The following is a 56231-nucleotide window of genomic DNA, read 5'->3' on the forward strand; positions in this document are numbered from 1 at the left end:
GTTCGGAGCTGGCGAGGCTTTCGGAGCCGTCGAGGTGTTCGGAGCTGGCGAGGCTTTCGGAGCCGTCGAGGTGTTCGGAGCTGGCGAGGCTTTCGGAGCCGTCGAGGTGTTCGGAGCTGGCGAGGCTTTCGGAGCTGGCGGGGTTTTCGGGGCTGGCGGGGGGCTCTTCGCTGGGCAGGGATTCTTCGTCGGGCTCGGATTCTTCTTCGTACGCGGAGGCCCCGTCACCGGCAGCGGAGGCCTCGTCACCGGCAGCGGGGGCCGGAAGGGGCGCCTTTGGCGGGGCGGAGCCCTCCGATGTCAGATGGTCCAGCACGCGGCCCAGCGTCGGTCCCTTGGAGTCGGGTGTCGTCGGGTCGGCGGCGTGGCTGATGCCCAGGGAGTCCAGGACGCGGTGGAGGCGTGCGGCGTCCATGCGCCACTTCCGGTCGACGACCTCGTCCGGATACTCCTGCCACGCCACCGGAGCCCAGTCCGGGCTCTGCTCGGCGGGACCGCCGTGGAAGAGGCGGGCGGCGAGCAGCGAAGCCGCCTCGTCGACCGAGCCCGGCTCCTCCAGGAGATCACAGGCGGGGCGCTCACCCAGGCGGGACGTGAAGCCCTCGGCCAGGCGGTCCCTGCGGGAGAGCTCGGTGAGCGCGGAGACGACGCCCGCGTCAAGGCGTGACGGCCAGCGGCCCATCCGCCAGGCGGGCAGCGCGACCTTGGTCAGGAGCCGGTCCCACCCGGCATACGCCAGGCCCACCTGCTCCTGGGCAACGATCCGCACCCCGTAGTCCACGGCCTGGGCGCGCTCGGCGGCGGCTGCCGCGACCCCGCGCTCCATCTCACCGGCATGCCCCCGGCAGCTGCGCAGGAGCAGCCTCGTCACCCAGCCGGCGCCGCCGAGAACCGTGCGCACGAGTGGACCGCGCCCCGGTGCGGAGGTGACCGCCACCGCGGCGTCGAGGCCGCGGATGAAGCGCCGGGCCGCGGCTATGTCGGGGTGCGCCGAAGGACCTGTGCCCGCCACGACCGGGGCGAGCACCGCGCGGAGCTCGCCGACCCGCATCCACCACAGGAACGGGGAGCCGATGACGAGCACCGGAGCGACGGGTGCCTGGCGGCGCGGGGCGGGGCGACTGTCCCGTACGCCATTGCCCTCTGCGGGTGCCGGGGAGGGGGACTCCGCGGGCGGGCCGTGCGCGGGGTGCGTGCGGTCCTCGAGCCAGCTGTCGCAGTCCGGGGTGAGCGCTATCGCCGACGGGGCCGGCACGTCCAGGCGGTCGGCGAGGTCCCGCACCAGGCGGTACAGATCGGGGGCCGAGCTCTCGGTGATCGGGACGGTCGGGCTGACGGCGGGCCTGGAACGCGCGACCACGAGCGCGATGCCCGCGGCGGCGAGCAGGACGACAGCGGCGACGGCCGTCACGACGCCGCGCACGACGTCCCAACTCCCGCCGGTCATATGGCCCGTGACCCCGCCCGCGATCAGCACGACGGCGACGGCCGCGGGCAGCAGTGCGACGGCTAGCGCCCTGCTGCGGATGCGCAGCACGGCGAGCGCCTGGGAACGCGCGGACTGCACGCCCACCTCCACACCCGTACCTGACACGACCGATGTCACCCCCTGCTGCCTGTGCCGCCTGCGGCCCGGCCGGGGGCCGGGACGACGGGCGGACGGCAGCCGCCGATGGATTTGCTCACTCCCCCACTGTGGCACCCGCCACTGACATCGCAATGCCGGTGGTCTGTTTGGCTCTGGGCACCTGAACCGCTTGCGCCGCACCCTAGTTGGGGTGCCGGGCATCGTCAGCCGGATGGGCCAGCGGTCACTCGATGGAATGGCTTTGGGTAAAGGTGGATGACGAGGGGGGTGACGAGGAGATGACGACCAGGCCCCGGATCCAGTGTCGGATCCGGGGCCTGTGGGCCGTTCGCGGGTGGCGCGCGGGTTCGCGGGGGTCGCGCATGTGCGGCCTTGGTTACGCCTCCGACGCCTCCGACGCCTGCGCCGTCGCCTCCGACGCCGCCTTCGCCGCGATGTCCGTGCGGTGCTGGGAGCCGTCGAGGCGGATGCGGGACAGCGCCGCGTACGCCCTCTCGCGCGCCGCGGTGAGATCCGCACCGGTCGCCGTCACGGAGAGCACACGGCCGCCCGCGCTGACCACCGCGTCGCCGTCGCGCTTCGTCCCCGCGTGCAGGACGTACGCGTGCGGGGCATCCTGTGCCGCCACATCGCCGAGCCCCTCGATGGGGTCGCCGGTGCGCGGAGTCTCCGGGTAGTTGTGCGAGGCGATGACCACCGTCACCGCGGCGTCGTCGCTCCAGCGCAACGGGGGCAGGTCGATCAGCGTGCCGTTCGCGGCGGCAAGGAGGACTCCGGCGAGCGGGGTCTTCAGGCGGGCGAGCACGACCTGCGTCTCGGGGTCGCCGAAGCGGGCGTTGAACTCGATGACGCGTACGCCGCGGCTGGTGATCGCGAGGCCCGCGTAGAGCAGCCCCGAGAAGGGGGTGCCGCGGCGGCGCAACTCGTCGACGGTGGGCTGCAGCACGCTCTGCATGACCTCGTCGACCAGCTTCGGGTCGGCCCAGGGGAGCGGCGAGTACGCGCCCATGCCGCCGGTGTTCGGCCCTTCGTCCCCGTCGAGCGCGCGCTTGAAGTCCTGCGCGGGCTGGAGCGGTACCACGGTGACGCCGTCCGTGATGGCGAAGAGGGATACCTCGGGGCCGTCGAGGAACTCCTCGATGACGACGCGGTCGCAGGCGAGGGCGTGGGCGCGGGCGGCCTCGACGTCGTCGGTCACGACGACGCCCTTGCCGGCGGCGAGCCCGTCGTCCTTGACGACGTAGGGCGCCCCGAAGGCGTCGAGCGCCGTGTCGATCTCCTCTGCGGTCGTGCAGACGTAGGACCGGGCGGTGGGCACCCCGGCTCCCGCCATCACGTCCTTGGCGAAGGCCTTGGAACCCTCCAGCTGGGCGGCCTCCTCGGAGGGGCCGAAGCAGGGGATGCCGACGTCGCGCACGGCATCGGCGACTCCGGCGACCAGGGGCGCCTCCGGGCCCACGATCACCAGCTCGGCGCCGAGCCGGGTGGCGAGGGCGGCCACCGCGCTGCCGTCGAGGGCGTCGACCGGGAGCAGCTCGGCCACGTCCGCGATGCCGGCGTTGCCGGGGGCGCAGTACAGGGCGGAGACGTCGGGGTCGAGGGACAGAGAGCGGCACAGGGCGTGTTCGCGGGCACCACTGCCGATGACGAGGACCTTCACGGGCGCCAGCCTAGCTGCCGCAGACCAGTACCTTCGTACGGGAGCCCCAGCCGCGGGGGCCCCTTGGCTTGTACGTTCCTCCAGCCGCGGCCTGCCCTGCCTCCCTCTCCGCGGCTCGTGCTTTCGCCTGGGGGCGGGGGTACCGGGGTGCTCTTCGCCGCGGGGGCTTCGCCTTAAGGCCTGGCCCTGGGCGACCCGCGCCCGACGCCCAGCCCGCTCCCCCACGCTGCGATCGCCCCGCCTTCGACTGCGCGCCGGACGCAGTCGTCCGGCTCGGGGCGGACGCAGTCGTCCGGCTCGGGGCGGACGCAGTCGTCCGGCTCGGGGCGGACGCAGTTATCCGGCTTGGTCCCTGGCCAAGGGCCCTCAGGGTCCCTGACCGAGGGCCTCAGGGTCCCTGACCGAGGGCCTCAGGGTTCGTTGTTGTATTCCTCGACGATCGTTGCGCCCAGTTCCCGGACGATCAGGTCGTGGCCGGACAGGGCCGACTCGACCAGGTCGGGGTCGTCGTCCGCCCAGGTGTCGTCCTCCGGGGAGACATGGTCCGGGACGCGCCGTTCCGAGGCCGGAGCGGGAGCGGGAGCCGGGGCCGAGGTCGGCGCGGGGGCAGCCGGCGCCCGGCTCGCGGCGGTCGGCGCGGGCGGGGGCGACTGCTGCTGGGGCGGAGCCGGCCGCGAGGGCGGCGGCGCGCTGCCCCCGAAGTTGCCCGCCGCGGGTGGCGGTGCCGAGCCCCCCGAGGGGTCGACGATCGCCTCGACCTTCCACTGCACCCCGAACTGCTCGGACAACGCCTGCCGCAGCACGTCCTCGCTACCGCTGCTTGCGAAGTTGTCCCGCGCCCCCGCGTTCACGAAGCCGATCTGCAGTGTCGTCCCGTCGAAGCCCGCCACCTGGGCGTTCTGGCTCAGCAGGATCCAGGTGAAGCGGCGGCGGCCCTTCACCGCCTCAAGGATGTTCGGCCACAGGGAGCGTGGATCGGGACCGCCCACCGCGCCCGCCGCCGGAGCCGGAGCTGCCGCCGGAGCAGGTGCAGGTGCAGGTGCCACCGGAGCCGGCTGTTGCGGAGCCGCAGCACCGACACCCGCGGCCGCAGCCGTGGGCCAGCCACCCGGACGCGGGGCCTCCGCGGGAGCAGGAGCCGAAGCGGTGGGCTCGGCCTGCTTCGGGCCGCTCCCCGGCGCCGAGGCCGTGGGCCACCCACCAGGGCGACGCTCACCGGAAGCCGCGGCAGGCTGCCCCGCCTCCGGAACCGGAGCCGCCTGCACCGGGGGAGCAACGGGTGGAGCAACCGGCGGGGCCACAGGCTCAGGACCCGAAGAGCCCGAAGAGCCCGAAGAGCCCGAACCCGACGAAACAGCGCCCGAAGAAGCAGCACCCGGAGACGCAGCACCCGGAGAAGCAGCAGCCTGCCCCCCGCCCCGCACAGCCGCCCGCGCCGCCGCGACCCCGCCCCCCGGCGGAACCGGAGCGGCCTGCGCCTCGGCGCCGCCCTGCCGCGCCCCGGCATGGGCGTCGGGCCCGGGAACGTACGCCATCGCGGGACCGGACCCAGGCCCAGACCCGCCCCCCGCCTGCGCCCCCGCCATGAAGTTGCCGCCACGCTCCAGCCGGTCGAGGCGGGCCATGAGCGAGCGCTCGTCGTCATACGCGGCCGGAAGCAGCACGCGCGCGCAGATCAGCTCCAGCTGCAGCCGGGGCGACGTCGCCCCCCGCATCTCCGTGAGGCCTTCGTTCACGAGGTCGGCCGCGCGGCTGAGCTCGGCGCCGCCGAAGACGCCCGCCTGCGCCTGCATCCGCTCCACGACGTCCGAGGGGGCGTCGATGAGCCCCTTCTCCGCCGCGTCCGGAACCGCCGCGAGGATCACCAGGTCCCGCAGCCGCTCCAGAAGGTCGGCGACGAAGCGCCGCGGGTCGTTGCCGTCCTCGATCACGCGGTCGACGATCTCGAAGGCGGCAGCGCCATCCCCGGAAGCGAAGGCCTCCACCACGGAGTCGAGCAACGACCCGTCCGTGTAACCAAGAAGAGACGTCGCCATGGCATACGTCACACCGTCGTCCGCCGCGGACGCGAGCAGCTGGTCCATGACGGACATCGAGTCACGCACGGACCCGGCACCGGCCCGCACGACCAGCGGGAACACACCCTCCTCGACGGCCATCTGCTCCCGGCCGCACACCTCGGCCAAGTACTCACGGAGGGTCCCCGGCGGCACGAGACGGAACGGATAGTGATGCGTACGCGACCGGATCGTCCCGATGACCTTCTCGGGCTCCGTCGTCGCGAAGATGAACTTGAGGTGCTCCGGCGGCTCTTCGACCACCTTCAGCAGGGCGTTGAAGCCCGCCGAGGTGACCATGTGCGCCTCGTCGATGATGTAGATCTTGTACCGACTGCTCGCCGGGCCGAAGAAGGCCTTCTCGCGCAGATCACGAGCGTCGTCCACACCGCCGTGCGAAGCGGCGTCGATCTCGATGACGTCGATCGAACCGGGGCCGTTCCTCGCCAGGTCGCGGCAGGACTGGCACTCGCCGCAGGGGGTCGGAGTGGGACCTTGCTCACAGTTGAGACAGCGGGCCAGGATGCGCGCGCTCGTCGTCTTGCCGCAGCCGCGCGGACCACTGAACAGGTAGGCGTGGTTGACCCGGTTGTTGCGCAGCGCCTGCTGCAACGGGTCAGTTACATGCTCCTGCCCGATGACCTCGGCGAACGACTCCGGGCGATAGCGGCGGTACAACGCGAGAGACGACACACATACGAGGTTAATGGCGCCCACTGACAACACCTACCGCGAACGCAAAGCGCCCCCCACGCACCCGCCAGAGCCAACCTACCCTTGCTGCCTTCCGGCCCTGGGGGAGTTCAGTCAGATAGCGCCACGTGAGGGGCTGACACCCACCCTAGCGGATCCCCGGGGCCGGAAGCGACGGCGGACCCCACCCCGATACCCGCCTCGGAACGATCTCGGTAGCGATCTTCGGATCGGAGGCGATCTGGTTCGCGAGCACTCCTCAACGTCTTGTATTGTTTGCGGCGGAGGATTCGCCTAGTGGCCTAGGGCGCACGCTTGGAAAGCGTGTTGGGGGCAACCCCTCACGAGTTCGAATCTCGTATCCTCCGCCAGTGCCTCACCGGGCACGATGTCGAAGGGCCCCACCGTTCGCGGTGGGGCCCTTCTTCGTGTGTGGCCTCAGTCCGCTTCGTCCAGCCCGACGACCTCGACGACTACGACATCCACCCCAGCATGCGCCAGCAGATCGGCGACTACCTGGCCGGCACCTATCCCTACCTCGGATAGCTGATCAGAGCACGACGCCCAGGTCGTCCGCCGCAGCCCGCACCCGTCCCACGCTGGCGTGGATCTCGGGTGCGGCCCGTCGGATGAATCGTCCGACGATGCTGTCCGCGCCGTACCGGCCCAAGATCTCGCCCACCCGCTCCTCTGAAGTCGTGCGCTCTCCGTCCGGCGTGGTGGTCAGGTCGCAGTACACCAAGGCGTCCACCAACAGGACATCGCCGGGCAAGGGAAACTCGGCGGCCAGTTCTGTCCGCAGACCGCGCTCTTCAGCCTCCAGGAGCGCGAAGGAGTGGTTCGCCACCAGGCGTACGACTCGATCGCTCACAGTGCCGAGTGCCTGAAGGTGACGTGCACCGTCGAGGGGGGTGGAAGCCGGTGTCGACAAGCGACGGCGAGTACCCAATGTCGTGCAGCACGGCTGCCATTTCCAGGCCCTCGGCTCCGCTGCCCATGAGGGGCGCGAGTTGTCTGGCGCAGGCGACCACCCCCTGTGTGTGCGCCCATCGTCGCGGCAGGCTTTCACTCAGCAGGGCTTCGGCCAGCTTGTACGCGCCCTTAACCGTCGTCACGCGGCGAGGATACGGCTGCGGCAGCGCGCGAGGACAGCCTGAGCAGCAGCGGCATCCTCATGGCCACCTCTCTGACACTGTGGCCGTTATCGAGGAGCTGCTTGCTTCGGCGACTTGGCCGACCCCGCCATCGAACTGCTCGAACCGTTCACGCGCCGGGACCAGCGCCCCTGGGGCCTGGACTACCTGCGCGGACTGATGACCGGAAGCGGCCGCAAATCGGTGGGTGGCCGCCCGCCTGGGGGCCTGGCCTGGCGCATACACCGCGCCCTGAACCCGACCGCGCTGATCACCGGCGACACCCGGCTTCTGCAAGGACGGCGACGCCTTCGCCGGTGTGGCCCGTCAATACACCGGCACCGGCGGCAAGACCACCAACTGGACCCAGTGGCCGCGTTGCCGCCGAGCTTCTCCAGCGCCGAGCAGCCGTTCTGTGGGGGTCCCGCGAGTGCGGTGGAATGTTGCACTGGGAGGGCTACGGCGTCCACAACGGCCAAGCAGCGATCCCCGAACCTGCCACAGGCCACCGATGGTCACCGGGACTGGCAGCACTCCTGCGCCACGGAGATGAAAGCCGCCTTCGCTCGCTTGAGTTCGTCCGGCCTCTCATGGCGGCGCAGGGAGTCGACGAGGTGCTGCGCCGCGGCAGCGGCATCGGGCGGGCCTTCCAGAAGTACCCCGCTCAAGGCACGTTGCAGCAGGGCATCATCGACGGCTGGGCCCCGCCCACTTCGCTCGGCGAAAATCCTCGCCTCTGCGGCTCCGAGGAACTCCGCATAGGTCTGGCGTCGAAGGGCGAACTCGCGGTGGTTCGACTCACCTCGAAGCGTCATGCGAACTGATTCGAGCAGTGCATCCGCCTGGCGATCCCCCGCATGACGTGCGGCGGCAGCCTGTCGGATGCCTGCGCTGCGGGAGTACCAGCCGGTCACAACGCTGCCCGCGATCGCCGAGCCCGCAGCAATGAGGGCAATTCCCCAGTCACTCATGTCGTCATCCTCGCGATCAGGTAGGGCTCGCGCACTCCCTCGCCAAATGTGCGGCGTGGATCACTCTCCGCTATCTCCGAAGAGCTCACGATAGGATCGGATCATGTCGCCCGACGACGCGAAGGCACCTATCTCGACCAGCGGAAACGCCAGTGTCGGTCTGCCGGATTCCGGTAGACTTGAGACTTCGGGCGACGGGCGACGGGCGACGGGCGACGGGCGACGGGCGACGGGCGACGGGCGACGGGCGACGGGCGAGCGGTCCTGTTCGCAGCTCGGTCTGCGGTTGCGCTATATCGCCTGCTAGATGCTCTTCCCGTCTTCTCGGGAGACGCCAGGATCACGCGCCAGTTCACACTCATTCCCGGCTCCGACTTTGGATCCGACGCGCTCTCTGCGATCGACGCCCTCGGAGGCCGCACAATACCGTGGAGCGAAGCGTGTGCTCGGTCGTACGACCTGATCGTCACCGCAAGCCCCAAAGGGGACCTCAGAATGCTGAGCGGCCCGCATGTCCTCCTTCCTCACGGCGCGGGCTTCAACAAGACGCTCCACAATGAAGGTTCGGCGGACTCGGCATCCGGACTGGACCCGATGTTCTTGCGACGGCCCGACGGCCGCGGCCAGATAGCGTTGCACGCCCTGGCCCACCCCGATCAGGTCGCGCGGCTGGCGGCGGCGGACCCACTGGCCCGGCCCGCGAAGGTGATCGGCGATCTCACTCTGGAACGCGTCCTGGCCTCGACGTCCCTGCGTGACCGCTACCGGAGGGTGTTGGGCACTGGAGCCCGCAAGCTGCTGGTCATGGTCTCCACTTGGGGCCCTGAGTCCCTCGTCCGGCAGCGCCCCGAACTGGCCGCCGAGCTGGCTGGCCAACTGGCCTACGATGAGTACCAGTTGGCGTTCGTGCTCCACCCCAATGAGCGCAGCCTGCTGGGTAAGTACGAGCTGGCCGAACGTCTTGCCCCAGCCCTAGACGCGGGAATGATCCTTCCGGATCCGCACGAGGAATGGGCCTCCGTCCTGATCGCTGCAGATGCTCTGGTCACCGACCACGGATCAGCCGCCCTGTACTACTGCGCCGCCCAAGATCGCCCCATCGTTAACGTCCACCCAGGTGGCGGCGAATTGATCCGCGAAAGCCCGATGGGTGAACTTCTGGACCGCATACCGCTGCTGGGAGGGGCTGAGGGGGTGGCGGACGCACTGCGGGCCTATCGCGAGGGTCCTGGGCGGGCTGCCGCTCAGGCCGCGTTTGCTCAGGCTGGTGATGCCGTGGATCGACTGAGATCCGAGGTCTACGCCCTTCTCGACCTTGCACCACCTGCCTACAGCGTCACACCCCGGTTGCTGCCCTTGCCCAGGCCAGCCGCCCGTGTCCCTGCAGCGTTCGATGTCCATGTGACGACATCCGCAGCTGGCGTCCGGATCACCCGATATCCGGCTGGCGCCGGGCTGCCCGGCCACCACCTGGCCGTGGAGCAAGGTGCCGCCAGCGAGCGGCTCGCCCGTTCCGCGGGCCTGCTGTATCGCCGTCCGCTCCCGGTATCCGCCGCCCCAGTGGACCTGGCCTGGACCGCCGACGGCTGGACCCGCCACGCACTATTCGCCTACCCGGGCTGCCGTGCTGCAGCAGCCGTGCTGCCATCCGGCGGGTTCCTGCTCAGAGCCCGCGGTCACGAACGGACATACGCAGCCCAGGTCGACCCCGTCTCCGAAGCAGGCCAGATCGTGCAGATCGACCCAGCCATCGCGCTGTCGGCCGTACACGCCCAGCTGGTCTCCGGTCAGCCCGCCATGGACAGTCGCACCGTGATGAACTGCCTCGTCGGAGAGCGAAGTTTCTGTGTCACCGTCCGCCCTGCCACCAACGCCGAAGCCGCGCAAGTGATCTAGCCAAGGCCGTTGCGCCGTCGGAAGGTCTGGGCCGCCACGCGGTGTTCCTCGGCCTCCGCCAAGTGCCCTTCGGCCGTGTCTAGTTCGGCGAGAGCATCGTGAACACGTGCCAGGTCGAAACCCGAGCGCCTCTTGTCGGCCTGCCCCAGCGACTGGTGGTACATCTCACGGGCCTCGTTCGTCCGGCCGATGCGGTACAGGACGCCTGCGAGGGCGAACGCCGAGCGTCCGATCAGCCTCTCTCGTTTCTCCGCTACAAACCCCATGTGCGCCTCGGCAAGCAAACCATGGGCTGTCTCAAGGTCACCCGCCTTCGCGCTCGCCTCTCCCATCCGATAGGTCTGGAGCAGTTCGCCGTAGAGGTTGGGGATCAACCGGTGCATGTCTCGGGAGGCTGTGAAATCGACCAGAGCAGCATTCCACTGACCTTGCGCGCCCTTGAGCATGCCGCAGTGTTCGAGGGCCGATGCGGCGAGCTTTCGATCCCGTTCGGAGTCTCCCAGCAGTTCGCGGGCGGACATCGCGCCGTCGATCTGCTCTTGGGCTTCGTTCAACTCTCCCGACTCCCACAGCGGCCTGGCCAGCTGACAGCGCGTGCGCACCAGCCACCCGACGTTCCCGCCGTGGCGAACTGCTGAGTCGACGGCACGCCGGAAGACTTCGATGACCTCGGACTGGTGGGGGTGGTCCAGGGCATGCGTCCACGCAGGCTCGGACAGGGCCACTGTCTCGTTGTCCATCTCTAGGCCGTGGGCCAGGCGCGAGCACGCGAACACCACATGCCGTTCCTCGTCCAGCCAGCGGGCGGCGCGCGCGGCACGTTCAGCTCGGGTTTCGTCGTCCCCGGCCGTTTCCGGATCCTCCAGTGGAACGTCCGGCACACCGGGAAGGGGATCGAGGAGATCCACGACGGTCAGCCGGCGACCAGCCGTGAACCGGTCGGCCAGCTGAGCCTGCCTGACGAACCAGCGCAGCTGCCTCATCTGCGCCTCGACCACTTCGCCTTCCGCCGACTCCTGACGGGACCGGCGCAGGGCGTGCGCGCGCAGCGGCCCCGGCAGTCTCATCTGGCCAGTCTCCGTAAGCGACCACAGACGCAGATCTAGTAACCCGGCCCGGTCCAGATCCTCCAGGGCATCCTGGCACGCCTCCGGCTCCAGCCCAGACAATGCGGTTGCTGAGTGGAGCGTGAACGTCTCACCAGGGTGGTGCGCCAGCAACCGGTAGAGGAGAGCCGCCGGACGAGGCAGATCAGCGTAGGCCGAATCCCAGATCCGCTCCACCCCGGAAACGCCGTTCTCATCCAGCTCCGCCCTGAGATCGGCGAGGAGACGGGAGAGTGGACGCAGTCGGTGCATGCGCACCCACCGGCCGGCCACGTGCAGCGCGGCAGGAAGACCGTCGCACAAGCGGATCACCGCCCGCGCCGCCTCCGGGTCTGCGGCCAATCGGTGGTCACGAACGATCAGCTCCAGCAGCTCCGTCGCGGCCCCCTCGCCCAGTGGCGGCAGTGCCAAATCCACCGCCGCGCCAGCTTCGAAGTCGTGGAGCGGCCCGTGGCTCGTGACGATCACCACGCTGGCCCCCGACGCCGGGAGCAGGGGGACAACCTCCGAGGCATAGCGGGCGTTGTCCAGCAGGAGAACCAGTTTCGCGTCGGAGGTCCTGTTCCAGTACTGCCCACATCTAGCGGCGTACGGCGCCAGTACCTGGTCCGGCGCCACGTCGAGAGAGTTCAGCAACTGGGAGAGAACATCACCGGGGTCCAGCACGCCGTCCGCCCGGAAGTCGTCCAGGTCGACGGATAGCACACCATCCGTGTACGGAAAGCGGTCACCCAACGTACGAGCGATCAGATAAGCCAGCTCTGTCTTTCCCAGACCGCCCGGCCCGCTCAGCGCCAAGACCAACGGGCGGGTTCGGCTCCGCCAGTCCGCCACGGCTCGCAAGGCGCGTTCCCGCTCGTCGTCGCGGTTCACGAAGTACACCGGCTCCGGCGGAAGTTCGACCCTCACAACAGCCCCCTCGACCCCTCACAGCGCCCGGCACGAACTACCCAACGATCATGCACTCTAGAGACTCTTCCCCCCTCGCCGCTGGTGTAGCCGCAGTCCCAACATCCCCGCAAGGAGTCCACGGCTTGGATTCAAGGGCCGACACCCAGTGGGCCTTGGACGACTGGAACGGATCTCGCCGTCGAAGACGAGCGGGCGCCCCAGGGCATCATGAACCCGGCGCAGTCCTGACGAGGCGGCGCCCGAAAGTCCGGCGGTAGGAAGTCGGGCTCTATCGCTACCTTCGGCATGGTCTGGCCGAAGCAGCGACCCGTCCGGAATCGTCAGGCCACGACTACTGTTCGTGCATCGTCAGCATCGACTAGCCGACTGGGCCTCGCTGGAGGCACGGTCGGCGGCACGAGCACGATGTCGGAACATGAACTCTCCATATCTGCCCACTGGCAGACAAGCAGGGATACCGGCAAATGGCGAAGACGACACCCAACGGCGCCATAGCCGTTTCTCGATCATTCCTGTCTACTCCATGCGAACTGAGGCAAAGATGGACGGATTTGGCCCCTATCCTGTCTCTCACCGCCATTGCATGACACGCGCCAAGGCGACCCGCGCGATCAATGTCCACGCCTCTCGCTTGTAGCCTCTTCAGGCTCAGAGATGGGCGCTCGGCCATCGCGCACGCTCTACGGTGCTCCCCAGCGCTCACAAGATTGGAGGGGCGCTCGAAGGCGAACGTGAGTGCTTCTCTCAGCAGGTAGTTCGCCCTCCTCTCTCTCGTTGCGGGACGCCACGATGTGTGTGGAACAGCGGCCGGACCCGACCCGGCGCCGCGACCGCGCGACCAGCGGCCCTCCAGCGCTCCCCGGCCAGCCCGGACAAGACAGCTGGAGGCTGCCATGGTCAGTGCCGTCCCTCCACTCGGGTTCAAGGAAGACGAGTGGCAGGCGTACGTAGAAAAGGGGCGCCGGCTCGTGAAACAGATCGGCGATGCGAAGTTCGAACTGGGCGACACACTCGTCGAAATGCTCGACTCCCCCGAACGTCAGGGCGATGTGGAAATGATTGTTGAGGTCTACGCCCAGCAGATCGGGGCCAGGCCCAACACCCTTCTGCATTACCGGTACGTCTCCCGCGCGTGGCCGGCTGCCATGCGGCGCCCTGACGTCTCCTGGTCCGTACATGTGCGTCTGGCCGCCGAACCCGATCGGTTCCGCATAATCCGCGCCGAACCACCGGACCCCACCGCCCCTGAAGAGACGGTGCCGTGGACGCAGGACGAAGCCCTGCGCGCCCGGGAGTTCATGCCCATGCACCCCAAGACGCCAGAGGAGCGCATCGACAAGGTCAAACACATCCTGCGCGACACCGACGAGGCCGCAGAAGCGCTCGCTCGGCTGGCAGAACGGACAGAGGTGATCGACGCCGCCGTCGACAACCCACGCTTCCGGAAGGCCGTACGTGACGCGAATCGCGAGCGCGGAAAGAAGCTTGAAGAACGGGCACACGAGGCACACGCATTCGCAGGGCTGAACGAACCATCCCCGAAGGCCGAAAGGCACGAGCCCTCCTCCGCGCAACAGCCTCCCGCCGTCAATTACAAGGACACCCCGTCAGCAGTTCTCAAGATCCTCGGGGTCGCCACCAGCTTCTGCGTGTCCATGCAGAACGCCGTGGTCCTGCTGCAGACGGAGAACTGTGACGACACCGCCATGGAAGCCATCACCGACAGCCTGCAGAAGGTCCGCGCTGTCTGCGACTGGTGCGAGCACGTCGCCACCACCGGCAAACCGGACATGGACGCCGCACTCGCCGAGATGCTCCGGGACGAGGCCGGCGGGGAGGACCGATGACGACGGACCGGAGGTCCCCCCATGACCTCGGCGAGGAACTGTGGGAGCTCATCGGAACCGCTGACAACAAGGCGATTGCGCGTGAAGACGCGCTGGCGAAGATGGCCGAGGGACAGTTCGAGATCGCCAAAGCCTGGGCCAAGGACAACAAGTGCGTCGCGGAGGAGGAGTGCCTGCTGTACCTCTTCTCCCAGTACATGCGCACCCGCGATCCCCAACTGTCCGTGCTGACCGTCACCCGCGAAGTCGCACTGATCGACAAACGTATCGCCCGGCTCCAGCGCAGCGCCATCGCACCGCTCGCACCGGCCGACCAGAAGACCCCCCAGATCATCGTGATCAACCAGACCCTTAGCGGCGTCCTGCGAGCCACTCGCCGTCTGCGCGACGCGGGCTTCTCCGCAGAGCTTGCCCTTCGCGGCGACGGCTAGGGAGAGAAGGTGACTGCCTCATGGAGAAGGCCGACGGCCCCGACGACGTCCCACTCTTCTGGAGCGAAGAAGGGCACACGGCAGTAATCGTCAGGTGCCACCTCAACCACCTGGCCGCCAGGGAAACCTTCGAGGCAGTCGGCGGCTGCCCCTACTGCACCCACACGCCAGAAGAGAGAGTCGCTGCGGCCCGGGCCGTGGACTGGGAACGCCGGAAACGTCCCGCAGAAAAGCCGCCGACAGCCGGCAAGCGCCACTCCGAGCTCGCCAGCCATGGGACCGAGCTCGTAAAGCGGGCCCGCGCGATCCAGTTCGAGCTAGGAGACCTCGCCCTTGACTTACAGCCATTAGGCGAGGGCCCCATCCAGGACCCCAACCTGCTCGGTGAACTCGCCGAAGCCGTGGGCATGCGGCCGGGCTCTCTGGCCAGATACCGCCGAGTCGCAGCCGCTTGGCCCCGGGGTAAGCGCGATGCGTCCACCTCTTGGTCAGTGCACGCGATTCTCGCCAGCCACCCGGATCGCTTCGACCTCATCAAACACCCACCGCTGGAACCGAAGTCGGGCTGGACCTGCGAGACCGCACGGACAGCCATGAGAGATCCCTGAATCACCGGCTCCGTGGTCTCAGTCCTGGTCTCGTCCACCTACGTCCGGCACGGTTCAGAGCCCCGCCCAGCGCCCACTCCGCTCCAGGTCAGGACGCATCTGATCTTCCCGAACTCCCAGGCGAACATTTGGAAAGCGTGTTGGGGGCAACCCCTCACGAGTTCGAATCTCGTATCCTCCGCCAGTGCCTCACCGGGCACGAGGTTGATGGGCCCCACTGTTCGCAGTGGGGCCTTCGACGTTTCCGATCCGCGAAGCGCGGGCGCAGGCACCAGCGCCGCTCACTGATCCTCCCTGACAGGGCCCGCCGGCTTCTGTCAGCGTGCTGGCCGCTCCCTGTCAGCGGCCCCCGGCATCGTCTTGCTCGTCGAGAAGGACAAGCGAGCAGGACGAGACGAGGGCCCGGTCAGGGCCGCGGAGGAGAACCACGATGTCGTACGCCATCAAGGCCGAAGGACTGGTCAAGAAGTACGGGGACTTCGTCGCGCTGGACGGTGTCGACCTGGAGGTTCCGGCCGGGAAGGTGATCGGGGTGCTCGGGCCGAACGGTGCCGGGAAGACCACCACCGTACGGATTCTGTCGACGCTGCTGCGGCCCGACGCGGGGCACGCCACCGTCGGGGGTCATGACGTGGTCAGGGATCAGGTGCGGGTCCGGAGCCTGATCGGGCTCACCGGGCAGTACGCCTCCGTGGACGAGGAGCTGTCCGGCGCCGAGAACCTCGTACTCCTCGGGCGGTTGCTCGATCTGTCGCGGCGGGACGCCAAGGCACGGGCGCTCGAACTGCTCGAGCAGTTCGAGCTGACGGAGGCCGCCCAGCGGCCGATCAGCACCTTCTCCGGAGGGATGCGGCGGCGCCTCGACCTCGCGGCGAGCCTTGTCGGCCGGCCGGAGGTGCTGTACCTGGACGAGCCGACCACCGGGCTCGACCCGCACGCCCGTAAGGAGGTCTGGGCGGTCGTGCGTCGCCTTGTCGCCGACGGTGCCACCGTGCTGCTCACCACGCAGTATCTGGAGGAGGCCGATCAACTGGCCGATTCCATCACCGTGTTCGACCGTGGCCGCGTCGTCGCGGAAGGGCGTCCCGACGAGCTCAAGCGGCGGGTCGGCGGTCAGACGCTGCAGGTGCGGCCGACCGTCGCCCGTGACCTGGACGCCGTGAGCGGCATCCTCGCCGAGCTCACCGGGGCCGCGCCCCAGCGTGACGCCGACAACGGTCTGCTCACCGTGCCGGTCGACGACCCGATGCTCGTCTCCGCCCTCGTACGACGCCTCGACGGGGCCGGCATCACTGCCGACGAGTTGGGCCTGCGCCTGCCGAGCCTGGACGAGGTCTTCCTGGCGCTCACCGGAAAGGCCTCCGGGAAGGTCTCCGGGAAGGCCGCCTAGAAGGGCCGCCTCGAAGGCCTCCCGCGGCACTGCCGCGCCCCCGACTCCCCCAGCCGTTTTGCCGAAAGGACCTCCGTCATGAGCACCGTCACCCTCGCGTCCGCCCCGCGGTCGGACACCCCCGCGCTCCGCATCACCCCGGCCAAGGCCGCCCGGCACAGCCTCGCTCTCGCCGGGCGCGGCGTCACCAAGTTCATCAAGTCGCCCGCCCGGCTCATCGATGTCGTCCTCACGCCGATCGTCTTCCTCCTGATGTTCGTCTACCTCTTCGGTGGCGCCATCGCGGGCGGCGACACCGACGCCTACCTGCAGATGATCACGCCCGGCATCATGGTGATGACCGTCTTCCAGGCCAGCATCGGCATCGGCGTCTCCCTCAACGCCGACTCCGGCACGGGCATCTTCGACCGCTTCCGCAGCATGCCGATCGCCCGCTCAGCCCCGTTGATCGGCGCGGTACTCGCCGACGTCGTGCGGTACGTGGTCTGCCTCGCCACGCTGGTCGCCCTCGCCCTGGTCATGGGCTACCGGACCGACACCGACCCGGCGGCGGCGCTGACCGCGCTCGTCATGCTCATCGGCTTCGCCGTCAGCTTCTCCTGGATGTCGGTGTACGTCGGCATGCTGGTCAAGACCCCCGGTTCGGTACAGGGCCTGATGACCGTCCTGGTCCTGCCGCTCACCTTCGCCAGCAACGTCTTCGTACCGGACAGCACCATGCCGGGCTGGCTGCAGGTCTGGTCGGACGTGAACCCCGTCAGCCTGATGTCCGACACCATGCGCGGCCTGCTCAACGGCGGCGAGGTCGCGGGACCGCTCCTCGGCAGCCTGGCCTGGATGGTCGGCGTGATCGCGGTCTTCGCCCCTCTCGCGATGCGCGCCTACCGCAAGCGCGCCGCCTGAGCGCCCCCCCTCCCCCCTTCCACGACTCCTACTACGTCACCGGCTGACCGGCTTCCCCGGTCAGCCGGTTGAGCTGGTTGAGCCGGTTGAGCTGGTTGAGCTGGTTCAGCCGGTTGAGACGGTCCAGTGCGTCCGGCCTCGGCAATCCGGCTCCCCGCCCGTACGCCGCCTCGTACCCGGCGGCCCCCAGCCGCGCCACGACTTCGGCGACCAGCTCCCGCAGCTGCGGATCCCCCTCGTCGAACACGCCCCGGACCACCTGGCTCATCCCAAGGGCGGTGGCCGCCCCGTCCGCGTCGCCCTCCAGCAGGAGCAGCCGGGCCAGGAGTTCGGCGGCCCGCGCGATGTCCGCGACCTCGCCCCGGGCGAACGCACCGCCCACCGCCCTCGGCAGGAGCTCGCGCGCCCGCACAGCGTCGCCCTGCGCGAGCCGGTTCGCCGTCCGGGCGCCCGCGATCAGGTCGCGGGCCATGTCTTCGGGCAGGGTCAGACGGTCCGCGACGGTCTCCAGGCGGTCGAGGATCAGATCGGCCTGCTCCGGCTCGCCCGACCTGCGGTGCAGATCGGCGAGGCTGAACAGCATCTCGGCCTCCATCCGCCGATACCCCCGCTCCTTGGCCTGCCGCTGCGCCGCGTGGATGTCCCGCAGGGCGCCCTCCCGGTCGCCGCCGCGCAGCCGCTCCGCCGCGAGCCGTGCCCTGCTGTTGAACAGATCGTCCTCGGCGCCGAGTTCGGTACTGACGGTCACCGCCCTCGCGTACGCGGCGATCGCCTCCCCGTGCTCCCCGCGCAGGGAGTGGTCGCCGCCGACGGCGAGCAGCGCGAGGCCGATGCCCCATCGGTCGCCCACGGCCTCGAAGCCCCGCAGCGCCGCACGGCGCGACTCCGCGCCCGCGGGCTGCTCGCCCCGCGCGGTGAGCACGAAGTCCCGCGCCCAGTGCGCGCTCGCCCGCACCCAGGGATCCGGCCGCTGCGAAGCCCGTCGCAGACCGCTCTCCCCCAGGTCGGCGTTGCCGGTGAAGAACGCCAGCATGGGGATCCACAGCAGCAGCGCCGGGTGGAACTCCGCCGCCCCGGCCCGCTCGCAGTCCTCGATCAGCGTCCGCACGGGTATGTCGTCGCTGCCCGCGGCCCCCGGCGTGCCCGCCATCAGACGCACCACGCGGAAGGCGGCCCGTGCCCGGCCGGGCAGGGCTTCGTCGAAGGTGAGGACCTCGGCGAGGAACGTCTCGAACTGGGTGCTCATCCCCCTGATCCCCCAGTACCAGAACAGCGCGCGCACGAACCGGGACACGAGGGCCGCGTCCCGGGCCTCGACGGCCGCGCGCAGGGCGGCGACCAGGTTGTCGTGCTCGGCGTCGAAGAGCGTGAGCGAGCGGAGCTGGTCGCCGGTGCGCAGGGCGGGCTCGTGCTGCTCGGCCAGGGTGAGGAAGTAGGTGGCGAGGCGGTCCGCCGTGCGACGGCCACCGTCACCGTCCGCGGCCTCCGCCTCGGTTTGGCGGCCCGCGGCGAAGGCGCGCACGGTCTCCGACATCCGGTAGCGCTGCTCGCCGTCCGCGTCGTCGGCCGTGTCCAGGAGCGACTTCTCCACCAGGGAGCCCAGTACGTACAGAACATCGTCGACCGGCAGCGTCTCGTCCGAGCAGACCGCCTCCAGGGCGCAGACGGTCGCCCCGCCGGGGAACACCGACAGCCTGCGGGCGAGGATCCGCTCGGGTTCATCGAGGAGGTCCCAGCTCCACTCGACGACCGCGAGCAGCGTGCGCTGGCGCGGCAGCGCGGTCCTGCTGCCCGAGGTGAGCAGCCGGAACCGGTCGTCGAGGCGGCGCGCGATCTGGCCGACGCTCATCGAGCGCAGCTTGGCCGCGGCCAGCTCCAGGGCGAGCGGGAGCCCGTCGAGGCGGCGGCAGATCTCCACCACCGGGTCCACGGTGGACGCGTCCAGCGTGAAGCCGGGCCGCACTCCGGACGCCCGGTCGGTGAACAGGCGCACCGCAGCCGAGCCGGCCGCATCCGCGAGCTCCGGGGTCCCCGCGGGCACCCCGAGCGGGCCCAGGTGGCACAGCGCCTCGCCGGTGATGGCGAGGGGTTCCCTGCTGGTGGCGAGGATCCTCAAGTGCGGCAGTTTGTCGAGGAGTTCGTACGCGAGGTCCGCCGCCGCCTCCACCAGGTGCTCGCAGTTGTCCAGTACGAGGACGGCCTCACCGACGTCGAGCACCTCGGTCACGCGGTCGACCCGAGTGTTTCCGCTGTCCGCGCCGCCGCTGGAGAGCGCGGCGTGCACCGCGTCGGCCAGTTGGTCCGGGGCGCCCACACCGGCCAGCGGCACGAACCACACCCGGCCCCGCTGATACGCCCGGTGCCGGGTGACGGCTTCGAGCGACAGCCTGGTCTTGCCCGCGCCGCCGGGCCCGACGAGCGTGACGAGGCGGGATGCGGCCAGGAGCGCGGCGAGCTGGTCGAGTTCGGCGTCACGGCCGACGAAGCTGGTCAGGCGGGCGGGTAGGCGGTTGGGCGCGGGGGCGACGGGCTCGGGGCGGGCCGCCGGCTGCCCCAACTCCCCTCTCAGGAGCGCGAGATGGACGTCCTTCAGCTCGGCCGACGGGTCGACGCCGAGTTCGTCGTCGAGCCTGCCCCGCATCTCCTCGTACACGGCGAAGGCGTCGGCGTTACGGCCCCCGGCGGACAGCGCGCGCATCCGCAGGGCGGCCACGCGCTCGCTCAACGGGCGCTCCATGCCCGCCGCTTCGAGGTCGGCGAGAACGTCGGCGTGCCGTCCGAGGCGCAGTTCCGCGTCGAAGCGGTCCTCCGCGGCGGCGGACCGCAGGTCGTCGAGGCGCGTGGCGGCGGCGCGGGCGAAGGGCGCTTCCAGTACGTCCGCGAGGGCGGCGCCCTGCCACAGGGCGAGGGCGGCGCCGAGTGTCGACGCGGCCTCGTCCGGGCGACCCGCGGCCAGTTCACGCCTGCCCTGCCCGGCAAGCTCCTCGAAGCGGAACGCGTCCACGTCGTCGGCGTCCACCGAGACCCGGTAGCCGCCCGCGACCGAGTCCACCGTCCCGGCACCGCGCAGGGCCTTGCGCAGCCGGGACACCAGCGCCTGCAGGGCGTTACCCGCGTCGGCAGGCGGATGCTCGCCCCACAGACCGTCGACGAGCGCGTCGACGGAGACCGGGCGCCCGCCTTCGATGGCGAGCCTGGCGAGCAGCATGCGCAGCCGTACGCCGCCCAGGGCGACCGGCGTTACGTCGTCGGCAGCTTCGGAGGTGGTGACGGTGGCGGAGGCCGTGACGGTGTCGGAGGCGGTGGCGGAGGCGGTGACTTTGACCGGGCCCAGCAGGCAGATCCTCACGCGGGGTCCTCAGCGCTCGACGAAGAAGCTGTCGTGCTTGACGAGGAACTCGCCGAACTCCTTGCCGCCCTTCTGGGCCATCTCCGCCACCTGCTCGAAGTACTCCTCGCGCGGGGCGCCCGGCGAGAAGAGCATGATCATGGAGGCGGGGGCGTCGCTGTCGTTCTTGAAGGCGTGCAGGCCGCCGACGGGGACGTAGAGGAAGTCGCCGGGGCCGCCGGTGATCCAGCGGTCTCCGTCGTAGAGCTGGACCTGGCCGGACAGGACGAAGAACGACTCCGATATCGACTTGTGGAAGTGGGTGCTCGGCCCGGGCGACTTCGCGGCCAAGTCGACTTTGTAGAGGCCGAATTCACCGCCGGTGGAGGCGTGTGTCGCGAGGTAGTGCGTGCGGTTGCCACCGGGGCCGACCAGCTCGGGCTCCTGGTCGGCCGGCCTGAACACCGCGTTGATTTCGCCCTCTTCGCCGAGATAGCGGGGCTCCGGGTAGGACATGCGCTACTCCTTCGTTGATGACGCGGCCACTTGACGGGGCCCCTTGACGTGGCCAGATGGGGGCGGCCGGTCGGCGCTCACTGTGTGCTGACTTTATCCACAGGTCACCCACTCACCCTGTTAGTTGTACGTAAGGGTTCATGGGCAGAGTTAAGCTGTACTGCATGCTTGATACGCGGCGCATGCAAGTCCTCCGGGCGGTGGTCACCAGCGGCTCCGTGACCGCCGCGGCACGCAACCTCGGGTACACGCCCTCCGCGGTGAGCCAGCAGATGGCGGCCCTGGAGAAGGAGGCGGGCATCGCCCTCCTGGAGCGCACCGGCCGCGGGGTGCGGGCGACGGACGCCGGGCGGCTGCTCACCGAGTACGCCGTCGCGATCGGCAAGCAGCTCGCCGAGGCGGAGACCGCGCTCGCCGCGCTGCGGGCGGGGCGGACGGGCCGGGTCTCGATGCGGTACTTCACTACGGCGGGCGCGACGCTGGTCGCCCCGGCGCTGGCCGCGCTGCGGCGCGCGCAGCCCGGTGTGCAGGTCGAGTTGAAGCTGTCGGATCCCGAGGACTCGATGCCGGACGTACGTGACGGGCAGGTGGACCTGGCCCTCGTGGTCCGCCCTCGGGGCCAACTCACCCTGGACGGAGTCCGTTTCGAGCACCTCCTGGACGACCGGTACCACGCCGTACTCCCCGTGGGACATCCCCTCGCCGCGAAGCAGCCGCTCGAGATGACGGACCTGGCCGACGAGCCGTGGGTCGCGAGCGAGACGCCGGGTCCGTGTCTCGATCCCATCCTGGACGCGTGCGGCGCGGCCGGTTTCGGCCCGGACTTCGTGGTGGAGAGCGGGGACTACGCCACGGCGCAGGGCTTCGTCGCCGCGGGCCTCGGCGTCAGCCTCGTACCGCAACTCGGCCTGGACACACCCCACTCCGGAGTGGTCGTCCGCGAGGTCCGCAACCCGGTGCCGATCCGGTCGATCTACGCGGCGGTGCGGGGTCCTGCGCCGGACCGCCCGGCGGTACGGGGCCTCCTGGACGCGTTGCGGGACGCGGCCGGCCACGCTTCCGACTCCGGCGCGGTGTAACGCCCCCTCACGAACCGGTGCTTCTGCTGCCCGGTGCGGGCGGGGATGGTGTCGGTGCTGGTCTTCCCGCTCCTTGCGCTGAGGCTGCGGGCACAGTCGCCGCGCAACCTCAGCGCCACACGCGGCACCGGCTAGGCGAGGGCGACGAACTCCCGGTAGTCCGGGCTCCACAGGTCCTCGGTCCCGTCCGGCAGGAGCAGCACGCGATCGGGCCGCAGCGCGTCGATGGCCCCTTCGTCGTGCGTCACCATCACGATCGCGCCCGGATACGTGCCCACCGCGCCGAGCACCTCGTCGCGCGATGCCGGGTCGAGGTTGTTGGTCGGCTCGTCCAGGAGCAGCACGTTCGCCCCCGAGTGCACGAGCCCGGCGAGCGCCAGCCGGGTCTTCTCGCCGCCGGAGAGCACCGCGGCGGGCTTGTCGGCGTCGTCCCCGCGGAACAGGAAGGACCCCAGGACGCCCCGCACCTCCCCGTCCGTGAGGCCGGGCGCGGCCGCGGCGAGATTCTCCCGCACCGTCATGCGGCCGTCGAGGGTGTCGTGCTCCTGCGCGAAGTAGCCGAGCCTGGCTCCGTGACCGTGCACCACCCGTCCGCCGTCCGGGAGTTCGGCCCCGGCGAGGATACGCAGGAGGGTGGTCTTCCCGGCGCCGTTGAACCCGAGGACGACGAGCCGGCTGCCCCGGTCGACCGCCAGGTCGACACCGCCGAGCACCCGATGACCCCCGTACGCCTTCTCCAGACTGATCGCACCGAGCGGCGTACGCCCGCACGGCGCGGGTTCGGGCAGCCGGATCCGCGCGACGCGCTCCCCCCTCCTGACGGGCTCGGTGGCGGCGAGCATCCGGTCGGCGCGGCGGGCCATGTTCTTCGCGGCGGTGGCGGTGGCGACGTGCGAGCGCATCTTCTCCGCCTGGCTGCGCAGCGACGCGGCCTTCCGCTCCGCGTTGGCCCGCTCGCGGCTGCGCCGCCGCTCGTCCGCGGCGCGCTGGGCGAGGTAGGTGTGCCAGCCGGTGTTGTGCACGTCCAGGGCGGCACGGCCGGGGTCGACGACGAATACGCGGTTGACGGTGTCCGCAAGCAGCTCAGTGTCATGGCTGATGAGAACGAGCCCACCGGGATAGCCCCCGAGATACCCCCGCAGCCAGCCCACCGAATCCGCGTCCAGATGGTTGGTCGGCTCGTCGAGCAGCAGGGTGTCGTGGCGCGAGAAGAGGATCCGGGCCAGCTCGACGCGGCGCCGCTGGCCGCCGGAGAGGTGGCCGACCGGCGCGTCCATCATGCGCTCGGGGAGCCCGAGACCGGCGGCCACGCGGGCAGCCTCCGCCTCGGCGGCGTACCCGCCCCGCGCCTGGAACGCGTCGTCCGCGCGGGCGTAGGCGACCATGGCCCGCTGCTGCTGCGCGGCGCTCTGCGCTTCGGCCATGGCGCTCTCGGCGTTACGCAGGTCCTGTGCGGCGCGGTCGAGACCGCGGGCGGAGAGGATGCGGGCCGTGACGGTGCTGTGCGGGTCGGCGGCGGCGGGATCCTGGGCGAGGTAGCCGACGGAACCGCTACGGGTGAAGGTCCCCGCCGCCGGGGTGGTCTGCCCCGCGAGGGTCTTGAGCAGAGTGGTCTTGCCGGCGCCGTTACGGCCTACTAGGCCGATGCGGTCGCCGGGGGCGATGTGGAAGGAGGCGCCGGCCAGCAGAAGCCGGGCGCCGCCGCGGACGTCGATGCGTCGGGCGGTGATCATGAGGTAACGCTCCGCAGTAGCGAATGGACACACGGGTGACGTGGAGACCGGTGTCCTGGCTAGGAGATGCGGGGCGTAGACATACGGCGAGGGTAACGAGACCGGGACCGTGGCCGCACGCGGATTTCCGCGTCCGGTGCGGGCGTGCGAAGCGCATCCCCAGGCGGGATGATCGACTCCATGGACGTCACCCTGCACCTGGCCCAGGAACCGGAGGCCGATGAGCTCCTCGGCCGCAGTCCGCTGGCCGCGCTCGTCGGGATGCTGCTCGACCAGCAGGTTCCGATGGAGTGGGCGTTCGCGGGCCCGCATACGATCGCGCGGCGGTTGAACGCGGACGATCTCGACGCGCACGCGGTCGCGGCGTACGACCCCGACGAATTCGCCGCGCTGCTCTCCGCCAAGCCGGCGGTGCACCGCTATCCGGGATCGATGGCGAAGCGAATCCAACAACTCTGCGCGTACCTCGTGGAGCACTACGAGGGTGACCCCACCGCCCTGTGGGAGGGGGCCGCCTCCGGCAAGGACCTCCTGAAGCGCCTGAACGACCTCCCCGGCTTCGGTAAGCAGAAGTCACAGATCTTCCTGGCCCTGCTCGGCAAGCAGCTTGGCGTACGTCCTGCCGGCTGGCGGGAGGCGGCGGGGGCGTACGGAGAGCCGGACGCGTATCGCTCGGTCGCGGACATCACGGGCCCGGAGTCCCTCCACAGGGTCCGCGCCCACAAGCAGCAGCTCAAGGCGGCGGCGAAGGCCTCCGGCAAGTAGCCCCGGGGCCGGGCCGGGCCCCCGCATCCGCCCCTGCCGAACAAACTTCTCCCCACCCAGCCACCCGATCACCCCGCAGCCTTCCTGAACGAACAGACCTATCCCACCCACCCACCCGATTGCCCGGGGTTCCGGGGGGGATTGGCAGGGCGGGTGGGGTAGGTGCTGAGTGCGTTTGGCAGCGGGTGCCTGGCCCTAGCCCAAGAGGGGGGATCTGGGCGGTGGGCCATGGCAAGCGGTGGTGGTCGGGGGACATGACCCCTCATGAGCCGCGCCGCCTCGCCCCGCCCCGCGTGGCTTCGAGCTGCCCTCATTCTTCTGGCCCTCCTCGGCGCCGTCCTCGCCCCCGCGTCCCCCACCGAAGCCGCCCCCGCCCCACCCGCGGCCGTCTCCACCGAGCTCACCGGCGAGGCCCACCAGGACACCGCCGAGAGCGCGCTCCGCGTACCCACAAGGCGCCCCACCCGCGCCTCCGCCCCGGCCGCACGTCCCCGCGACCCCCGCCGCAGCCGCCCCCTTCCCACCCGCGTCCTCAACCACCGCCCCGCCCCACGCTCCGTCGTCCTCCGCTGCTGACAGCCCCGCCCCACTCGGGCTGAACACCTCCTCCACCACCCCCAGCAGCAGCGAAGAAGAGGACAGAAACCATGCCCATCGACCCCTACGCGGCCCTGCACGCCCTCCTCCGCGCCGAAGCCGTACGCAACGCGCCCAGCAGCCCCGACGCACCCAGCACGACCGCGTCACAGACCGACGACGAGGACCTCGAGAAGGACCTCAACCCCGAGCAGAACGGCCGCTAGCCCCCAACCGGCGCAGACGCAGCTGCTCAAGGCGCCCCCGCCCGCATCAGCGTCTGCGCCGAGCCGTTCCGAACACCGACCGCGAGATCTCCCGCCCGATCTGCGTCCCCAACGACCGCGCCAGCGACTTGAAGATCCCGCTCCCCACCACCTGGTCCACCACGGAACCGGAGCCACCCGCCTTGGCTCCTTGCGCCGCCCCCTTCGCCGCGGCCTTCTCCGCCTCCGCCGCAGCCGCCACCGCCGCGGCCGCCTCCTCCGCCTCCGCCTGACGCGCGGTCAACTTCTCGTACGCCGACTCCCGGTCCACCGCCTCCGCGTACCGCCCGTACAGCAGCGAACCCTTCACCGCCGCGTCGAGCGCTCCCACCTCCACCGGTCCCATCAACGACTCCGGCGCACGCAACCGCGTCACCGCCACCGGCGTGGGCGCCCCCTTCTCGCTCAGTACGGTGATCACCGCCTCGCCCGTGCCGATCGCGGTGAGCGTCTCCTCCAGGTCGTACGCGGAATTCGGGAACGTCCGCACCGTCGCCTTCAGCGCCTTCTGGTCGTCCGGGGTGAAGGCCCGCAGAGCGTGCTGCACGCGGTTGCCCAGCTGGGCGAGGACATCGGCGGGCACGTCCTTCGGCGTCTGCGTCACGAAGAAGACGCCGACTCCCTTCGAGCGGATGAGCCGCACGGTCTGCGTGATCGCTTCGAGGAAGGCCTTCGACGCCCCGTTGAAGAGCAGATGCGCCTCGTCGAAGAAGAAGACCAGCTTCGGCTTCTCCACATCGCCCACCTCGGGCAGGTCGTGGTAAAGATCCGCGAGGAGCCACATCAGGAACGTCGAGAAGAGCTGCGGCTTGTCCTGCACGGCAGGCAGTTCGAGCACCGACACCAGGCCCCGCCCGTCCGGCGCCGCCCGCAGGAACTCGCTCGTGTCGAACTCCGGCTCCCCGAAGAAGTCCCCCATGCCCTGCGCCTCGAAGGCGGTCAGCGCCCGCAGGATGACGCCCGCGGTGACCGTGGAGAGACCGCCGATCCCCTTGAGCTCCGACTTGCCCTCGTCCGACGTCAGGAACGTCACCACGGCCCGCAGGTCCTTCAGATCGACCAGTTCGAGTCCTTTTTGATCGGCGTAGTGAAAGATCAGGCCGAGCGACTGCTCCTGGGTCTGGTTCAGCTGAAGCACCTTCGACAGCAGCACGGGACCGAAGCTCGTGATCGTGGCCCGCACCGGGATCCCGGTGCCGATCCCGCCCAGTGCGTAGAACTCGCTGGGGAAGCCCGTCGCCTCCCACGTCTGGCCGACGTCCCGCGCCCGCTCCGCGATCTTCTCGCCGCTCGCCCCGGGCACCGAGATGCCGGAGACGTCTCCCTTGATGTCGGCGAGGAACACCGGCACTCCCTGCGCGGCCAGCTGCTCGGCGATGAGCTGGAGGGTTTTCGTCTTCCCGGTGCCGGTCGCCCCGGCGACGAGCCCGTGCCGGTTGAGCATCGCCAGCGGAATGCGGATCTGGGCGTCGGGCAGACACCGCCCGTCCCACAGGAGCGCTCCGAGGTCCAGCGCGGGCCCGGCGAAGGCATACCCGGAGACGATCTCCATGGCTTCCTGAGGCAGCGCCGCACCGCCACTGCCCGCGTCACCGGAACCCGCCCCTCCAGTCGTCACCCCCGCGACCGACGAAAACTCGTTAGAGGGGTTCGCGCGCCCCGTCGTGGACGGCATCGGCTGGCTGTCGCTCACTCTCTGCCCCTGTTCCCGGCTTGCGTGTTCCCGATTTGCCCCGATTTCCAGCGTCATTTCCCAGAGTCGCACTCCGTCTCCATGGCTGCGCCCGGAGAGCCTTGCCCGGTAGGCTTTCCGTGTGATCTTCAAGCGCATCGGAAACGGCCGGCCGTACCCCGACCACGGCCGGGAAAGCACCCGGCAGTGGGCGGACGTCGCGCCGCGCCCGGTCCGCCTCGATCAGCTCGTGACGACCAAGGGCCAGCTGGACCTAGAGACGCTCCTCGCGGAGGACTCGACGTTCTACGGCGACCTCTTCGCGCACGTGGTGAAGTGGCAGGGCGACCTCTACCTGGAAGACGGACTGCACCGCGCGGTCCGCGCGGCGCTCCAGCAGCGCCAGGTGCTGCACGCCCGCGTCCTCGAACTGGGCTGACCCGAACTCGGGCTGACCGAACCGGGCTGACGCGGCGCACAGCCGCGAGGCCGGGCGCCCATGCCCTCGCCCCGGCCTTGCCCACGCCCTGCTCACACCTCGCTCACCCGTCACCCACGCCTCGCCCACGCCCCGCCCACACCTCATTGGCCCTTTCGGGTTGGACTGACCCCAAGTCAATGATCATTTAGTAGGCATCACGGCGTCGTCGCACTACGCTGCGCCCATGAGCATGCTCACTCCCCCCGGCATGGGCGGCAAGTACCGCATCACGGGGGCCAAATATCCGCGTATGCGCCGCCCCCGTGGCCGCCGCAGGATCGTGCTCGCGGTGGTCGCGTCCGTCGCGGCGGTCGGCCTGATCGGCTGGGGGACCCTGCAGCTCATCGACGTCTTCACGGGGGGCGGCAAGGCCACGGCGGCAAGCTCGCGCAGCGACTGCGCGGCCAAGAAGCCAGGGCCCTCGGCCGAGCCCGCCCCCACGGCGCTGCCCAAGCCGGGCCAGATCAAGGTCAACGTCTTCAACGCAACGCCCCGCGCCGGCCTCGCCAAGGACATCGCGGCCGAGCTCAAGAAGCGCGGCTTCACCATCGGCAAGGTGGACAACGCCCCGAAGGCGTACGACAAGAAGGTCAAGGGCACCGGGATCCTGCTCGGCCCCAAGTCCGCCACGGACACCGCGCTGCCGGTCCTCGGGACGCAGCTCGCGGGCACCGAGAACCGGACCGACGCCCGCAAGGGCGGCGAGGTCGACCTCATCATCGGCACGAAGTTCAAGGATCTGGCAGAGAAAGAGGACGCCGACAAGGCTCTGGCGGTACTCGCCAAACCCAAGCCGACGTCCTCGACGTCCCACGGCAAGAAGGACTGCTGAGCGCTGCTCCCCAAAGGGGCCGCTGAGCCCTACTCCGCCGTCCCGTACATCCGGTCACCGGCGTCGCCGAGCCCCGGCACGATGTAGCCGTTCTCGTTGAGCCGCTCGTCGACCGAAGCCGTCACGACCGTCACCGGCGTGCCCGCGAGCTCGCGCTCCATGACCTCGACACCCTCGGGCGCGGCGAGGAGCACCACGGCGGTGACGTCGTCCGCGCCGCGCTTGATCAGTTCCTGGATGGCGGCGACGAGCGTGCCGCCGGTGGCCAGCATGGGGTCCACGACGTACACCTGACGCCCGGAGAGGTCCTCCGGCATACGGGTCGCGTACGTCGACGCCTGCAGGGTCTCCTCGTCGCGGATCATCCCGAGGAAGCCCACCTCGGCGGTCGGCAGCAGCCGCACCATGCCGTCCAGCATGCCGAGCCCGGCGCGCAGGATCGGCACGACCAGGGGGCGCGGGTGGGACAGCTTGACGCCGGTCGTCGGGGTGACCGGGGTCTCGATGTCGACCTGCTCGGTGCGCACGTCCCGGGTGGCCTCGTACGCGAGCAGGGTGACCAGCTCGTCGGCGAGGCGCCGGAAGGTCGGTGAGTCGGTGCGCTTGTCGCGCAGCGTGGTGAGTTTGTGCGCCACCAGCGGGTGGTCGACGACGTGGATACGCATGCCGTCAACGGTAACCGCGCGCGGGACCACCTGGTCTCCCCCGTGACGACCGCTTCGAACCCCCGCTTCGACCCCGCCCCGGGAAGACCCCTCGTTGGCATCAAACCCGCCGTACGGGGGAAAGTGGACGTACGACCTTGGGTGGTGTTGCCCATGCCGGACAGAGAGCCCGGCGGCCGAGAGCCGGACCGCGAGACCGAAGCCGAGCGCCGGCGCCGCCGTGCCCAGTTCCTGCACGAAAGGGCCGAGGCCCTTGAGCTTCGCGACCGGGTGAAGCCGCGCCGCGCCCGGGCGGCACGCATGCGTCAGCAGATGCGTATGCGCACGTTCCGCTGGTAGCGGCCACCTCTCACGCAGGCATCGGGGAGCCGTCCGGGAAACGCGACGCGGACACAGCGGGCGGAAGACCTCTCCTCAGGCCGTGGTTTCTGCCACGATTCCGAGTGGGCGGGGCTTGGAACAGCAACTCCCCCGCTCCCCGAACTCGCCGGGGGGACACCCAAACCGTCAACCGGCACTGTCTATGACCAGTGGGAGAGTCACGGTGTACTTCGCCGCACTGCTCGCGCGCACCGAAGACGGGTGGGAAGCGAGCGACACGGAGCTCGACGATGTGGAGACCCTGTCGGATCTGACCGACCTGGCCCGCGAGGCCACGGCCGGCAGCGCTGAGGACGACACCGTCCTCGTCTTCATCGAACAGGAAGGCGCCTGGTTCGGCGTCGTCCGCGTGGACGGTGAGGAGGATCCTCGTATCTACGTCTCGGACGCGGCCGCGGCCGCCCGGAGTTCGTACGGCGAGATCCTGCTCACCGACGAGATGCTCGGCCGTGAGCCGGGCAACGACGACCCGGGTGTCGATCTGGACGCCCTCGACCTGGACGGCACGGAGGACGGCGAACCCGCCGCGTCCGACGCCGCCCCCGATTCCGCCGATGACGACGACACGGGGGACGCCTCGGGCGACGCGGTGCCCGCGGGTCCGCTGGGCGACGCGGAGCTTCTGACCGACCTCGGCGTGCCCGAGAAGGAGCTGCTCGGCCTGGAGCCCGGTGACGCGCTCAGCGACATCGCCGAGATCCTCGGGGCGGCGGAGGTGCTCGAGACCGTCCGCTAGGTTCCCGGTGTGAGCGAAACCGGCCATCCGACCGACACGACCGACACGACCGATCCCGTACGCGACCGCTGGCGGGCGCCCATGCGGCTCGCCCTGGCCGAGGCCGAACTGGCCGCACAGGGCGGCGATGTGCCCGTCGGCGCCGTCGTGCTGTCCCCGGACGGCACGACGGTGCTCGCGTCGGGCCACAACGAACGCGAGGCGACGGGCGACCCGACGGCGCACGCGGAGGTGCTCGCCCTCCGCCGGGCCGCGGCAGCGCTCGGGGAGTGGCGCCTTACCGGCTGCACGCTGGTGGTGACCCTGGAGCCCTGCACGATGTGCGCGGGCGCGCTCGTCCACTCCCGGGTCGACCGCGTCGTCTACGGAGCGCGTGACGAGAAGGCGGGCGCCGCGGGCTCCGTCTGGGACGTCGTGCGCGACAGGAGGCTCAACCACCGCCCCGAGGTGATCGAGGGCGTCCTCGCCGAGGAGACCGCGGGGCTGCTCACCCGCTTCTTCCGGGGACGCTGAGGAGCCGCCGGGGGCCGCAGGGGAGCCTCTGGAAGAACGGATTTCTGACCACGGCCCTCTTTGGGCTAGAGTTCCTCTCGGTAGCGTGTCCGAGCGGCCGAAGGAGCTCGCCTCGAAAGCGAGTGTGGGGAGACTCACCGTGGGTTCAAATCCCACCGCTACCGCTCTTGATACGAAGGCCCCGTCCGCGAGGACGGGGCCTTCGTCGTTTCCGGCACCTGCCGAAAGGCCGGACGCGCGAGAGCCCCGGCACCGCGAAGGCGCCGGGGCTCTGTCCCGATAGGACGGGGGGAGCGGCATCGGGGGGACAAACCGCTCCCCCCGATGAGGACTGGAACCCCTTGGCCAGCGCCGCCTTTCGGGGGGAAGCCGACGGCGCGTGACCCCGCAGTGGGGCCAGTCCCTTGCCCGCGGATTCCTGCCAGATCCGCTGGGGCACATCAGCAATCCTGCGTCCGACGCTCCCCGGAACGGGACGGCAAAGGGCCTCTGCTGCCGGGCCGTTGGTCCTTAAAAACCTTGTGAGCATGGGCCGGGTTAGACTCACGGCCGTCACAGGGGTCACAGGGCGCAGCAGGTAAGGGGAGGCCGGGAGCATGGCGGTGCAGTGGAAAAAGATCGGGCTCTTCACGCTCGTCGTCTTCGTCTTCTACGTGATCGTCACTGACCCCGCCAAGGCCGCCGACTATGTGCAGATAGGCTTCGAGGCGGTTTCGGATGCCGCTCAGAGCATCGGCGACTTCATGACCTGGGTCGCCAACGGAGGCAAGGACTGAGCGGCTCGGCCCGCCGTCCCGACTCTCCTCTTCCCGCTTCTCAGGAGTGCGCATGATCCGCCATCTGGTCCTCTTCAAGCTCAACGACGGTGTGGAGCGCGACGAGCCGCGCGTCGTCGAGGGCGTCAGGGCCTTCCGCGCACTCGGCGAGCAGATCCCGGAGCTCACGTTCTGGGAGTGCGACTGGAACATCACCGACCGGCCCATCGCCTACGACTTCGCCATCAACTCCGCGGTCGAGGACACCGATGCGCTGAAGCGGTACATCGAGCACCCGGCCCACCAGGCGGGCGTCGCCCTGTGGCGTGAGTTCGCCACGTGGGTGATCGCCGACTACGAGTTCTGAGCGACGCGGCTCAGCCGCCCCGCGAAAAGCGGCCCCTCACTGGAACAGTGAGGGGCCTTTATGCGTCTTATGGCCCAACTTGCCCCTCAACACGTAGTTATCGGGTGCTTGCACACAGTGCACATGTCTTGTGATGCTATGACCGCTTTTGACGGATGAGTTGACCAGGGTCGGCTGATCTTGACTGAGCTCGACAGGACTTGATTGCGCTTGACCGAGAAGGGGTGGCGTTGACCGTGCCGGCCAGTACTGCGCCCGAAGCACCACCCGTGACCCCGCAGGCGAGCAGCCCCGGCCCACCGAGCGCGCCGGGCCTGCAGGACACGCAGCCGGCCCCGAGCGCCCCCAGCACCCCCAGCAGCAGGGGCGCCGACACCCGGGCCCTGACCCAGGTGCTCTTCGGCCAGCTCAAGGGGCTCGAGCCGGGCAGCCCCGAGCACGGCCGCGTCCGCGGTGCGCTCATCGAGGCCAATCTGCCGCTGGTGCGGTACGCCGCTGCCCGCTTCCGAAGCCGCAACGAACCGATGGAGGACGTCGTCCAGGTCGGCACGATCGGCCTGATCAACGCCATCGACCGCTTCGACCCCGACCGCGGCGTGCAGTTCCCGACCTTCGCGATGCCCACTGTGGTCGGCGAGATCAAGCGGTACTTCCGCGACAACGTACGAACGGTCCATGTGCCGCGCCGCCTTCACGAGCTGTGGGTGCAGGTGACCGGGGCGACCGAGGACCTCACCACGGCGTTCGGGCGCTCGCCCACGACCGCGGAGATCGCCGAGCGGCTGCGGATCACCGAGGAGGAGGTCCTGGCCTGCATCGAGGCCGGACGTTCGTACCACGCAACGTCGTTGGAGGCGGCCCAGGAGGGCGACGGCCTGCCCGGCCTGCTCGACCGGCTCGGCTATGAGGACCCCGCGCTCGACGGCGTCGAGCACCGCGATCTCGTCCGCCATCTCCTCGTGCAACTGCCCGAGCGCGAACAGCGCATCCTGCTTCTGCGCTACTACAGCAATCTGACGCAATCACAGATCAGCGCCGAATTGGGCGTTTCCCAGATGCATGTGTCAAGACTGCTGGCCAGAAGCTTCGCGCGACTTCGATCCGCAAACCGTATCGAGGCGTAACCGTATCGAGTGGACTGCCCCGACGGCAGTTCCCGACGGATTCACGAGAAGAAAAGCCCCAGACCCCCTCTTTCCTGCATCGATGTCACCCTTATTTGTCGACATGTAACTACAGCGTGTTGCCGACATGTGACATTCTGCTGGAACCGCGTTTGCCGCAGCCCCACGTCCGGTATTCAGGTGGAGGCTGCGTTCCTCCGACGGGAGCGTCCGCCGTGACCGTCCGCGACCTCAAGGGGGTGGCATGTCCGCAGACCAGGGCAGCTCGAAGGTGCTCACGCTCACGAAGAGCGAACCGGCGCCCGACGCGCTTGTGAGTTCAGTAGTTTCCGGGGCGCCCGGAGCCATCGACACCCGCACCCTGTCCCGCTCCCTGTTCCTGCGGCTCGCCGCGCTCGACCAGGACAGCCCGGAGCGTGTCTATGTGAGAGACACGCTGATCGAGCTCAATCTCCCCCTCGTCCGGTACGCGGCCGCGCGCTTCCGCAGCCGCAACGAACCGATGGAGGACATCGTCCAGGTCGGCACGATCGGCCTGATCAAGGCGATCGACCGATTCGACTGCGAACGGGGCGTGGAATTCCCGACGTTCGCCATGCCGACGGTCGTCGGTGAGATCAAGCGCTTCTTCCGCGACACCAGTTGGTCGGTGCGCGTCCCGCGCCGCCTCCAGGAACTGCGGCTCGCACTGACGAAGACGAGCGACGAGCTGGCACAGAAGCTGGACCGCTCGCCGACCGTGCCCGAACTCGCCAAGGCGCTCGGGGTGTCCGAGGAGGACGTGGTCGACGGCCTGGCCGTCGGAAACGCGTACACGGCCTCGTCGCTCGACTCCCCGGCCCTGGAGGACGACGGCGGCGAGGGCTCACTCGCGGACCGTCTGGGGTACGAGGACAGTGCGCTCGAAGGCGTCGAGTACCGCGAGTCCCTCAAGCCGCTGCTCGCCAAGCTGCCGCCGCGCGAGCGCCGCATCATCATGCTGCGCTTCTTCGCGAACATGACGCAGTCGCAGATCGGCGAGGAGGTCGGCATCTCGCAGATGCACGTCTCGCGCCTGCTCACGCGGACGCTCTCGCAGCTGCGTGAAGGTCTCATCGCGGACTGACGGACGTCCCCCTGCAGCCCAATGCGCCGCGGGGGGACGGGAGTTGCCGCAGCAGGACAGGAGTTGCTGACGGGGTTCCTAATTGACGACCCGTCAGCCACACTGGCGCGATGCGACGTGGCATACGGAACGTACTGGGTGCGTCCACGGCTGCCCTGTGCCTGGGCGGGCTGCTGGCCGCCTGCGGCAGCGAGGACGGCGACGGGTACGTGGCCACGGGGCCGGCTGCCGCGGGGCCTCAGCGGGCTCCCGGCAAGGGCGTTGCCCCTACCGGGGCCGTGGAGTTGGTGCCGCTGGACGGTACGTCGACTCCCGGCGAGGGTGTCGGCAAGGGTGACTCCGCCGCGCCATCGGAGTCCGGCGCCGACGACTCCTCCAGCAAGTCTCCCGGTAGCGACGCCAGTTCCACCTCTCCGACCAACTCGGGCAGCAGTGGCGGCCCGGCTGACGGTGCCAAGACCGGTCGTACGGAGAGCAGTTCGGGAAGCGGCTCAGCGGGGCGCCCTGAGGGCTCTGGGGCCTCTGGGAGCCCGAGTGGCTCTCCCTCCGCGCCCGGCGGCTCCAGTGGGCCCAGTGGGCCCGCGAAGCTGAGCGTCGGCGAACCGGAGCGTAAGCCCGCGGAGGACCGCTGGTGCGAGAAAGTGACCGTGTCCTTCAAGAACACCGGCGGATCGCCGGTGCGGTCCGGCACGATCACCTTCGGAACGCACGTTATCGGTGCCCTTGGCGTGGACTGGGCGACGATCGAATCCACCGAGAAGCTGCCCTCGCTGGACGCCGGTCAGCGGCTGGAGAAGACCTGGCCTGTCTGCGTGGACCCGTGGCGGGTGCCCCTGGGCATGCATATGGAGACCCGGGACGTCTCGGTGAAGTGGAAGTAGCTGGGTTCTCGTACTGCGAGTCCGCTGTGGCTGAGCGCGCAGTTCCCCGCGCCCCTGAAGGGGCGCCCCCTGCCTGAGTTACTTGAGGGCCAGCCAAGCCACCCCCGCCACCACCGCGATCGCCAGTACGACGCCGATGATCAGGCCGATGCGCGGGCCGGCGGACGCTGTCGCCGGCTGCTGGGCTCGGCCGCTCTGCGGGGACTCGTCGACGAAGGCGCGGAACATCTGCGTGCTGCCGGCGGGGTCGGGGGTGTTCTGAGGGCCCTGGGGGTTGTGTGCCATAGCGCAGGACCCTAGCGAACCAACCGGGGTCGGCCCAACCCCCGCTGACCACGGACTTTACGAGGCGAGCCCCAGACCTTTGCCGACTCTTTAAGGCGTTGGTCCGGTTTTAGTTTGCCTGCGGCAACCAACTGTCTCTATCGTTGCCCTAAGCAACAACATAGGAGGTGCCGTGGCCGCGCAGCGTCATTACGAGGAGCTGGCCCGACAGCTCAGCGCCATCGGTGCCGTGAAGCGTGGCCTCGGCAGAGGCCTGCCGCACGACTGCCCGGGAGGGTCGGCCGCCGTACTCATCCTGCTCGACCGGCACGGAGAGATGCGGATGAGCAGGCTCGCCGAGCTGCTCGCCGTGGACATGTCGGTGACAAGTCGCCACGTGGCCCATGTCGCCGAGAAGGAATGGATCCTCCGGGAACCCGACCCCGCCGACAAGCGCTCACGGATCCTGCGCCTGACCCCCGAGGGCAAGGCCAAGGTCAACGAGCTGTCCGACCTGTCCATCAGGACCCTCACCCACTACTTGCATGACTGGTCAGACGCCGAGGTCGTCCAGCTCAGCACACTGCTCGCGCGACTGCGCGACAGCTTCGGGGACTGCCGTGCGGCTTCGGCCCGGCTCCCCTTGGAAGAGACCACCCGTACACCCGCGTAACGAAGAGGAAGCCCATGGCAACAACCACACCATCCGGTGTGCGGGGCAGCCACGCCAAGCACGGAGCGGCGTCGCACGACGCCGGTGCTCCGATGACGCACCGCCAGATCATGGAGGCCCTTTCCGGCCTGCTGCTCGGCATGTTCGTCGCGATCCTGTCGTCGACGATCGTCTCCAACGCCCTGCCTGAAATCATCGGCGACCTGGGCGGCGGCCAGTCCGCCTACACCTGGGTCGTCACCGCGTCGCTCCTGGCGATGACGGCGACCACGCCCCTGTGGGGCAAGCTGTCGGACCTCTTCAGCAAGAAGGCCCTGGTCCAGATAGCCCTGATCATCTACGTCGGTGGTTCGGTCGTCGCCGGTCTCTCGCAGAGCGCCGAGATGCTGATCGCCTGCCGTGTCGTGCAGGGCATCGGCGTGGGCGGTCTCTCCGCCCTCGCGCAGATCGTGATGGCCGCGATGATCTCCCCGCGCGAGCGGGGCCGCTACTCCGGCTACCTCGGCGCGACCTTCGCCGTCGCCACCGTCGGCGGCCCGCTGCTCGGCGGTGTCATCACCGACACGTCGTGGCTCGGCTGGCGCTGGTGCTTCTACGTCGGTGTGCCCTTCGCGATCATCGCCCTGATCGTCCTGCAGAAGACCCTGAAGCTCCCCGTCGTGAAGCGGAACGTCAAGGTCGACTGGGGCGGCGCCTTCTTCATCACTGCGGCCGTCTGCCTGCTCCTGGTCTGGGTGACCTTCGCGGGCGACAAGTACGACTGGATGTCCTGGCAGACCGGCGCCATGGTCGGCGGTTCGATCGTCCTCGGCCTGCTCTTCCTGCTCGTCGAGTCCAAGGCGAGCGAGCCGATCATCCCGCTGCGCCTCTTCCGCAACCGCACCATCACCCTCGCCTCGCTCGCCTCGCTCTTCGTGGGTGTCGGCATGTTCGCGGGCACGGTGTTCTTCAGCCAGTACTTCCAGCTGGCGCGCGACAAGTCGCCGACGATGTCCGGTGTCATGACGATCCCGATGATCGGCGGCCTGTTCATCTCCTCGACGGTGTCGGGCCAGATCATCACCAAGACCGGCAAGTGGAAGGTCTGGCTGGTCTCCGGCGGCGCACTCCTGACCGCGGGTCTCGGCCTGCTCGGCACGATGCGGTACGACACCGAGTACTGGCACATCGCGATCTTCATGGCCCTGATGGGTCTCGGCATCGGCATGATGATGCAGAACCTCGTGCTCGCCACGCAGAACCAGGTCGCTCCCGAGGACCTCGGCTCCGCGAGCTCCGTCGTGACCTTCTTCCGTTCCCTGGGTGGCGCCATCGGCGTCTCGGCGCTCGGCGCCGTGATGTCGACCCGCATCACCGACTACGTGAAGGACGGCCTGGCCGACCTCGGCCCGAAGGCCGCGCAGGCGGGTCACGGCGGCACGGGCGGTGGCGCCATCCCGGACCTGGACAAGCTCCCGGCTCCGTTCCGCACGGTCATGGAGAGCGCCTACGGGCACGGCATCGCCGACGTCTTCCTGATCGCGGCCCCGCTGGCCTTCCTCGCCTTCCTGATCACGATCTTCATCAAGGAGGTTCCGTTGCGTACGTCGGGTGCGCTGGCCCAGGCCAGTGAGTCCTCGGACGCCGGTGCCCCGGCGGCCACCCCGGCCGCCGCCGCGTCCACCGACGAGCAGCCGGTTCTGGCCTCCGTCGGCGCCCACACCGAAACGGGCCCCGAGGGCACGCAGAAGCTCGCCGCCGTGGCCTCGTCGGCCACCGGTGACGCCCCGGTGCAGACCACCGGCGGCGGCACTCCGGTCCACGGCTTCGTCCGCGGCGCGGAGAGCGCTCCGGTCCCGCGGGCCGCCGTCACGCTGATCTCCCTCGGGGGCCGTCAGCTCGGCCGCGCGGTCGCGCAGGGCGACGGGTCCTACACGGTCGACGCCCCCGGCGCGGGATCGTACGTACTGATCGCTTCGGCCGACGGTTTCCAGCCGCAGGCCTCCACGATCGTCGTCGCCGACGAGGCCCTCACGTACGACATCCTGCTGAGCGGCACGAGCGGCCTCAGCGGTGTGGTGCGGGCCTCCGACGGGAAGCTGCCGGTCGCGGGCGCGATGGTCATCGTGACCGACGTGCGCGGCGATGTCCTGGCCACCGGGCTCACCGGTGAGCAGGGCGAGTTCACCTTCGCCGAGCTGGTGCCCGGGCAGGTCACCATCGCGGTGAACGCCGCGGGACACCGTCCGATGGCGCTGCCCGTCGAGGTCGGCGCGGTCGGCGTCACCCGGGTCGAGGTCGAGCTCAACTCCGGTTCGCGGGTGCTCGGCACCGTGCGTGCCAAGAGCGGCCCGCTGAACGACGCCCGGGTCACGCTGGTGGACGCGGCGGGCAACGTCGTCGCCACCGCGACCACCGGGTCGGACGGGGCGTACGCCTTCACCGACCTGGACAGCGGCGAGTACACGGTCATCGCGACCGGCTACCCGCCGGTGGCGACGGGCCTGACCGTCGCCGGTGAGGGTGTCGGCGACCACGACATCGAACTCGCCCACCCCGGCGAGTAGTTGACCCCGGCCCGTGCGCGCGCTTCGAGCGGATGCGCGCGTACGGGCCGGTTGGGGAAAGGGCCCCCGGGCCGGTGGTGACGTACACGGCAGGGGACGGCCGTGTCACCGCCGCCGGGGGCCGCACTCTTTTCGGGCTTTTGAGCTTGTGAACTTTTTTGAGCTTTGGCAAGGAGAAAACGGGATGGGACTCAGCGCTCGGATTCGGACGCGTGACGGGTGGGCGGTGTCGCACGCCGTCGTCACCCTGACGGACATGACCGGCGCGCAGGTGCTGCGCGCCGCGGCGGACCAGGAAGGTGCCGTGCGTGACGCCACGGTCCTGCCGCCCGGCCCGTACACCGTGATCGTCACCGCGGTCGGTTACGCACCGGTGGCCTCGACCGCGCTCGTCACGGCGAGCGGCCGTGCCGAGGTGGGCAACATCGTCCTGGCCCGGCAGGGCGGCACGGAGCTGCCGCCGCCCGGTCCGTGGACCATCGACCCGGCGCACTCCACCGTGGGCGCGGTCGCCCAGCACCTGGGGATCACCAGCGTGCACGGCCGGTTCACCGAGTTCGGAGGACGGGTGGAGATCGCCGAGGACGTGGAGAAGTCGCGCGTCGAGGCGGTCATCAGGTCGGCGTCCATCGACACCGGCAACGGCATGCGCGACGGCCACCTGAAGTCACCGGACTTCCTGGACGTCGAGCAGTACCCGGAGCTGACCTACAGCTCGACCGGCCTCACGCCCGCCGGCCAGGACCGCTGGACGGTCCACGGCGAACTCCAGATGCACGGTGTCGTACGCCCGGTCGACCTGGACCTCAGCTACCTCGGTACGGGGGCGGACCCCTGGGGCGGGACCCGCGCGGCCTTCCGGGCCACGGCGGAGCTGCGCCGCGAGGACTTCGCCATGAACTACAACCAGGTGGTACAGGCGGGCATCTCCGCGATCGGCACAACGCTCCGGGTGGAACTGGACATCCAGGCGGTCCAAGGGGAATCGCTGCCCCAGGTCTAGCGGTTCGTGGGCAACTAGGGTGCGGTCATGGCACCCGACATTGCTACCAACACCACGGTCTCGATCGATGAGTTGCTCGACTTCGTCCGGCCACGGCACCGCGCCGTCCTGCTGACCGCGCGCGTGGACGGGGCCCCGCAGGGATCTCCCCTGACCTGCGGGGTCGACGACTCCGGCAGGATCGTGGTGTCCACGTACCCGGAGCGGGCCAAGACGCGCAACGCCAAGCGGAATCCGCGGGTCAGCATTCTCGTGCTGAGCGACGAGTGGAACGGGCCGTGGGTCCAGATCGACGGGACGGCGGAGGTCATCGACTCCCCGGATTCGGTGGAGCCCCTCGTCGAGTACTTCCGGAACATCTCCGGTGAGCACCCCGACTGGGACGAGTACCGCGCGGCGATGGTGCGGCAGGGCAAGTCCATCATCCGGATCACTCCCCAGCGGTGGGGGCCGGTGGCCACCGGGGGTTTCCCGCCGGCCAAGGACTAGCGGTCCTTGCCCCGGGGGCCCGCTACAGGGTCGCCTCGATGCCCGCGACCAGCAGATCGAGCGCCACCGCGAAGTCCAGCTCCCACATCTCCTCCACCGTGGCCCCGCCCCGCGCCTCCATCATGTCGGCGGAGCTGTGCAGGGTCTCCTCCAGGCTCGGATGGTCGCTGACCACCCCCATGGCCTCCTTGAAGTACTCCTCAGGGGTGAGCCCCGCGGCGGCGCACCGCGCGATGTAGTGCCCCTGCACCGTGCCGAACCCGTACACGAACTGGAAGACCGCGGCGATCGCACCGGCCTGCTTCGCCGCCGGCAGGCCGGTCCCGCGGACCACTCCCTGTACGGCCAGCGAGAACTTGATCCAGTTCGGCCCGATGTTGAGGAAGTTGCCGACGAGCGGCGACACCCAGGCGTGGCGGACGAGCAACCCCCGGTACTCCTCGGCGAGTTCGCGCAGCGTCTCGCGCCACCGGTCCGGTGTGACCGTGTCCGGATCCGGCAGGACCATCTCCCCGGCGGCCGCGTCCAGGGCCAGTTCGAGGAGGTCGTCCTTGGTGTCGACGTACCAGTACACGGACATCGCGGTGACGTTCAGGTCCGCCGCCAGGCGGCGCATGGAGAACTTGGCGAGGCCCTCCTCGTCCAGGAGGCTCACGGTGGCCTCGGTGATGCGGTCCCGGTCGAGGCCCGACGGCTGATCACTCCTGCGGGCCGCGCCGTTGCGGGGGGCTTTGCCCTCCAGCCAGACGCTGGTCCGCGCGGGGCGCTTCGCGCGGTCGGCTGCCTTCGCCATGGCGCACCTTCCTGGTCCTGAGTTCTTGTGCGGTACCGGACACCGAGTACCGGATACCGGTGGTCCGGGGCGGGCGAAAGACCGGAATCAGCCAGTCCGCCGCCCACCCCGTCGATGCTATGCGGACGCCGCGGCCGGGTCCGACTTCGCAGAGTCTGCCCTCTCCGCACGCTTCAGCAACGCGGCTGCCAGCATGCCCCCGAGGAGCACGGCCACCGCGCCCACCAGCTGACTGGTCTCCAGGCCCGAGGAGAACGCGTCGGCGATCCTCGTGCGTTCGGCGTCCGAGCCTGCGGCCGCAAGAGCCGCGGGCAGCGAGACCGCCGAGACGGTGACGAGCGAGGCGAAGCGAGAGTTCAGGACAGCACCGAGCACGGCGACCCCGAGACCGTTGCCGAACTCCGCGAGTGTGCCGTTGACGCCCGCGCCCACGCCCGCCTTCTCCGGCGGGATCGCGCTCATGATGGCGTTGGCCATGGCGGGCATGGCGAGCGCGATGCCCGCGCCCATCACGATGAGACCGGCCAGCATCCCGGCGTAGTTGTCGCCGCCGAGCACGGCGATCGCGGCGAGGCCCGCGGAGAGCAGGCTCATGCCGATGGCGATCGTCGCGGGGGTGCTTGTCTTCTTCAGGAGCCGCGCGCCGAGGCCGGTGAGGTTGAGCGCGACGACGGTGACCGCGAGCGGCGCCGTGCGCAGACCCGCCTCCAACGGCTCGTAACCGAGCACGAACTGGAGGTGCTGGGTGAGCAGGAACAGCGAGCCGCCCATGCCGAATGCCACCAGGATGGCGCCCGCGACGGCGCCGATGAAGCGCTGGTTGCGGAAGAAGTGCATGTCCAGCATCGGGTACGGGATGCGCAGCTCCCAGACGACGAAGACGCCGAGGACGACCACGCCCACCGCGGCCGCGGCAAGCACCTGCGTCGATGTCCAGCCGTGCTCGGGGCCGGAGATGATCGCGTAGACGACCGAGGCCATGCCGATGGTGGAGAGCAGTGCGCCGAGCAGGTCGGGACGGTCGCCCTGGGGGTTCTTGGACTCGGGGACCAGCTTCACGACCGCGGCGAGCGCGACGATCACCACGGGGATGTTGATCAGGAAGATCGCGCCCCACCAGAAGTGGTTGAGCATGACCCCGCCCATCAGCGGGCCGACGGCGAAGCCGAGGGAGTTGACGGTCGACCAGAGGCCGATCGCCTTCATCCGCTCGGAGTCGTCGAAGATCTGCACGATCACGGCGAGCGTGGTGGTGATCAGCAGCGCTCCGCCTATGCCCATCCCGGCCCGCGCGGCGATGAGCTGCGTCGAGGACTGGGCGAGGCCCGCGACCAGCGAGCCGATGCCGAAGAGGGCGAGGCCCGCGGTGAGCATCTTCTTGCGGCCGTAGCGGTCGGACGCGCTGCCCGCGGTGAGCAGGAGGCCGGACTGGACGAGCGAGTAGGCGTTGATCATCCACTGGATGTCGGCCGTGGACGCGTCCAGCTCCTCGGTGAGGGAGGGGATGGCGACGTTCAGGACGGTGTTGTCCAGGAGGACGGTGAGCTGGGCGAGGCAGATGACGCCGAGGATCAGCCAGCGCTGGGGGTGCCCTTGTGGGGCAGTGGGGGTCTCGGCGGCCGTCGTTGCCGTCATGCCTCCCTCTCCTTCTGCTTATACGGTGTACGTGGGGTCAGCGACGTACACCGTAAAGCATCTCCCGTACGGCGTACAATACGTTTACCGGAAGGCATGGGCGAGGGGCCGACCGCAGGTGGCGGTCGGCCCCTCGTCGTGCGGGTCGCGTCAGCTCTTCGGCTGGGTCAGGTCGTAGAAGGTCGCGCTGCCGACCGTGACCTTCTTGAAGGTGTCCTCCACCCAGGAGCTGATCTTGGAGGAGGTGCCGCTGTCGCCGCCCATGCCGCCTCCGCCTCCGCGTCCGCCTCCGCCGCCCATGCCGCCGCCCGAGATGAAGTAGTGGATCCTTCCGTCCTCGACGTACTGCTTGAACTGGGCGAGGGTCGGGGACGGGTCGCTACCGTTGAAGCCGCCGATGGCCATCACCGGGTCACCCGTGGCGAGTTGGTAACTCGCGGCGTTCTGCGAGCCGATGGCCGCCGCCGACCAGGTGTAGTCCGAGGCGTTCCCCTCCAGGAGCTTCTTCGCCTCGCTGCTCACCTGGGCGCCGTCGAGGAGGCCACCCATGCCGCCGCCTCCGCCCCCGCCGCCGCGCTCACCCGTGGCACCGCCGGGCATGTTGCCCTGCTGCTTGCCCGGCTGCTGCGTGCCCTGCTGCTTACCCGGCTGGCCCTGGGAGTTGTTACCCGGAGGCCGACCCGTCCCGCCGCCGTTCTGGCCGCCGGTGGGGGGCTGCATGGCGTTGCCGCCCTGCTGGCCGTTCTGGCCCTGCTGGCCCTGCTGGCCCGGCGGCTGCATTCCGCCACCGCCGCCGCCCCGGCCGCCCCCGCCGGGGCCGCCGCCCAGCCGACCCGCCGACGCGGGGCCCGCCGTCACGATCGACCCGGTGTGCGCGCTGTTCACGGTGGAGAGGGTGTACGCGACCGGACCCGCGACCGAGGCGGCGAAGCTCAGACCCACTGCCGTGAGGGCGAGTTGCCGCCCGAGCCGCGCCGCGAGCAGCAGGCCGAGCGCGCCCACGAGGCCGCCGACGAGCACCGCCCAGCGCAGCCACGGCACGTAGTCGGGCGTCCGGCCGAGCAGGACGTACCCCCACCAGGCCGTGCCCGCGACGCTCGCGCCGAGCAGCGCGCCCGCCCACCACTTGGCGCGTTCCTCCCACAGGACCGTGGCGCCCATGCCGATCAGTGCCGCGACATAGGGGGCGAGGGCGATCGTGTAGTACTGGTGGAAGATCCCCGCCATGAAGCTGAAGACGGCCGCCGTCATCAGCAGGGCGCCGCCCCACGCCACGAACGCCGAGCGCGTGGTGTCGGTCCTGCGGGCCTTCCAGGTGAGGACGATGCCGCCGACGAGCAGGATCAGAGCGGCGGGGATCAGCCAGGAGATCTGGCTGCCGACCTCGGAGTTGAACATCCGGCCGAGCCCGGTCTCGCCCCACTGACCGCCGCCACCGCCACCGCCACGGCCGCCGCCCCCGCCCACGCTGCCGGTCTCGTCGCCGCTGATGCGCCCGAGGCCGTTGTAACCGAAGGTCAGTTCAAGGAAGGAGTTGTTCTGCGACCCGCCGATGTACGGGCGCGATGACGCGGGCCACAGCTCCACGATCGCGACCCACCAGCCGCCCGCCACGGTCATCGCGAGTCCGGAGAGGGCGAGCTGCCCGAAGCGCTTGCGCAGCCGCACGGGCGCGCACACCGCGTACAGGACGGCGAGCGGCGGCAAAATCAGGAACGCCTGCAGCGTCTTGGCCAGGAAGGCGACGCCGACCGCGACGCCCGCCCACACCAGCCACTTGGTACGGCCGTGTTCCAGGGCACGCAGGACGCAGTACACGGTGACGGTCATCAGGAGCGCGAGGATCGCGTCCGGGTTGTTGAACCGGAACATCAGCGCCGCGACGGGCGTCAGCGCGAGCACGGCGCCCGCGACGAGCCCGGCCGCCGGGCTGAAGCGGCGGCGCACGGCGGCGTACAGGACGCCGACCGTCGCGACGCCCATGAGCACCTGCGGGACAAGCACCGCCCAGGAGTTGAGCCCGAAGAGGCGTACGGACAGGGCCATCGGCCAGAGCGCGGCCGGCGGCTTGTCGACGGTGATCGCGTTGCCCGCGTCGAGCGAGCCGAAGAACATCGCCTTCCAGCTCTGGCTGCCCGCCTGGACGGCCGCGGAGTAGAAGGAGTTGGCGTAACCGGACGCGCTGAGGTTCCACAGGTAGAGGACCGCGGTCGCGAGCAGCAGCCCCAGGAAGGCGGGGCGGGCCCAGCGCGGGTCGTCGGGGCGCCCGCGCCAGAGCCGCGCGGGCAGGGCGCGCGGGCCCCGGCCCCGGTGGGCTCGCGCGCCCGGAGCCGCGTGCGAGGGCGCGGGCACGGGCGATGGCACGGGCGGGGGCGGTGGCGCCTGGGAAGTCGTCGTCATCGTGCGTTCCTCGGGTCGTGTGCGTGAGTGAGCTCGTACGAGGGCGAGGCGTCGGGCGGCGGCGCCTCGGAGCGGCGCTCCGGGAAGACCCAGGCCCGAAGGAGCAGGAACCGCAGTACTGTCGCCGCGAGGTTGGCGGCTATCAGCACGGCGAGTTCCGTGGAGTGGGACGGGTCGCCCGACGCCGCGCCGAGGGCCGCCAGCGAACCGCTGGTCAGGGCAAGACCGATGGCGAAGACCACCAGGCCCTGTGCCTGGTGACGCATCGCGCGGTCACGGCCGCGCACCCCGAAGGTCAGCCGGCGGTTGGCGGCCGTGTTGGCCACCGCCGACACGAGCAGGGCGAGCGCGTTGGCCACCTGCGACCCGGAGAACGTACGGAAGCCGGAGTACAGGAGCAGATAGAAGAGCGTGGAGAGCGCGCCGACCACGCAGAAGCCGACCAGCTGGCGGGCCAAGCCGCCCGGTACGCCGGTCAGTTGGCGGTCTCGCGGGTCGTCTCCAAACGGGCGCGCGAGGCGGTCGAGTGGGAGCGCTCCGACCGCGAGCGCTCTGCCCACCCGCCACACCCCCTTGAGGTCGTCCGTGGCCGTCCTGACCAGGTGGACCGTGGAGTTCGGGTCGTCGACCCAGTCGACCGGCACCTCGTGGATGCGCAGGCCCGCTCGCTCGGCGAGCACCAGCATCTCCGTGTCGAAGAACCACCCCGTGTCCTCGACCAGCGGAAGCAGCACCGCCGCCACGTCACCCCTGATCGCCTTGAACCCGCACTGGGCGTCGGAGAAGCGGGCGTTCAGGGAGCCGCGCAGGATGAGGTTGTAGCCGCGCGAGATGAACTCCCGCTTGGGGCCGCGCACCACGCGCGAGCTGCGCGCGAGCCGGGAGCCGATCGCCAGGTCCGAGTGCCCGGAGATCAACGGCGCCACCAGCGGGAGCAGCGCGTTGAGGTCGGTGGACAGGTCCACGTCCATATAGGCGAGCACGGGGGCGTCCGACGCGGACCACACGGCGCGCAGGGCACGCCCGCGCCCCTTCTGCTCGAGTCGCGTGCAGCGGACCTCCTCGTTCGACGCCGCGAGCTGCGCCGCCACTTCGGGGGTGCGGTCCGTGGACGCGTTGTCCGCGATGGTGATGCGGAAGGGGTAGGGGAAGGTGCGGGCGAGATGGTCGTGGAGGCGCAGCACACACGGCCCCAGATCCTTCTCCTCGTTGTAGACGGGGATCACGATGTCCAGGACGGGCACATCGCGCCGTCCGGCGGGGAGGTGGGCCCGCGCCGGCAGAGGGACCGAGCAAGCGCCGCCCGGGGAAGAGTCGGTTTGCATGGCACCGACATTCGCCAAGTGGTCTGTCAGGGCTGTGTGGTGAGGCTGTGGCCCGCCTGTGAGTGCCGTCCAGGGCCGCTGACCTGCACGGATTCTGCAGGAAGCGTCACCGCGAAGATCGTCCGCCCCGGCACGCTGTCCACCGTCACACCGCCGTCGTGCGCCGCGACTATGGCCTGTACGAGGGCGAGTCCGAGCCCTGTGGACCCGGCGTTGCGGGAGCGCGACGCGTCGCCGCGGGCGAACCGCTCGAAGACGTGGGGGAGGAGTGCGGGGGCGATGCCGGGGCCGTCGTCCTCGACTTCCAGGCAGACGGCGGGTCCTGCCCGCCGCACGCGTGCGGTGACCTTCGTGCCCGGTGGCGTGTGCGTACGCGCGTTGGCGAGGAGGTTGACGACGACCTGGTGGAGCCGGGCCGCGTCGGCGAGGACGAGGGCGGGCTCGTCCGGCAGCTCCAGGGACCAGACGTGCTCGGGGCCCGCGGCCCGCGCGTCGCTCACGGTGTCCACGACCAGCGGTGAGAGATCAGTGCTCCGATACGAGAGCGGCAGTCGGGCACCGGGCCCACCGCCTCCCGTGCGCCCGCCGTCACGTCCCTCGTCGAGCCGCGCGAGGAGCAGCAGATCCTCCACGAGTCCCGTCATCCGCTGGGCCTCGGACTCGATCCGTCCAAGGGCGTGCCGCGTATCGGGGCCCGTCGACTCCCGCCCCCTGCGCGTCAGTTCGGCGTAGCCGCGGATCGAGGCGAGCGGCGTACGCAGCTCATGGCTGGCGTCCGCGACGAACTGGCGTACTCGCGTCTCGCTCTCCTGGCGCGCGTGCAGCGCGGAGTGCACGTGGTCGAGCATGCGGTTGAGCGCGGCGCCCACCTGCCCGACCTCCGTGTTCGGCTCCGCGTCGGGGGCGCGCTCGTACAGCGTCACCTCGCCGCTGTGCAGCGGGAGTTCGGATACCCGGGTCGCGGTCGCCGCGACCCGGCGCAGCGGGCGCAACGCGACGCCGACCATGGCCGCACCGGCGAGCGAGGCGGCGACAAGGCCCGCGGCGGTGACGCTGACCTCGACGATGATCAGCGTCTCGAGGGTGTTCTGCACCTTGGCCGTGGGGATGCCGACGAGGAAGTCGCCGTTGGGTCCTGTCGCGTACTCCACGCGGTACTCGCCGCGACCGGGGATGTCGACGTTGTGCGGCTTCTCGTCACGCGGGACGGAGGCGAGCGCGGCGGACTGCGCCGCGTCGAGCTGTTCGGTCCGCGGGTCCACGCCGCCGCTCTCGTTGTCCGTGCTGATGAGAGCCTGATCGACCGAGCCGTCACTCTCGACGACGGCCCCGATGGTGCCGAGTTCCTGGGGCCCCTTGGAGACGAACCGCAGCGGATCGCCCGGTTCCGCGGAGAGACCGCCGTGACCGTCGGCCCCCGGCTTCGGCTGCGGACCTTTCGCCCGCATCGCCACCGCGCCGAGCGAGCCGTCCAGCTGGTCGTACAGGTGCGAACTCAGCGCGATGGTCGTCACCGTGCCGATCACCGCGCAGACGACGGCGATCAGCGCCACCGCCGAGACGACGAGCCGCGTCCGCAGCGACCGCGGCTGCCGCCGCCGCGTCATGAGACGGCGGCCGCCTCGGTCGCGGGCGCGGCCTTGATCAGATACCCGGCGCCGCGCCGCGTGTGGATCATCGGCTCACGCCCGGCGTCGATCTTCCTCCGCAGATACGAGATGTAGAGCTCGACGACGTTGGCCTGGCCCCCGAAGTCGTAGTTCCACACGCGGTCGAGGATCTGCGCCTTGCTGAGCACGCGCCGCGGATTGCGCATCAGAAAACGCAGCAGCTCGAACTCGGTGGCGGTGAGGTGGATGGAGTCCCCGCCCCGCGTCACTTCATGGCTGTCCTCGTCGAGGGTCAGGTCCCCCACGGCGAGGACGGACTCGCTGCGCCGCCCGGAGGCCCCCGCCCGGCGGATGAGCCCGCGAAGCCGCGCGACGACCTCCTCCAGGCTGAAGGGCTTGGTCACGTAGTCGTCGCCCCCGGCGGTGAGCCCGGCGATCCGGTCCTCGACGGCGTCCTTGGCCGTCAGGAACAGCACCGGCACGTCGGGCAGCTCACGCCGCAGCCGGCCGAGCACGGCGAGGCCGTCCATGTCGGGCAGCATCATGTCGAGCACCACGGCGTCGGGCCTGAAGGCACGGGCGGCCCGCACCGCACCGGCGCCGTCCCCCGCGCTGCGGATCTGCCAGCCCTCGTAGCGCAGGGCCATGGAGAGCAGCTCCGTCAGCGACACCTCGTCGTCGACGACGAGCACGCGAACGGGGCTCCCGTCCGCCCTGAGCAGTTCGGTACGCCCCTGGGGCGAGGTCGTAGTCATGGCACAGAGCCTGCGCCGCGGCCCTGAGAGAGCTCTTGCCGCGACCTGTGAATTCCCTGAGAAACGGGCGAGGCGATGGCTTTGGCCGCGGCGAGACGATGGCTTTGGCCGGGGCTGGGTCGGAGGCCGCGGCTGGGGCTGGGTCGGAGGCTCCGGCCGGGGCTGGGTCGGAGGCTCCGGCCAGGGCTGCGCTGAGCCGCCGATTGCAGGAAAGTCCCACGACGCGTACACGGAACCAGCGGGTGACCGGGATTTCCTCGCAGTCGAACCCGGCGCGGTCGAATCCGGCGCGGTCGAACTCGGTGCGGTCGAACTCGGTGCGGTCGAATCCGGCGCGGTCGAATCCGGCGCGGTCGAACCCGGCGCGGTCGAACCCGGTCGGCTTCAGCGGGCCACGGTCCGCAGGCCACGGCCCTCCGTGCTCAGAAAAGTCCGGCCTGAACGGTCGGCACTTCCCGCACGGGGACAGTCGTACGCGCCGCTTCCCGCGCCCCTTCGAGCCGCCACCCCCGCAGCAGCCGGCTGTCCAGGACGATCAGCCGGCCGCCGTCGTCCAGGCAGATGTCCGGCCCGGCCACCGCGACGAGATCCCCCCGCACCACGCCACCGTCGACGAGCTCGGTGACCGCGAAGGCGCCGACGCCGACCCCGGCTCCGGCGCAGCCCCCGACCCCCGCCCCAACGCCCGCGAGACGCTCCAACCCGAACACGTTCCCGTGATCCACGACGCCGAGCGCCACCCGCTCCAGCGACTCGGGCCACCCGTCGAGCCCGAGGGCGAAGCCATGCAGCCGCTCCAGTTCACGCCGGCGCTCGTCCGCCGCGGGCAGACTCGCCCTGACGGCCCGCTTCCTGGCGTACGAGATCCGGTCCGGCACCCCGAGCGCGACCCGCAGCAGCTCCTCGGCCCGCCGCGCGGCCATCAAGGGCCCACTCCCCAGCCAGGTGTAGGCGACGGCCCCCTGTTCGAGGAGCCGGTCCGGGCCCCGTTCCTCGCGAGTGATGCCGACCTTCACCATCCCGACGCCGAACCACGCGAGATACACGCGGTAGGTCCGCGGATCGTCGGCGATGGTGTCGGCGGCCACCGAGTGCGCCCTGTCGAGCCGCGCGCACTCCGCACATCGGGCCTGCGTCCCGCGGCCCGGCACGACGGCGGCGACCGGGCAGGGATTGCCCCGCGCCCCGACGCACACCCGCTGCCCGACGGCCCGGAACCCCAACCGCCGTCCCACGACCAGCGGACTGACGTCCCCCCGCTCCCACACGAGCGCGGGCCGTTCACTGTCCGACCAGCTCAACCCCGCACTGCGCCACTCCATGCAGCCAGTCTCGCGCAACCTTCCCCGACCACTGCTCACAACTCCGCCTGTCCGCCCGTCCGGTGAGCGGGCCGGACCCTCGCGCGCCGCGAGAGCTAGGATCCGGAGCATGGCTCTGACCATGAACGACGTCGACCGTTTCGAGGCCGCCAGGCCCCGCCTGGAGGCCATCGCCTACCGCCTCCTCGGCTCCGCGAGCGACTCCGAGGACGCCGTGCAGGACACCTTCCTGCGCTGGCAGAGCGCCGACGTCGACCGCATCGAGGTCCCCGAGGCCTGGCTGACGAAGGTCCTCACCAACCTGTGCCTCAACCAGCTCACCTCGGCCCGCGCCCGCCGCGAGACCTATGTGGGCCAGTGGCTGCCCGAGCCCCTGCTCGCCGGGGACCCGATGCTGGGCCCCGCCGACACCGCCGAGCAGCGCGAATCCGTCTCGTACGCCGTCCTCACCCTCATGGAGCGCCTGTCGCCCAACGAACGGGTGGTGTACGTGCTGCGGGAGGCCTTCGGCTACTCGCACCGGGAGATCGCGGAGATCCTCGACATCAGCGAATCCGCGGGGCAGCAGATCTTCCACCGCGCCAAGAAGCACGTCGCGGAGGGCAAGACCCGCACCGAGATCGACGAGGCCGCGGCCCAGCGGATCGTCGAGGAGTTCCTCGCGGCCGCCACCAGCGGCAGGACCGAGCCGCTCGTGCGGCTGCTCACGCAGGACGCCATCTCCATCGGTGACGGAGGCGGCAAGGTCCCGGCGCGCGCCAAGGCGTTCGAGGGCGCTCTCGCGGTCGCGAAGTTCATGCGGGGCCTGTTCAAGCCGAGCGAGGTCAAGCGCGCCTACGTCGGCGGCTCCCCCGATGTCTGGGTCGCGACGGCGAACGGCGGCCCTGCCCTCGTGGTGGCCGTCGACGGCCGGGTCGTCGGCGTCATGTGCCTGGAGATCACCGCCGAGGGCATCGTCGCGTTCCGCAATCAGGTCAACCCCGACAAGCTCGAGCGCGCGACCCGGCGATGGGCGGCCACCGACCACGGGGAACCCCTGCTCCAGGCCTTCTGATGCGTGAGGCGTGCATGGGGTGTGAGCTGCTTCACATCTGCTTTCTGTCAGGAAACGGCGGGCTGCCCGGTTCAAGTGGCGAAACCCGCTGAAGAGCTGATGACAGGAGCAAGGACATGCAGCACCACATGCAGCACCGCATCGTCGTCATCGGAGCCGGATACACCGGAGCCATCGCCGCCGGGCGCCTCGCCAAGCGGCTGCGCCGCGAGGACGTCGCCATCACCCTCGTCAACCCGGAGCCCGACTTCGTCGAGCGCGTCCGGATGCACCAGCTGACGGTCGGCCAGGACCTCACGCCCCGGCCCTTCAGCGAGATGTTCGCGGACACCGGCGTCGAACTGAAGCTCGCCAAGGTCACCGCCGTCGACGTCGACCGCAAGACCGTCGCCGTCACCGTCGCCGGCAGCGGTGCGCAGGGCGCCGAGGAACTGAAGTACGACACCCTCGTGTACGCCCTCGGCAGCGGCTGGAACGCCCAGGGCGTCCCCGGCACCGCCGAGCACGCCCACCAGATCGCGAGCCGCCCCGGAGCGCTCCGGCTGCGTGAGCGCCTGGCCGGCCTGGGCGCCGGAGAGACCGTGGTCGTCGTCGGCGGTGGCCTCACCGGCCTGGAGGCCGCGACCGAGATCGCCGAGGCCCGCCCGGACCTCGACGTCGCCCTCGCCGCCCGCGGCGAGCTCGGCGACTGGCTCTCGCCCAAGGGCCGCGGCCACGTACGGGACGTCTTCGCCGGGCTCGGCATCACCGCGCACGAGCAGGCCGAGGTCACCGGCGTACAGGCCGACCGCGTCACCACTGCCGACGGCGAGGCCATCCCCGCCGCGGTCACCCTGTGGACCACCGGCTTCGCGGTCCACCCGATCGCGGAGGCCACCGCCCTCGAAGGCACCGACACCGGCCAGATCGTCGTCGACCGGACCATGCGCTCCGTCTCGCACCCGGACGTGTATGCCGTCGGCGACGCGGCCATGGCGATGGGCCCCGGCGACAAGCCGCTGCGGATGTCGTGCGCCACCGGCACCCCCATGGCATGGCAGGCCGCCGACGCCATCGCGGCACGCCTGACCGGCGGGAAGGTCCCGAAGACGCCGTTGCGCTACTTCAACCAGTGCATCTCGCTGGGCCGCAAGAACGGTCTGATCCAGTACGTCACCGCCGACGACCGCTCCGTCAAGGCGGCCCTGACGGGACGCTTCGCCGCCGTCTACAAGGAACTGGTCTGCAAGGGCGCGGCCTGGGGCGTCGCCCACCCGATGCTCGGCATGCCGAGCAAGGCCCGCCCTGTCGTGCGGGAGAGGGAGACGGCCCGGCCGGACGCGACCGTCGAGGCCGTCGAGGCCGTCGAGGCCTCGGCCTGAAACCGTCCTGCACGGCCGGGCCCGCGTCCGGGGGCCTACTCGCTCTTCGACGCACCCTCGGAGGAGAGTCGGGCAGGGGACGCGGGCGGCGGCTCGGGAAGACTGCCGGCCTCGACGACGTGTCGCGCGACGTCGGTGAGCAGGAGACGGTGGTGGCGTGCGTGACGGCGCATGGCGGTGAAGGCGTCACCGACGGAAATGTCGCGCTGGGCGGCGAGGAAGCCCTTGGCCTGCTCGATGGTGATGCGGCTGTGCAGAGCGGTGCTGAGCTGTTCGTTGACGGTTTCGGTGCGTCGCAGGGAGCGGGCGTGCAGCAGGCCGATGGTGGCCGCGTCGGCGAAGGCCTGGGCCATGGCCAGGTCGTCGGCCGGCAGCGGGCTGTCGGTGCCGCGCAGGAGCAGCAGGCTGCCGATGGTCTCCTCGCGCAGCCGCATGGGGACGGCGCTGGCGTAGGTGTAACCGGCCTGGCGGGCCAGCCTGCTGAAGTCCTGCCAGCTCTCATGGGTGTCGGAGAGATCGCCGGGGCTGACGGCGGCGGAGGCTTCATAGGCGTCCAGGGCCGGACCGCCGGCCACCGCCAGTTCCAGCAGTCTGAGCAGGGCGGGGCTGGGGTCGCACGGGGCGGGGCTGTAGAGCTGCGGGCCCGGGTAGGCGAGCAGCACCGCCGTGTCGGTGACGGCGAAGATGTCACAGCAGCGGACGGTCAGTTGCTGGAGGAAGTCGATGACATCGAAGTCCGCGACAAGGGTGTCGGCCAGTTCTACAAAGGTCTCGGCGATCTTTCGTTCTCGGCTCATGCCTCAACTCCTCGGCGCCCAGGCACCCTCCAGGGGGCGGCGCCTAACGGCAGGTTCACGATGGCAGATCCCGGAGGATTTCGCGGGCGGCTTCGGTCAGGGGCCGGCCGGAGGCGAAGGCCCGGGCCCTCATGCGGACCAGCGCCTCCTCCACCGGCACCCCGAGCTGGCAGCTGAGCACGCCCGTGGCCTGATGCACTTCCGCCCAGTGCAGATCGACCGCGCCCGCTCTTCCGGGGCCGTCGTGAAAGGCCTCCTCGCCAGGTTTCCAATCCAGCAGGCGGCCGGTCAGCGTGTCGGCCACGCGCAGCCCGTCCGCCGCCTGCCCCGCCGTCAGCGGCCCCGGAGACTTGCGGTAGCCGGTCAGCGACCCGAACCGCGCCACTCCCGACCTGACCGGCCAGACGAACACCGCGGCCACGCCCAGGGCCTGGGCCTCCACGGCGAACTGCGGCCACCGCTCACCTGCGTACGTGCCGACATCCGGCACCTGACAGGGCACCTCACTGAAGTCCACCGCCACCCCGGGGCCCTCCCCCAAGGTGAACTGCGCATCCTCGAGCCGCGCACTGACGTCGTCGCTGAACCACACCAGCTCCGCCCCCCATCGCAGGGAGACCGCGATCCCTTCCAACCCCAGCGCCCGCGCGCACCGCACCGCCCACAGACGGTGCTCCCCAGGCCCCACGGCCCGCGCGAGACCAACGAGCAATTCCTTCACAGACACCCGGTACTCCATCGCCGAGCCCCCGCCCCCGAAGACGGACAGCTCTCGAAAGACGGCCACGTTCCGTATCGAGAAGGCTACTCGCCAAGCCCTCGGCAAGACACGCCGTCGCGAAAGACAACCCGCACGCAAGCCAAAAGCCCGGCTCACCGCCCGCGACATCCGGGCGTTCCTGGTGAAAACGGCCGCCACGTGCCAGTGCTGCGCGCAGGGCAAGGACAAGAAGCGGCCGGAGCACAAGCGGCGCTGCTGCGCCCTCGGCAGGTGCTGCACGAAACTCCCGTCCGATCGGACCGTGCGCTTCCTACTGGTGATCCTGCGTGCCGTTCTCCAGCACGCCGTGCGTGAAGACGAGCTGCCGCGCAACGTGGCCCGGAACGTGGAGCTGAGCATGGGAACGAAGCGCGAGATCGAACCGCTCACGGCCAAGGAAGGACGCCTGCTCCTGGCGGCGGCCCGCGAGAACCGGCTGTGGGCCGCTTACGAGCTGGCGGTCCGGATCGGCCTACGTCGTGGGGAGCTGCTCGGGCTGCGCTGGTCGGACGTGGACCTTCACGAAGGTGTCCTTACCGTCCGGCAGGCTCTTCAGCGGGTCGGAGGTGAGCTGCTGATCGTCGCGCCGAAGACTCAGCGTTCTGCTCGTCGCGTGGCCCTGCCGGCCGAGTGTGTGACGGCGCTCCGCGCCCAGCGGGCCCAGCAGATCGCCGACAAGAAGGGCGCAGACAGCAGCTGGAAGGGGACGGGCCATGGCCTCGTCTTCACCACCAAAAACGGCACCCCCATCGAGCCGCGCAACCTCAACCGGTCCTTCGAGGTGCTGTGCGTCCGTGCCGGAGTCCGCAAGGTCCGCTTCCACGACCTGCGGCACACCTGCGCGTCTCTGCTCCACGAACAGGGCGCCGACGCCCGAATGATCATGGAGGTCCTGGGCCACAGCTCGATCCGCGTGACCATGGACATCTACACCTTCGTGCGGCTCGACTCCCAACGATCTGCCTTTGAACGCGTCGGAGACGTGTTGAGGGGTGACGATGACAAGCCGGACGATGACGACGATACGGCAGGCACCCCGGTAGTTAACTGATCTACTCCGGCGATGCGCGTGTTGTGGGGGGCGACCTCTAGAGGGTCGCCCCCTCTTGACGAATCCATCGGCTGCCCCGCTACTCTGGTTTCCTGGCCGTACAGCGGCCTTGGCCTAGTTGCCCGGTGCCCGTGAGACCGGTGACAGCGACAACGGCCCGAAGGTGCTCCGCATCCTGTGACTTCAGCGGCCCTATAGGCATGCGGAGTCACGGGACCGCCACGCCGGAATCAGGACGACCTCGTGGTCAAGCACCGCAGGCGTAAGCTCGACGCCAGAAAACTCCAGGAATGGACTGGCGAGAGCTTTCAGCGCATCGTAGACAGGATCAAAGGGTCACCGATCGTCTGGACGGCCGAGCGCGAAGCGGCTCTGAACGCCGTCCACGGCATCCGGTTTCACGACGCGTTGAGCGAGGCCCGTAAGGCTGCAGATAGGGCCGACATCGAAGCCGTCGAGGACTTCGCTCGCACGCGCCTCCATCTGAGTCCCGGAAAAGGCGTCGAGGTTGCCAAGGTTTTCTGGCTCTACAGGGGCGAGTTGGATCGCGCGAACGTTCGCGCCTTACCCGGACTCGTGCGCAGAATCCTGAAGGACGAGGAAGAGGGGCGCCCCTCGTGGAGTCACCAGGCCAGCGAGAAACCGGTACTCACGTACGACGGCCTCCGTCCCCCTGGTGTCGACGGAGTCTCCGGTGACGAGCGAACCTCGGGGCCCGACCTTCGGCTGATGGATCCTCGCGTAGGCACCCTCTTGAACTGCCTTACGGCTGAGGAGCGCAAGGTACTGCATGCGCGGTGCACGCTCGGGACAACGACTTGGAGCGGTGCGGCATCGTTCGCCAACGCTCCCGACCCTCACCGCACCGGGGATCAAGTGCGCCGCAAGGTCCAACGTCTCGCCGCGGAACTTTGGGGGAGGGCAGCATGAGTGTCCTTGGCCAAGCGCTGCCGGCGTTCCTCGCAGAAGTGACAGCCACCCTTGTGATCATCTTCGGTACGTGGCTCATCCGACATCGGCGGAAGATCAGGCTCCGCTGTTACACCCTGCTAGGCACAGTCGGCGCGGACGGGAATCCGGCGCAGATCGTCACGACGCGCCGACCTGGCTCGGTGATCAACGTAGATGCGGGCGGTCGCAGGCAGAGGTTCGAACTGACCGACGCTCGGCTACCCGATGACACGTACGCCGCTGAGCCGATGGATCTCTACGCCTAGCGCTTCGGTCTCGCGACTGCGGAAGCGCTGGATCGGAGAGAACGCAGCGGGACCGTCACCTGAAGCACGGTTGCCGTCAACGACTGCCGTCAAGCCAAAAGCCAGAGGCCCTGTGGATCTCTCCACAGGGCCTCTGGACTGCTGTGCACTCGGCAGGATTCGAACCTGCAACCTTCTGATCCGTAGTCAGATGCTCTATCCGTTAA

At 70.1% G+C, this 56231-nt stretch carries 49 protein-coding genes, 3 tRNA genes, 1 other RNA gene and 2 pseudogenes (1 of these 55 only partly in view); 32 read left to right on the forward strand and 23 right to left on the reverse strand.

Features of this window, described 5'->3' with window-relative positions:
* The 4 genes from ACZ5WE_RS11085 to ffs all read right to left on the reverse strand — a co-directional run.
* On the reverse strand, positions 1–1594 hold a 1594-nt coding region (locus tag ACZ5WE_RS11085), incomplete at its 3' end, for a hypothetical protein (protein WP_467685327.1).
* Positions 1595–1964: 370 nt separating this feature from the next.
* Positions 1965–3248 (reverse strand): phosphoribosylamine--glycine ligase, encoded by a 1284-nt coding sequence (gene purD / locus ACZ5WE_RS11090; protein WP_467685329.1) that lies wholly within the window; start codon positions 3246–3248, stop codon positions 1965–1967.
* Positions 3249–3658: 410 nt separating this feature from the next.
* Entirely contained in the window at positions 3659–5998 is a 2340-nt protein-coding gene (locus ACZ5WE_RS11095) for a DNA polymerase III subunit gamma and tau (RefSeq protein ID WP_467685331.1), read from the reverse strand.
* Positions 5999–6040: 42 nt separating this feature from the next.
* Positions 6041–6139, reverse strand: an RNA gene (ffs, locus tag ACZ5WE_RS11100) — signal recognition particle sRNA small type.
* A gap of 142 nt (positions 6140–6281) precedes the next feature.
* Between ffs and ACZ5WE_RS11105 the strand changes: the two genes are divergently transcribed.
* Positions 6282–6369 (forward strand) — tRNA-Ser (locus ACZ5WE_RS11105).
* Between the two features lie 70 nt (positions 6370–6439).
* Positions 6440–6544 (forward strand): annotated as a pseudogene (locus ACZ5WE_RS11110) (NUDIX hydrolase); the annotation flags it as partial.
* Between the two features lie 4 nt (positions 6545–6548).
* Here ACZ5WE_RS11110 and ACZ5WE_RS11115 read toward each other — a convergent pair.
* Positions 6549–7113 (reverse strand): annotated as a pseudogene (locus ACZ5WE_RS11115) (HD domain-containing protein).
* 533 nt (positions 7114–7646) lie between these two features.
* Positions 7647–8102, reverse strand: coding sequence for a hypothetical protein (locus ACZ5WE_RS11120; RefSeq protein WP_467685333.1), 456 nt, complete (start codon positions 8100–8102; stop codon positions 7647–7649).
* A 495-nt stretch (positions 8103–8597) separates the two neighbouring features.
* Here ACZ5WE_RS11120 and ACZ5WE_RS11125 point away from each other — a divergent pair, with 495 nt between their 5' ends.
* Positions 8598–9998, forward strand: a complete 1401-nt coding sequence (locus ACZ5WE_RS11125; protein ID WP_467685335.1) for a serine/threonine-protein kinase — start codon at positions 8598–8600, stop codon at positions 9996–9998.
* On the opposite strand, the gene ACZ5WE_RS11130 is transcribed toward ACZ5WE_RS11125, so the two are convergent.
* Positions 9995–11977 carry a hypothetical protein gene (locus ACZ5WE_RS11130; RefSeq protein WP_467685337.1) on the reverse strand — a complete coding sequence of 661 codons (1983 nt, stop codon included), beginning with the start codon at positions 11975–11977 and terminating at the stop codon, positions 9995–9997. The two genes, ACZ5WE_RS11125 and ACZ5WE_RS11130, sit on opposite strands and share 4 nt — an antisense overlap.
* 932 nt (positions 11978–12909) lie before the next feature.
* Between ACZ5WE_RS11130 and ACZ5WE_RS11135 the strand changes: the two genes are divergently transcribed.
* The 5 genes from ACZ5WE_RS11135 (at position 12910) to ACZ5WE_RS11155 (ending at position 17195) form a co-directional block, all read left to right on the forward strand.
* On the forward strand, positions 12910–13863 hold the full coding sequence (locus ACZ5WE_RS11135) for a DUF6192 family protein (protein WP_467685339.1): 954 nt from the start codon (positions 12910–12912) through the stop codon (positions 13861–13863).
* Entirely contained in the window at positions 13860–14294 is a 435-nt protein-coding gene (locus tag ACZ5WE_RS11140) for a hypothetical protein (protein ID WP_467685340.1), read from the forward strand. Before ACZ5WE_RS11135 ends, ACZ5WE_RS11140 begins: the two co-directional genes overlap by 4 nt.
* 20 nt (positions 14295–14314) lie before the next feature.
* A complete protein-coding gene (locus ACZ5WE_RS11145) occupies positions 14315–14902 on the forward strand; it encodes a DUF6192 family protein (protein ID WP_467685342.1) in 588 nt (195 codons plus the stop codon).
* A 430-nt stretch (positions 14903–15332) separates the two neighbouring features.
* Positions 15333–16292 (forward strand): ATP-binding cassette domain-containing protein, encoded by a 960-nt coding sequence (locus ACZ5WE_RS11150; protein ID WP_467685344.1) that lies wholly within the window; start codon positions 15333–15335, stop codon positions 16290–16292.
* Between the two features lie 78 nt (positions 16293–16370).
* A complete protein-coding gene (locus tag ACZ5WE_RS11155) occupies positions 16371–17195 on the forward strand; it encodes an ABC transporter permease (RefSeq protein WP_467685346.1) in 825 nt (274 codons plus the stop codon).
* Between the two features lie 31 nt (positions 17196–17226).
* Here ACZ5WE_RS11155 and ACZ5WE_RS11160 read toward each other — a convergent pair whose 3' ends face one another.
* Positions 17227–20544 (reverse strand): AfsR/SARP family transcriptional regulator, encoded by a 3318-nt coding sequence (locus ACZ5WE_RS11160; RefSeq protein WP_467685348.1) that lies wholly within the window; start codon positions 20542–20544, stop codon positions 17227–17229.
* 9 nt (positions 20545–20553) lie between these two features.
* On the reverse strand, positions 20554–21039 hold the full coding sequence (locus ACZ5WE_RS11165; protein ID WP_467685350.1) for a cupin domain-containing protein: 486 nt from the start codon (positions 21037–21039) through the stop codon (positions 20554–20556).
* A gap of 164 nt (positions 21040–21203) precedes the next feature.
* Here ACZ5WE_RS11165 and ACZ5WE_RS11170 point away from each other — a divergent pair, with 164 nt between their 5' ends.
* A complete protein-coding gene (locus tag ACZ5WE_RS11170; RefSeq protein WP_467685352.1) occupies positions 21204–22118 on the forward strand; it encodes a LysR family transcriptional regulator in 915 nt (304 codons plus the stop codon).
* Between the two features lie 131 nt (positions 22119–22249).
* Here the strand turns inward: ACZ5WE_RS11170 and ACZ5WE_RS11175 are convergent, their stop codons facing one another.
* Complete coding sequence (locus tag ACZ5WE_RS11175; protein ID WP_467685354.1) at positions 22250–23851, reverse strand: ABC-F family ATP-binding cassette domain-containing protein; 1602 nt, start codon at positions 23849–23851, stop codon at positions 22250–22252.
* Positions 23852–24031: 180 nt separating this feature from the next.
* Between ACZ5WE_RS11175 and ACZ5WE_RS11180 the strand changes: the two genes are divergently transcribed.
* From ACZ5WE_RS11180 to ACZ5WE_RS11190, 3 genes are all read left to right on the forward strand, one after another.
* Positions 24032–24616: an HhH-GPD-type base excision DNA repair protein gene (locus tag ACZ5WE_RS11180; RefSeq protein ID WP_467685356.1), complete on the forward strand. Its 585-nt coding sequence runs from the start codon at positions 24032–24034 to the stop codon at positions 24614–24616.
* Positions 24617–24880: 264 nt separating this feature from the next.
* Positions 24881–25192, forward strand: a complete 312-nt coding sequence (locus tag ACZ5WE_RS11185; RefSeq protein ID WP_467685358.1) for a hypothetical protein — start codon at positions 24881–24883, stop codon at positions 25190–25192.
* 71 nt (positions 25193–25263) lie between these two features.
* Positions 25264–25419: a hypothetical protein gene (locus ACZ5WE_RS11190; protein ID WP_467685360.1), complete on the forward strand. Its 156-nt coding sequence runs from the start codon at positions 25264–25266 to the stop codon at positions 25417–25419.
* 46 nt (positions 25420–25465) lie between these two features.
* Here the strand turns inward: ACZ5WE_RS11190 and ACZ5WE_RS11195 are convergent, their stop codons facing one another.
* A complete protein-coding gene (locus tag ACZ5WE_RS11195; RefSeq protein WP_467686218.1) occupies positions 25466–27010 on the reverse strand; it encodes a helicase HerA-like domain-containing protein in 1545 nt (514 codons plus the stop codon).
* Between the two features lie 262 nt (positions 27011–27272).
* Here ACZ5WE_RS11195 and ACZ5WE_RS11200 point away from each other — a divergent pair, with 262 nt between their 5' ends.
* Both ACZ5WE_RS11200 and ACZ5WE_RS11205 read left to right on the forward strand, forming a co-directional pair.
* Positions 27273–27569: a type II toxin-antitoxin system VapB family antitoxin gene (locus ACZ5WE_RS11200; protein WP_003955420.1), complete on the forward strand. Its 297-nt coding sequence runs from the start codon at positions 27273–27275 to the stop codon at positions 27567–27569.
* Between the two features lie 226 nt (positions 27570–27795).
* The gene (locus ACZ5WE_RS11205; RefSeq protein WP_467685362.1) at positions 27796–28443 is read left to right on the forward strand and encodes a LytR C-terminal domain-containing protein; all 648 of its coding nucleotides are present in this window, start codon (positions 27796–27798) and stop codon (positions 28441–28443) included.
* A gap of 29 nt (positions 28444–28472) precedes the next feature.
* Here ACZ5WE_RS11205 and upp read toward each other — a convergent pair whose 3' ends face one another.
* Complete coding sequence (upp, locus tag ACZ5WE_RS11210) at positions 28473–29108, reverse strand: uracil phosphoribosyltransferase (RefSeq protein WP_467685364.1); 636 nt, start codon at positions 29106–29108, stop codon at positions 28473–28475.
* A 153-nt stretch (positions 29109–29261) separates the two neighbouring features.
* Between upp and ACZ5WE_RS11215 the strand changes: the two genes are divergently transcribed.
* From ACZ5WE_RS11215 to ACZ5WE_RS11255, 9 genes are all read left to right on the forward strand, one after another.
* Positions 29262–29447: a hypothetical protein gene (locus tag ACZ5WE_RS11215; protein WP_367043588.1), complete on the forward strand. Its 186-nt coding sequence runs from the start codon at positions 29262–29264 to the stop codon at positions 29445–29447.
* Between the two features lie 205 nt (positions 29448–29652).
* The gene (locus ACZ5WE_RS11220; RefSeq protein WP_467685366.1) at positions 29653–30225 is read left to right on the forward strand and encodes a tRNA adenosine deaminase-associated protein; all 573 of its coding nucleotides are present in this window, start codon (positions 29653–29655) and stop codon (positions 30223–30225) included.
* 81 nt (positions 30226–30306) lie between these two features.
* Positions 30307–30738 carry a tRNA adenosine(34) deaminase TadA gene (gene tadA, locus ACZ5WE_RS11225; protein ID WP_467686220.1) on the forward strand — a complete coding sequence of 144 codons (432 nt, stop codon included), beginning with the start codon at positions 30307–30309 and terminating at the stop codon, positions 30736–30738.
* A gap of 79 nt (positions 30739–30817) precedes the next feature.
* A tRNA-Ser gene (locus tag ACZ5WE_RS11230) sits at positions 30818–30902 on the forward strand.
* Between the two features lie 432 nt (positions 30903–31334).
* Positions 31335–31514, forward strand: coding sequence for a hypothetical protein (locus ACZ5WE_RS11235; protein WP_467685368.1), 180 nt, complete (start codon positions 31335–31337; stop codon positions 31512–31514).
* A 52-nt stretch (positions 31515–31566) separates the two neighbouring features.
* Positions 31567–31860, forward strand: coding sequence for a Dabb family protein (locus ACZ5WE_RS11240; protein WP_467685370.1), 294 nt, complete (start codon positions 31567–31569; stop codon positions 31858–31860).
* 236 nt (positions 31861–32096) lie between these two features.
* Positions 32097–32984, forward strand: a complete 888-nt coding sequence (locus tag ACZ5WE_RS11245; protein WP_467685372.1) for an RNA polymerase sigma factor SigF — start codon at positions 32097–32099, stop codon at positions 32982–32984.
* A 244-nt stretch (positions 32985–33228) separates the two neighbouring features.
* Positions 33229–34089, forward strand: coding sequence for an RNA polymerase sigma factor SigF (locus ACZ5WE_RS11250; RefSeq protein WP_467685374.1), 861 nt, complete (start codon positions 33229–33231; stop codon positions 34087–34089).
* A gap of 110 nt (positions 34090–34199) precedes the next feature.
* On the forward strand, positions 34200–34970 hold the full coding sequence (locus ACZ5WE_RS11255; protein ID WP_467685375.1) for a hypothetical protein: 771 nt from the start codon (positions 34200–34202) through the stop codon (positions 34968–34970).
* A 78-nt stretch (positions 34971–35048) separates the two neighbouring features.
* Here the strand turns inward: ACZ5WE_RS11255 and ACZ5WE_RS11260 are convergent, their stop codons facing one another.
* On the reverse strand, positions 35049–35255 hold the full coding sequence (locus ACZ5WE_RS11260; RefSeq protein WP_467685377.1) for a hypothetical protein: 207 nt from the start codon (positions 35253–35255) through the stop codon (positions 35049–35051).
* 172 nt (positions 35256–35427) lie between these two features.
* Here ACZ5WE_RS11260 and ACZ5WE_RS11265 point away from each other — a divergent pair, with 172 nt between their 5' ends.
* From ACZ5WE_RS11265 to ACZ5WE_RS11280, 4 genes are all read left to right on the forward strand, one after another.
* Positions 35428–35907 (forward strand): MarR family winged helix-turn-helix transcriptional regulator, encoded by a 480-nt coding sequence (locus tag ACZ5WE_RS11265; protein ID WP_467685379.1) that lies wholly within the window; start codon positions 35428–35430, stop codon positions 35905–35907.
* 92 nt (positions 35908–35999) lie between these two features.
* Entirely contained in the window at positions 36000–38453 is a 2454-nt protein-coding gene (locus ACZ5WE_RS11270; RefSeq protein WP_467686222.1) for an MFS transporter, read from the forward strand.
* Positions 38454–38637: 184 nt separating this feature from the next.
* Positions 38638–39456 (forward strand): YceI family protein, encoded by an 819-nt coding sequence (locus tag ACZ5WE_RS11275; protein ID WP_467685381.1) that lies wholly within the window; start codon positions 38638–38640, stop codon positions 39454–39456.
* Between the two features lie 27 nt (positions 39457–39483).
* Positions 39484–39945 (forward strand): PPOX class F420-dependent oxidoreductase, encoded by a 462-nt coding sequence (locus tag ACZ5WE_RS11280; protein ID WP_467685383.1) that lies wholly within the window; start codon positions 39484–39486, stop codon positions 39943–39945.
* Between the two features lie 22 nt (positions 39946–39967).
* Here ACZ5WE_RS11280 and ACZ5WE_RS11285 read toward each other — a convergent pair whose 3' ends face one another.
* The 7 genes from ACZ5WE_RS11285 to ACZ5WE_RS11315 form a co-directional block, all read right to left on the reverse strand.
* The gene (locus ACZ5WE_RS11285) at positions 39968–40738 is read right to left on the reverse strand and encodes a TetR/AcrR family transcriptional regulator (protein WP_467685385.1); all 771 of its coding nucleotides are present in this window, start codon (positions 40736–40738) and stop codon (positions 39968–39970) included.
* A gap of 117 nt (positions 40739–40855) precedes the next feature.
* On the reverse strand, positions 40856–42373 hold the full coding sequence (locus ACZ5WE_RS11290; protein WP_467685387.1) for an MFS transporter: 1518 nt from the start codon (positions 42371–42373) through the stop codon (positions 40856–40858).
* A 150-nt stretch (positions 42374–42523) separates the two neighbouring features.
* On the reverse strand, positions 42524–44773 hold the full coding sequence (locus tag ACZ5WE_RS11295) for a glycosyltransferase family 39 protein (RefSeq protein WP_467685389.1): 2250 nt from the start codon (positions 44771–44773) through the stop codon (positions 42524–42526).
* Entirely contained in the window at positions 44770–46098 is a 1329-nt protein-coding gene (locus ACZ5WE_RS11300) for a bifunctional glycosyltransferase family 2/GtrA family protein (RefSeq protein ID WP_467685391.1), read from the reverse strand. Before ACZ5WE_RS11300 ends, ACZ5WE_RS11295 begins: the two co-directional genes overlap by 4 nt.
* A gap of 26 nt (positions 46099–46124) precedes the next feature.
* Entirely contained in the window at positions 46125–47705 is a 1581-nt protein-coding gene (locus tag ACZ5WE_RS11305; protein WP_467685393.1) for a sensor histidine kinase, read from the reverse strand.
* Positions 47702–48463, reverse strand: coding sequence for a response regulator transcription factor (locus ACZ5WE_RS11310; RefSeq protein ID WP_467685395.1), 762 nt, complete (start codon positions 48461–48463; stop codon positions 47702–47704). Before ACZ5WE_RS11310 ends, ACZ5WE_RS11305 begins: the two co-directional genes overlap by 4 nt.
* Before the next feature lie 422 nt (positions 48464–48885).
* The gene (locus tag ACZ5WE_RS11315; RefSeq protein WP_467685396.1) at positions 48886–49785 is read right to left on the reverse strand and encodes a DUF2797 domain-containing protein; all 900 of its coding nucleotides are present in this window, start codon (positions 49783–49785) and stop codon (positions 48886–48888) included.
* Positions 49786–49894: 109 nt separating this feature from the next.
* Between ACZ5WE_RS11315 and sigJ the strand changes: the two genes are divergently transcribed.
* Positions 49895–50839, forward strand: coding sequence for an RNA polymerase sigma factor SigJ (sigJ, locus tag ACZ5WE_RS11320; protein WP_467685398.1), 945 nt, complete (start codon positions 49895–49897; stop codon positions 50837–50839).
* 128 nt (positions 50840–50967) lie between these two features.
* A complete protein-coding gene (locus ACZ5WE_RS11325) occupies positions 50968–52200 on the forward strand; it encodes an NAD(P)/FAD-dependent oxidoreductase (RefSeq protein WP_467686224.1) in 1233 nt (410 codons plus the stop codon).
* 35 nt (positions 52201–52235) lie between these two features.
* Here the strand turns inward: ACZ5WE_RS11325 and ACZ5WE_RS11330 are convergent, their stop codons facing one another.
* Both ACZ5WE_RS11330 and ACZ5WE_RS11335 read right to left on the reverse strand, forming a co-directional pair.
* Entirely contained in the window at positions 52236–52997 is a 762-nt protein-coding gene (locus ACZ5WE_RS11330; protein ID WP_467685400.1) for an ANTAR domain-containing protein, read from the reverse strand.
* Between the two features lie 55 nt (positions 52998–53052).
* Complete coding sequence (locus ACZ5WE_RS11335; RefSeq protein ID WP_467685402.1) at positions 53053–53724, reverse strand: ANTAR domain-containing protein; 672 nt, start codon at positions 53722–53724, stop codon at positions 53053–53055.
* Positions 53725–54019: 295 nt separating this feature from the next.
* Here ACZ5WE_RS11335 and ACZ5WE_RS11340 point away from each other — a divergent pair, with 295 nt between their 5' ends.
* The 3 genes from ACZ5WE_RS11340 (at position 54020) to ACZ5WE_RS11350 (ending at position 56025) form a co-directional block, all read left to right on the forward strand.
* The gene (locus ACZ5WE_RS11340; protein ID WP_467685404.1) at positions 54020–54808 is read left to right on the forward strand and encodes a tyrosine-type recombinase/integrase; all 789 of its coding nucleotides are present in this window, start codon (positions 54020–54022) and stop codon (positions 54806–54808) included.
* Positions 54809–55051: 243 nt separating this feature from the next.
* Complete coding sequence (locus ACZ5WE_RS11345) at positions 55052–55738, forward strand: hypothetical protein (protein ID WP_467685406.1); 687 nt, start codon at positions 55052–55054, stop codon at positions 55736–55738.
* On the forward strand, positions 55735–56025 hold the full coding sequence (locus ACZ5WE_RS11350) for a hypothetical protein (protein WP_467685408.1): 291 nt from the start codon (positions 55735–55737) through the stop codon (positions 56023–56025). Before ACZ5WE_RS11345 ends, ACZ5WE_RS11350 begins: the two co-directional genes overlap by 4 nt.
* 144 nt (positions 56026–56169) lie before the next feature.
* Here ACZ5WE_RS11350 and ACZ5WE_RS11355 read toward each other — a convergent pair.
* Positions 56170–56231: transfer RNA gene (locus ACZ5WE_RS11355), tRNA-Arg, on the reverse strand (it continues 11 nt past the right edge of the window).

Source organism: Streptomyces sp. NPDC033180 (assembly GCF_055577645.1).

Bases quoted from the DNA above. Each gene is read 5' to 3' on its own strand.
- ACZ5WE_RS11120 (WP_467685333.1), bottom strand. From the start codon at position 8,102: ATGAGTGACTGGGGAATTGCCCTCATTGCTGCGGGCTCGGCGATCGCG.
- ACZ5WE_RS11125 (WP_467685335.1), top strand. From the start codon at position 8,598: ATGCTGAGCGGCCCGCATGTCCTCCTTCCTCACGGCGCGGGCTTCAAC.
- ACZ5WE_RS11135 (WP_467685339.1), top strand. From the start codon at position 12,910: ATGGTCAGTGCCGTCCCTCCACTCGGGTTCAAGGAAGACGAGTGGCAG.
- ACZ5WE_RS11140 (WP_467685340.1), top strand. From the start codon at position 13,860: ATGACGACGGACCGGAGGTCCCCCCATGACCTCGGCGAGGAACTGTGG.
- ACZ5WE_RS11145 (WP_467685342.1), top strand. From the start codon at position 14,315: ATGGAGAAGGCCGACGGCCCCGACGACGTCCCACTCTTCTGGAGCGAA.
- ACZ5WE_RS11150 (WP_467685344.1), top strand. From the start codon at position 15,333: ATGTCGTACGCCATCAAGGCCGAAGGACTGGTCAAGAAGTACGGGGAC.
- ACZ5WE_RS11155 (WP_467685346.1), top strand. From the start codon at position 16,371: ATGAGCACCGTCACCCTCGCGTCCGCCCCGCGGTCGGACACCCCCGCG.
- ACZ5WE_RS11165 (WP_467685350.1), bottom strand. From the start codon at position 21,039: ATGTCCTACCCGGAGCCCCGCTATCTCGGCGAAGAGGGCGAAATCAAC.
- ACZ5WE_RS11170 (WP_467685352.1), top strand. From the start codon at position 21,204: ATGCTTGATACGCGGCGCATGCAAGTCCTCCGGGCGGTGGTCACCAGC.
- ACZ5WE_RS11175 (WP_467685354.1), bottom strand. From the start codon at position 23,851: ATGATCACCGCCCGACGCATCGACGTCCGCGGCGGCGCCCGGCTTCTG.
- ACZ5WE_RS11180 (WP_467685356.1), top strand. From the start codon at position 24,032: ATGGACGTCACCCTGCACCTGGCCCAGGAACCGGAGGCCGATGAGCTC.
- ACZ5WE_RS11185 (WP_467685358.1), top strand. From the start codon at position 24,881: ATGAGCCGCGCCGCCTCGCCCCGCCCCGCGTGGCTTCGAGCTGCCCTC.
- ACZ5WE_RS11190 (WP_467685360.1), top strand. From the start codon at position 25,264: ATGCCCATCGACCCCTACGCGGCCCTGCACGCCCTCCTCCGCGCCGAA.
- ACZ5WE_RS11195 (WP_467686218.1), bottom strand. From the start codon at position 27,010: ATGGAGATCGTCTCCGGGTATGCCTTCGCCGGGCCCGCGCTGGACCTC.
- ACZ5WE_RS11205 (WP_467685362.1), top strand. From the start codon at position 27,796: ATGAGCATGCTCACTCCCCCCGGCATGGGCGGCAAGTACCGCATCACG.
- upp (WP_467685364.1), bottom strand. From the start codon at position 29,108: ATGCGTATCCACGTCGTCGACCACCCGCTGGTGGCGCACAAACTCACC.
- ACZ5WE_RS11215 (WP_367043588.1), top strand. From the start codon at position 29,262: ATGCCGGACAGAGAGCCCGGCGGCCGAGAGCCGGACCGCGAGACCGAA.
- tadA (WP_467686220.1), top strand. From the start codon at position 30,307: ATGCGGCTCGCCCTGGCCGAGGCCGAACTGGCCGCACAGGGCGGCGAT.
- ACZ5WE_RS11235 (WP_467685368.1), top strand. From the start codon at position 31,335: ATGGCGGTGCAGTGGAAAAAGATCGGGCTCTTCACGCTCGTCGTCTTC.
- ACZ5WE_RS11240 (WP_467685370.1), top strand. From the start codon at position 31,567: ATGATCCGCCATCTGGTCCTCTTCAAGCTCAACGACGGTGTGGAGCGC.
- ACZ5WE_RS11250 (WP_467685374.1), top strand. From the start codon at position 33,229: ATGTCCGCAGACCAGGGCAGCTCGAAGGTGCTCACGCTCACGAAGAGC.
- ACZ5WE_RS11255 (WP_467685375.1), top strand. From the start codon at position 34,200: ATGCGACGTGGCATACGGAACGTACTGGGTGCGTCCACGGCTGCCCTG.
- ACZ5WE_RS11260 (WP_467685377.1), bottom strand. From the start codon at position 35,255: ATGGCACACAACCCCCAGGGCCCTCAGAACACCCCCGACCCCGCCGGC.
- ACZ5WE_RS11270 (WP_467686222.1), top strand. From the start codon at position 36,000: ATGACGCACCGCCAGATCATGGAGGCCCTTTCCGGCCTGCTGCTCGGC.
- ACZ5WE_RS11275 (WP_467685381.1), top strand. From the start codon at position 38,638: ATGGGACTCAGCGCTCGGATTCGGACGCGTGACGGGTGGGCGGTGTCG.
- ACZ5WE_RS11280 (WP_467685383.1), top strand. From the start codon at position 39,484: ATGGCACCCGACATTGCTACCAACACCACGGTCTCGATCGATGAGTTG.
- ACZ5WE_RS11285 (WP_467685385.1), bottom strand. From the start codon at position 40,738: ATGGCGAAGGCAGCCGACCGCGCGAAGCGCCCCGCGCGGACCAGCGTC.
- ACZ5WE_RS11290 (WP_467685387.1), bottom strand. From the start codon at position 42,373: ATGACGGCAACGACGGCCGCCGAGACCCCCACTGCCCCACAAGGGCAC.
- ACZ5WE_RS11295 (WP_467685389.1), bottom strand. From the start codon at position 44,773: ATGACGACGACTTCCCAGGCGCCACCGCCCCCGCCCGTGCCATCGCCC.
- ACZ5WE_RS11300 (WP_467685391.1), bottom strand. From the start codon at position 46,098: ATGCAAACCGACTCTTCCCCGGGCGGCGCTTGCTCGGTCCCTCTGCCG.
- ACZ5WE_RS11305 (WP_467685393.1), bottom strand. From the start codon at position 47,705: ATGACGCGGCGGCGGCAGCCGCGGTCGCTGCGGACGCGGCTCGTCGTC.
- ACZ5WE_RS11310 (WP_467685395.1), bottom strand. From the start codon at position 48,463: ATGACTACGACCTCGCCCCAGGGGCGTACCGAACTGCTCAGGGCGGAC.
- ACZ5WE_RS11315 (WP_467685396.1), bottom strand. From the start codon at position 49,785: ATGGAGTGGCGCAGTGCGGGGTTGAGCTGGTCGGACAGTGAACGGCCC.
- sigJ (WP_467685398.1), top strand. From the start codon at position 49,895: ATGGCTCTGACCATGAACGACGTCGACCGTTTCGAGGCCGCCAGGCCC.
- ACZ5WE_RS11325 (WP_467686224.1), top strand. From the start codon at position 50,968: ATGCAGCACCGCATCGTCGTCATCGGAGCCGGATACACCGGAGCCATC.
- ACZ5WE_RS11330 (WP_467685400.1), bottom strand. From the start codon at position 52,997: ATGAGCCGAGAACGAAAGATCGCCGAGACCTTTGTAGAACTGGCCGAC.
- ACZ5WE_RS11350 (WP_467685408.1), top strand. From the start codon at position 55,735: ATGAGTGTCCTTGGCCAAGCGCTGCCGGCGTTCCTCGCAGAAGTGACA.